Source organism: Chryseobacterium sp. IT-36CA2 (genome assembly GCF_949767875.1).
Taxonomy (GTDB): domain Bacteria; phylum Bacteroidota; class Bacteroidia; order Flavobacteriales; family Weeksellaceae; genus Chryseobacterium.
Window position 1 is genome coordinate 230,686 of sequence record NZ_CATKPG010000011.1, and the last position, 57,671, is coordinate 288,356.

The following is a 57,671-nucleotide window of genomic DNA, read 5'->3' on the forward strand; positions in this document are numbered from 1 at the left end:
ACTAAAACACCTAAAGGGACTCTTGATGTAGAAGGAGAGACATTGGTACAATCCTATTTAATAGATACCGAAAATACAAAAGCAAGCGGAAACTATCTTCTGCTTACCCGTTCTAAAGATACTTCACCAGTAGGTAAGGTTAAGCTGTTGGATATATCGCTCCGTAATGTAGCCCCTGTAAATATGTATAATGTTGTATTGACTAATGTGAGACAGGATGAAGTGGTGAATCTCAATACAGGATTAGAGGTTAATAAATATGTAGTGGCAATTACAGGTGCTGTTTTTACAGGAGCGGTGTCAGCGGCAAACATGACAACAACTCCTAAATCTTTTGGTTCGTATGCAACTGAGGTTACGCAGGTAACCAGTGGAGGAAAGAATTACCATGCCATTAACCTGGCTTTTAAAGGAGCCGGAACTGTTTCTTCCCAAAATGGAACATGGACACTTACTTTGAATGTTTTTGAAAGATCATTAGTTAAAGACTGGGGAACTTTCAATGGTTCTGTTTCTGCTTCCGCTTCACCGGGCTATTCAGGAGTATCAACTAACACGCCTCTAGGGCTTCAATAAACAAATATGAAAAGGAAAATTTATATCACAATAATCATGTGCTTTGGGATATTTTTAAATGCCCAGATAGGAAAAGTAGGGATAAACACAACAAACCCTGCAGAAACACTAGACGTCAACGGAAAGACCTATACGAATTCTTTATATCTGAGAAATCCGGGAGAACCTACCATGACAGGAGGTAGCTTCTTGGCGACTTCACAGAATGGACTGCAGCTATATGATCCGGCTTTAGAAAGCAGTGGATTATTTAATTACATTAAGCTTACCCTTACCGGTGTATCCGGTGCAGGAATTGCAGATTATGACACCAAAATTGATGCAAACAATTTTCTGGTTATACTTCACAACTATTCATTCAAACTGAATGACGGAACTACCAATGTAATGCTTGATTATGGTGACAATGGTGTGAATGATAATAAACAAGGTTCTCCGGAGGTTGTTGCCTTCAAAAATAACGGAACTTGGCATATTAAAGCAAGATTTACAGATAGCAGAATTATTGCTACAACTTCTAATCCGCCACCAAGAAATTATAATAATTTTACTGTTGATCTTTATCTGATGGCATATAGAAGATTGATTGAAAAACAAAATATCAGTGATATCAATGCTAACCTTGGAGGAACGGATGGTTCTACTCAGACGATTAGTAAGCCTTCAGGGTTTTAATAAGTTTCTACTTTAATAAATATATTAAACGACTATTTACTGTAAATAGTCGTTTTTGTTTTCTCAGGGAAGATTCGAAAAATGAATTGAAGGTTTCTTAATTTTTTTTTCTTAAACTTTTTAAAAATCAGCAATTTCCGTTTGCTATTTCAAAAATATTTTATACTTTTGCAGTCCAAAAAGTAGGTTTATTGTTATGTGAGTGCATAACCTACTGAATAATAAATGCTTCCAAACTCATTAATTATTCAAATTTAAAAAACAAACAATGGCTAAGAAAGTCTTTAAAATGGTAAAGCTTCAGGTGAAAGGTGGCGCAGCTAACCCTTCTCCACCAGTAGGTCCAGCATTGGGTTCTGCAGGTGTGAACATCATGGAGTTTTGTAAGCAATTTAACGGAAGAACCCAAGATAAGCCAGGGCAAGTTTTACCTGTAGTAATTACAGTATATGAAGACAAATCTTTTGAATTCATTATTAAAACTCCACCTGCAGCAATTCAGTTAATGGATGCAGCTAAGATCAAGGGAGGTTCTGGTGAACCAAACAGAAACAAAGTAGGTTCTGTAACTTGGGAACAAGTAAAGAAAATCGCTGAAGATAAAATGGCGGATCTTAACTGTTTTACAATGGATTCTGCTCTTTCTATGGTTGCAGGTACTGCTAGATCTATGGGATTAAGAGTAACAGGAACTAAACCAACTAACGCTTAAAACTTAAAGAAATGGCAAAATTAACTAAAAAGCAAAAGGAAGCTTTAAGCAAAGTAGAAAAAGGAAGAATCTATAACCTTGAAGAAGGTTCAGCTCTTGTAAAAGAAGTGAACACTACAAAGTTTGATGCTTCAGTAGATATCGCTGTAAGATTAGGTGTAGACCCTAGAAAAGCAAACCAAATGGTAAGAGGTGTTGTATCTCTTCCTCACGGTACTGGTAAAGATGTTAAGGTATTAGCTCTTGTAACTCCAGATAAAGAAGCAGAAGCTAAAGCTGCTGGTGCTGACTACGTAGGTCTTGACGAATATTTACAAAAAATCAAAGAAGGTTGGACAGATGTTGACGTTATCGTTACTATGCCAGCTGTAATGGGTAAATTAGGTCCATTAGGTAGAGTATTAGGTCCAAGAGGTTTAATGCCAAACCCTAAATCAGGAACTGTAACAATGGAAATTGGTAAAGCAGTAACTGAAGTTAAAGCAGGTAAAATTGATTTCAAAGTAGATAAGTATGGTATTATCCATGCTGGTATTGGTAAAGTATCTTTCGATGCTGCTAAGATCAAAGAAAATGCTCAGGAGCTTATCCAGACATTGATCAAAATGAAACCAACTGCTGCTAAAGGAACTTATGTAAAGAGCATCTATTTGTCTTCTACAATGAGCCCAGGTATTGCAATTGATACTAAATCTGTTAACTAATATTTAATCCTAAGACAATGACAAAAGACCAAAAAGTTGTAGCAATACAAGAGATCAAAGACTTGCTTCAGGATGCAAAAGTAGTATACGTAGCAGATCTAGATGGTTTGAACGCTGCTAAATCTTCAGATTTCAGAAGACAAGCTTTCAAACAAAATATCAAAGTGAAAGTTGTAAAAAATACACTTTTACAAAAAGCAATGGAGCAAATTGAAGGAGTAGACTTCTCTGAGATGTTCGAAACTTTCAAAGGAAACTCTGCTTTAATGATTGCTGAGACAGCTAACGCTCCAGCAAAATTAATCAAAGACTTTAGAAAGAAAGAAGAAAAGCCGGCTTTGAAGTCTGCTTTTGTACAGGAAACTTTCTATGTTGGTGACAACAACCTTGATACTTTAGTAAATATCAAGTCTAGAGAAGAAATGATCGGTGAAATCATCGGATTACTTCAGTCTCCAATTCAAAGAGTTGTTTCTGCTCTTCAAAACAAATCTGAAACTGTAGAAGCTCAAGCTGAAGAAGCTGCTCCTGTGGTAGAAGAAACTCCTGCTGCTGAAGCTCCAGAAGCTCCTGCTGCAGAAAGCACTGACGAAACGCCAGCTGCTGAATAATTACACTCAAAAAATTAAATAAATAATCAACAAAAACATTACAACAATGTCAGATTTAAAAAATTTAGCTGAAACGCTAGTAAACCTAACTGTAAAAGACGTAAACGAATTAGCTGCTATCCTTAAGGATGAGTACGGAATTGAGCCAGCTGCTGCTGCTGTAGTTGTTGCTGCAGGTGGAGCAGGTGAAGCTGCTGAAGAAAAGACTGAATTCGATGTAATTCTTAAGTCTGCAGGTGCTTCTAAATTAGCTATCGTTAAATTAGTAAAAGATTTAACTGGTGCTGGTCTTAAAGAAGCTAAAGATATCGTAGACGGAGCTCCTGCTGCAATTAAGCAAGGTGTTTCTAAAGACGAAGCTGAAGCTCTTAAGAAGCAATTAGAAGAAGCTGGTGCTGAAGTAGAATTGAAATAATTTCAATTTTATTATAAATATAGAAGCCCGGGCATTTGCCCGGGCTTTTTTTGTATGTAAGTCTTTGTAAATCCGTGTGTTATTTAATAATTGTATTTCAATATTATTGATTTGCATTTTGTATAATTTTATTATTATTAATTAATTGATAAAAATTAACATAATGTTTTGTTAGTTTTTATCATGTTTTGTTATTTTATGTAAATTTTTATTAACAAAGTGTTGTTTTGGTTGAAAAAATATTATATTTGTATCGAAAAAAAACACAACATAATTGGATAGAAATTATTTTCTTTCCTACGGCCACAAGATTACACTTATATTGCTTTTGGCAGCTGTAGGGAAACTAAACGCTAAGTTTATATCTGTAACGATGACGAAACCTGAGTTATCATATTGTACAGATATTAATAATCATCTGCAACGATGCTTAGCTGATGTTTCAATTCATTTGTGTACTAAAGCTGAAAACAACGATTTGGTTGCTGTAAATAAAGAATCTGCTGATCAAAATAAAGCCCATTTATTATATTGTAGCGACTATCAGTATAATACCCGGTTTTTTAAGAAAAAAAATATTCAGATATCCTTTCCTGGAAATATAAAATTTGTTGCAATAAGGAATAAAAAGAACCATTTATTTCTGAGTTGTAAAGAAAATACTTTCCTGGTATTTAATGAGGTTCAAAATTTCTATACCAATTCCATTAAACTGGTTGATGGTTTTAAGTTTATCATTAAGATTCCTGATAAACCCAACCATTCACTTATCTCATAATTATATCTCACAATTTTAATGCTTTCTTACAGTACAATCTGTTATTTCATTTATTATTTAAATGAGAATGCCTGAGAAGTGACCTTTCAAAAAAACACATACACATAAAAACAGCAAACATCAACAGAAATGAGAAACAAATTATTAACCATCGCTCTTTTATCAATCGTTTTACCAATATCCGCTCAGGTAGGGATTGGCACGGGACAGCCTCAGGCAACCTTTGATATAGTAGGATCACCTTCTAATGCAAGTAAACTTGATGGCGTGATTGCCCCAAGACTTACAGGGATACAATTGAAAGCTAAAAACTACACAGTGGCTCAAATCGGAGCTATAGTATATGTAACAGCAGCTGAAACTGCGCCTACGGGACAAACTGTGGATGTAATCTCTTCAGGATATTATTATTTTGACGGAATCAAATGGGGAAGCTTAAGTGGAAGTTGGCGAACTGTAGGAAATGGTGGAACAACAGCAACAACAGCAACTCTGGGAACAGATATTGGGACCGGGAATTATCTGGGAACTAATGATGGTCAGAATTTAGTTCTGGCTACTCAGAAAAACGTAAAAGGAGTATTAGATATTAATGGAACCATGCAGGGAGGAAATTCTAATTCAGCTGCAGGACCTTATGCTTCATTTACATGGGGATCAAATAATACCCTTACCAACAGTACCTCTTCAAATATTGCCATGGGGAAAGATAATACAGTCTCTGCACAGGGGAACTTTCCGGCTGTAGCTATTGGATTAAATAATACCGCTAATAATGGAGCTAAAGTAATAGGAAATAACAATAGTGCTACGGGGGCCAATAACCTGGTTTTCGGGAATGTTAATACGGTAACAGGACTTACTGGGCTTACTGTTGGGAATAACCACAACAACAGCGGTGGGATAGCCATCGGAAGTGGGAATACAACCTCATTGAACAATATTGCCGTAGGTTCTGCCAATACAGCCACTGGTACAGAAGCTTTTGCAATAGGATTTTCCGGGCAGGCAGCTGCAGGACAATTGGTTTATGCCAACAAAGAACATGTTTTCTTTAATAAGAATAACGGAACAGATACCATATTAGGAATTAATATGGCTCCTACCGCAGCTACATCTACAGGTGCAGCGATCCAGATGAAAGGAATTGCTTCAGGTGCTAATGCAGCATGTACAGCTGCTGAAGAAGGGGCAATCCGATATAATACAACCACTAAAGTACATGAAGGCTGTAATGGAAGCAACTGGAAAGCACTTTACTAATGCAATAAAAATAAACACAAACCTAAAAAATAAAAAATGACCAGAAAATTATTCGAAAAGTTAGCTGTGATGCTCATGACATTTTTGATGTCTGCAGTATTATTTGCACAACAGGGCTATGAACCTATCCGTGGGATGGGAGTAGAGGCAAAACCTGTCAACAATTCAGGGATTTGTCTTGCATGTTACAACGGAAGTATGAATCCTGTAGTGGATGCCAGCCTTGATAACAGTGTAAGTATGGGCAATTTCGCTTCACTTTTAAGTGGAAACGGAATATCTGTAAAAAACAAAAATACAACCTATCCTGCGGGATATATTACCGGATTCAATGTAGATCTTGGGACAAGCTTTATTACGGTTGATCTTTTGAGTTCTTTGAGAATCAGTACTTATAAAAATGGGGTGCTCCAGGAGACAACTACCAGCAGTACACTTTTGTCAGTACCTGCATTCGGGGGAAGCAAAAACAGAATTTTCCTGCACTTCAAAACATCAAAAGAATTTGATGAAGTGAGATTGTATCAAACTAATGTTCTTTCCATATTCAGTGCAATGAATGTATATTATGCATTTGCATTTGATCCTGCAAAAGTACCTACAGATAACAATGGCATCTGTGATGACATCATCGCTGGAAGTGGTGTGGATGGAAATGTATCCGGAAGCAGCAGTTTCCTGGCTCCGCTTTCTTATGTTCAGAATAAAGAAAGAATAGGGGATGGAAATAAAAATTCTTACGGATCAATAGTGCTGCCAATAGGATTATTAGGATCTTATTCAGTAGGAGTTCTTGACAAAAACCAGATCTATCCTGCAGGAAACAGAACAGGTTTTGTTATAGAACCGGACGATCAGGGAAAACTGTTAAGTGCAGAATTCTTAAAAAATATTACGATAGAAACTTATCTTTTCGGTCAGCTTCAGGATTCAAAACAACTGTCTGATGGCGGAGGTTTAATCAATATTAAAGTATTAGGGTATGGGTCAGGAAAACAAAAAGTGACTTTAACAACGACTAAGCCTTTCAATGAAGTAAGATTAAAAATTACCCAAACCGTAGGATTTAATTTAGGAGCATTGAAAGTATATTATGCTTTCGAAGAACCGATTACTTGTGAATGTGATGATAAAATCCAGACAAGTGGTTCTGCGGTACCAGGAAACTTAGTTACAGGAAGTGCATGGACTTCAGGTCCGGGATTCTTAGGGCTTATTTTAGCTAAAATGACTAATCCGGAAGCTATTGTGGATAACAATCCATCCAACTATGCAACGGCTACCGTTCCGGCAGCATCTATCTTAAGTCTTTTCTCAGCATTTGCAACAGTAGGCACTAATGCAGTGCTTCCTGTCAACACAATGGCTGGATTCACTGTAGAAAAAGCAGGGAACCTTCTTGGAGTAAGTGTTCTGGAAAATATCACCGTAACATTATATAACGGAAATACGTTGACAGATACTTTCACAAGTTCAGGAAGTCTTATCAGTGGAAATTTCTTCACTACAAATTCAAATAAATTCTACGTTGGAGGAAAGGCTACGAAACCTTTTAATCGTATTAAAATTACTTTCAACAGCGGAACCGCGATTCGTTTTCCTCAAAATTATTATATCTATAATGCTTTTGCAAGCAGAGATGATGATAATGACGGTGTTCCCAATTGCTTTGATCAATGCCAGGGAGGAGACGACAGCATAGATAATAACGGAAACGGAATTCCTGACTGTGCAGAAGGATGTACAGCAGTAAATGACAAATCTCCTACACTGGATACAGATGGTGACGGAATTGTAGATGCTTGTGACCTTGATTCTGATAATGATGGTATTCCTGATTCAATAGAAGATTTTGATAAAAACGGTAAATTCCAGGATGATGATAACGAAGGTGATATCCTGATAACACCGGTATTGGGAGATTCTGTTCCTAATTATCTTGATCTTGATTCTGATAATGACGGTATTCTGGATTTATTTGAATCTGGAATTCCAAACTCAGTAATCAACCAAATTGATGCAGATCATAATGGTATTATTGATGCTAATGTTCCGGTAGGTAAAAACGGAATTGCAGATATTCTGGAAACTTCACCAGATTCAGGGGTATTGAAATATCCAATCAAAAATACAGATGGTGATGATAAACCAGACTTCCTGGATATTACTTCCAATGGTTCAGACCTTGATCTTTATAAGATCGGAAAAGGAAATCTTGATACTTTAGGAGGCGGATTCATTTCTATCATTAATGATAAAGATAAAGACGGTATTCAGGCTGTAGTAGATACAGATCTTGTGAAAAGAGGATCTCCGGATTCACCACTATCTCCTTATGCTTCATTGTTGAAAAATGCATCCAATGCTGCGAAAATTGCTGCAACAGACATTACAGAAACAGCCAATGATGTAAAAGTATATCCAAACCCTGTAAAGGCTGGAGAAGATCTTAGAATTACATCAGCAGAAGAAGGAGTGTATACTTTGTTCTCAGCACAGGGACAGGTTATTAAGACTGATAAGTTTAATGCTCATACAGGTATTAATACATCTTCACTTCCAACAGGGGTGTATATGATTAAAATAGAAACCAAATCGACGATAAAATCTTATAAGATTATTGTGAAATAATCATAAGATTAGCTTGTGTTGCGGAGGGACTGCTCATTTTTGGGCAGTCTCTCTTATTTTAAGAGCCTCAAAATGAGATGATTTATTTGTTTTTGTGGATAACTTTTTGTATCTTTGCCCCTCTTTTGGCGCGAAAAATTGTTTGTAAATTTATAAAATACTGAAAATCAACTCTTTCATTGTGTAAACATGAAGGGGATTTTGTGTATATAGATATTGCGGTAATATAGCCTCAAAAGTAATAAAAATATTTTGCATTACGCTGTGAAAAGATATACCAGTGTTGCAGTTAGAAAGAATCAAGTACAAAGTTTAAAAGAGCCTAAGGTCCTTTGTGAGCGCCAAAAACACTTTTACCTTTTACTTTTATATTGTTTCTTGTTCTTTTCTGATATTTTTTAATGAATCAAAATATTTTTTAACCCTTTCTTAAAAGTTTTATGAGTAAAACAAAATCAACAACTCAAGGAAATCCGAGAATTAATTTCTCATCAGCGAAAGGAAAAATCATCACTCCAGACTTTTTGGATATCCAAATTGAGTCTTTCAGAGAATTTTTCCAGCTTGATACACTTCCTGAAGCCAGAAAGACAGAAGCTCTTTACAAGACTTTCCAAGAGAATTTCCCAATTACGGATTCAAGAAACCAATTCGTATTAGAATTCTTAGACTATCTGGTTGATTCTCCACGTTATTCAATCGATGAGTGTGTGGAAAGAGGACTTACTTATTCAGTTCCTCTAAAAGCTAGACTTAAATTGTATTGTACTGACCCGGAACACGAAGATTTCCAAACTGTGGTTCAGGACGTATACTTAGGTCCGGTTCCTTATATGACGCCAAGTGGTTCTTTCATCATCAACGGTGCTGAGAGAGTTATCGTTACGCAGCTTCACCGTTCACCTGGTGTATTCTTCGGACAGACTTACCACGCGAATGGGACCAAACTTTACTATTCAAGAATTATCCCTTTCAAAGGATCTTGGATGGAATTTACAACAGATATCAACAGCGTAATGTACGCGTATATCGACCGTAAGAAAAAATTACCATTAACAACTTTATTAAGAGCGATCGGTTATGAATCTGATAAGGATATCCTTCAGATCTTTGACCTTGCTGAAGAAGTGAAAGTTTCTAAAGCTGCCCTTAAAAAAGTAGAAGGGAGAACATTGGCTGCGAGAGTATTGAACACTTGGTTCGAAGATTTCGTAGACGAAGATACAGGTGAAGTAGTTTCTATCGAAAGAAACGAAATCATCTTGGATAGAGAAACTATTCTTGAAAAAGAACATTTAGATCTTATCCTGGATGCTGGTGTGAAATCTATCCTGATTCACAAAGAAAACAGCAATGAATTCTCTATCATCCAGAATACATTACAAAAAGACCCTACTAACTCTGAAAAAGAAGCGGTAGAGTATATTTATCGTCAGTTAAGAAATGCAGATCCACCAGATGAGGAAACAGCAAGAGGAATTATTGAAAAATTATTCTTCTCTGAGCAGAGATACTCTTTAGGTGAAGTAGGACGTTACAGACTAAACAAAAAGTTAAGCCTAAACATCCCAACTACAACTGAAGTTCTTACAAAAGAAGATATTATTGCCATTGTAAGACACTTAATTGAGTTAGTAAACTCAAAAACTGATGTAGATGATATTGACCACTTATCAAACAGAAGAATTAAAACTGTTGGTGAGCAATTAGCTGGTCAGTTTGGTGTAGGTCTTTCAAGAATTGCAAGAACAATCAAGGAAAGAATGAACGTTAGAGATAACGAAATCTTTACTCCGCTTGACCTTGTAAATGCTAAGACATTAACTTCTGTAATCAACTCATTCTTTGGTACCAACCAGCTTTCTCAGTTCATGGACCAAACCAACCCTCTATCAGAGATCACTCACAAGAGAAGATTATCTGCACTAGGACCTGGTGGTTTATCAAGAGAAAGAGCAGGTTTCGAGGTTCGTGACGTTCACCATACTCACTACGGAAGAATTTGTCCGATTGAAACTCCGGAAGGACCAAACATCGGTTTGATTTCATCTCTAGGGATCTATGCAAAAATCAACAGACTAGGTTTCATCGAAACTCCATATAGAAAAGTTGAAGATGGTAAGATTGAGCTTAACGCAGATCCTATCTACTTAAATGCAGAAGACGAAGAAGACAAAGTAATTGCTCAGGCAAACGTTGAGTTGAGTGATAACGGTGATTTCTTAACAGATAGAATTATTGCAAGATTAGATGGTGACTACCCTGTAGTTGAACCTTCACAGGTAAATCTTATCGACGTTGCACCAAACCAGATCTCTGGTATTTCTGCTTCATTAATTCCTTTCTTGGAGCATGATGATGCGAACCGTGCATTGATGGGATCTAACATGATGCGTCAGGCCGTTCCTCTATTGAAGCCACAGGCTCCAATCGTTGGTACAGGGCTTGAGCAGCAAGTTGCAAGAGATTCAAGAATTTTAATTAACGCTGAAGGTACAGGTACTGTAGAGTATGTGGATGCTGACAGAATTGTTATTAAATATGAAAGAAGCGAAGACGAAGATTTAGTACAATTCGAGTCTGCTACTAAAACATACAAACTTACTAAGTTCAGAAAAACCAACCAGAGTACAACAATTACACTAAGACCAAACGTAAGAGTAGGTGATGTAGTGGAGAAAGGACAAGTACTTTGCGACGGTTATGCTACTGAAAAAGGAGAATTAGCTCTTGGTAGAAACTTAGTAGTAGCGTTCATGCCTTGGAAAGGATATAACTTCGAGGATGCAATCGTAATCAACGAGAAAGTTGTACGTGAAGACTGGTTTACTTCAATCCACGTGGATGAGTATTCTCTTGAAGTTCGTGATACCAAATTAGGTATGGAAGAGCTTACAGCAGATATTCCAAACGTATCTGAAGAAGCTACTAAAGATCTTGATGAGAACGGTATGATCAGAATCGGTGCTGAAGTGAAGCCTGGAGATATCATGATTGGTAAAATTACTCCAAAAGGTGAATCTGACCCGACTCCTGAAGAAAAACTTCTTAGAGCAATCTTCGGTGATAAAGCTGGTGACGTGAAGGATGCTTCATTGAAAGCTGACTCTTCATTAAGAGGAGTTGTTATCAACAAGAAATTGTTCTCTAGAAACATTAAAGACAAAAAGAAAAGAACTGAAGAAAAACTTAGACTTGAAGAGATTGAAAACACTTATAAGGCTAAGTTTGATGAGTTGAGAAATACTTTAATTGAAAAATTAAATACACTGGTAAGCGGTAAAACTTCTCAAGGGGTACAAAATGACCTTGACGAAGAAATCATCGGTAAAGGTGTGAAATTCACTCACAAATTATTGACTTCAGTTGAAGATTATGTAAACGTTAGTGGTGCAGACTGGACAGTAGACGCTGACAAGAATGAATTGATCAAACAATTGATTCACAATTACAAAATCAAATATAACGATATCCAAGGAGTTAAAAACCGTGAGAAATTCGCAATTTCAATCGGAGATGAGCTTCCAGCAGGTATCATGAAGTTGGCTAAAGTTTACATCGCTAAGAAACGTAAACTGAATGTAGGGGATAAAATGGCAGGACGTCACGGTAACAAAGGTATCGTTTCAAGAATCGTTCGTGAAGAAGATATGCCATTCCTTGAAGACGGAACACCAGTAGATATCGTATTGAATCCACTTGGGGTACCTTCTCGTATGAACATCGGTCAGATCTACGAAACCGTTCTAGGATGGGCTGGTAGAAAACTAGGATTGAAGTTCGCTACACCAATCTTCGATGGAGCAAGTCTTGATCAGATTACTGAGTACACTGAGAAAGCAGGTCTTCCTAAATTCGGTCACACTCACCTTTATGATGGTGGTACCGGAGAAAGATTTACACAGGCTGCGACAGTAGGTATCATTTACATGTTGAAACTAGGACACATGGTAGATGATAAGATGCACGCACGTTCTATTGGTCCTTACTCATTGATTACTCAGCAGCCGTTAGGAGGTAAAGCTCAGTTCGGAGGTCAGAGATTCGGAGAGATGGAGGTTTGGGCACTTGAAGCATTCGGTGCATCTAACATCCTTAGAGAGATCCTTACTGTGAAGTCGGATGACGTGATTGGTAGAGCGAAAACTTATGAAGCAATTGCAAAAGGTGAATCTATGCCTGAACCAGGTATTCCAGAATCATTCAATGTATTACTTCACGAGTTACAAGGTCTTGGATTAGACGTAAGATTGGAGGAGTAAAATATCAGATGTCAGACACAAGATGTCAGACTATGACACTCTAAGAATTTTATAATCCTTGAATTTGGAATGATGATTTCGTCTGAAATCTGAAATCTGAAATCTAAAATCTAAAAAAAATTATGTCAAATAAAAATAAATCAAGTAGATTTAATAAAATAACCATCGGTTTAGCTTCACCAGAGTCTATCTTACAAGACTCAAGAGGAGAGGTTTTAAAGCCGGAAACTATTAACTACAGAACTCACAAGCCTGAAAGAGACGGGCTATTTTGTGAGAAAATCTTTGGTCCTGTAAAGGATTACGAATGTGCTTGTGGTAAATACAAGAGAATTCGTTACAAAGGGATCGTTTGTGACCGTTGTGGAGTAGAAGTTACTGAGAAAAAAGTAAGAAGAGAGAGAATCGGGCACATCAATCTTGTAGTTCCAATTGCACACATCTGGTATTTCCGTTCATTACCAAACAAAATCGGATACCTTTTAGGAATACCTTCTAAGAAATTAGATATGATCATCTACTACGAAAGATACGTAGTGATCCAGCAAGGTATTGCTAAAAAATTAGACGGTTCTGATTTTGAAAATATGGAATTCCTTACAGAAGAAGAATACCTTGATATCATGGAAACTCTTCCTGTAGAAAATCAGTATCTTGATGATTCTGATCCAAACAAATTCATCGCCAGAATGGGTGCTGAAGCTGTTGAAGATCTATTAAAAAGAATTGATCTTGATGCATTGTCTTTCGACTTGAGACACAAAGCTCACAACGAAGGTTCAAAACAAAGAAGAACTGAAGCTCTTAAGAGATTGAACGTTGTAGAAGCATTAAGAGGTGCTAATACAAGAATGATCAACAGACCAGAGTGGATGATCATGCGTGTACTTCCTGTTATTCCACCAGAACTAAGACCATTAGTTCCATTGGATGGAGGACGTTTCGCTACTTCTGACTTGAATGACCTTTATAGAAGAGTTATTATCAGAAATAACCGTTTGAAGAGATTATTGGAGATTAAAGCTCCTGAAGTAATCTTAAGAAACGAGAAGCGTATGCTTCAGGAATCAGTAGATTCATTATTTGATAACACAAGAAAATCTTCTGCAGTAAAATCTGAATCAAACAGACCATTGAAATCACTTTCTGATTCATTGAAAGGTAAGCAAGGTCGTTTCCGTCAGAACCTACTAGGAAAAAGGGTTGACTACTCTGCGCGTTCGGTAATTGTTGTAGGTCCAAACTTACAGCTTCACGAATGTGGTATTCCTAAAGATATGGCAGCTGAACTTTACAAACCATTTATCATTAGAAAACTAATTGAAAGAGGTATTGTAAAAACAGTAAAATCTGCAAAGAGAATTATTGACAGAAAAGAACCAGTAGTTTACGATATCCTTGAAAATGTGATGAAAGGTCACCCTGTTCTATTGAACAGAGCACCTACGCTTCACAGATTGGGTATTCAGGCTTTCCAACCTAAGATGATCGAAGGTAAGGCAATCCAGCTACACCCATTAGTAACTACGGCCTTCAACGCCGATTTCGATGGTGACCAGATGGCAGTACACTTGCCGCTAGGACCAGAAGCAATCCTTGAAGCTCAGTTATTGATGTTAGGTTCTCAAAATATCTTGAACCCTGCAAACGGTTCTCCAATTACAGTACCATCTCAGGACATGGTTCTTGGTCTTTATTTCATGACTAAAGAATTAAGCTCTACTGAGACTATGAAAGTAAAAGGAGAAGGTCTTGCATTCTATTCTCCTGAAGAAGCAGAAATTGCTTATGCTGAAGGTAGAGTATCTTTAAATGCTAAAGTAAGATGTAGACTACCTATCAAAGAAGAAGGAGAAATCGTTACAAGATTGATCGAAACTTCTGTAGGTAGAATCCTATTCAACCAGATTGTACCTAAGCAGGTAGGATATATCAATGAACTTCTTACTAAGAAATCATTGAGAAACGTTATCGGTAAGATCCTTGCTGATACAGATTTCCCTACAACTGTGAAGTTCCTTGATGCAATGAAAGACTTAGGTTATTCAAACGCATTCAAAGGAGGTCTTTCATTCTCACTAGGAGATATTGTAGTTCCTGTTGAGAAAAAGCAGATGATTGCTAGTTCAATTGAAACCGTAGACGAAATTAGAGCCAACTATAACATGGGTCTAATTACCGATACAGAACGTTATAACCAGGTAATTGACGTTTGGACAAACACAAACGCAGGATTAACTGAAATGATCATGAGCAGAATGAAGGTTGACCAAGGTGGATTCAATTCTGTATATATGATGCTTGACTCTGGAGCGAGGGGTTCTAAAGAACAGATCCGTCAGTTATCAGGGATGAGAGGTTTGATGGCAAAACCGCAGAAAGCCGGTTCTACCGGAGCGGAGATCATTGAAAACCCGATCCTTGCAAACTTTAAGGAAGGTCTTTCGATTCTAGAGTACTTTATCTCTACCCACGGTGCTCGTAAGGGTCTTGCGGATACCGCTCTTAAGACAGCCGATGCTGGTTACTTAACGAGAAGATTGGTAGACGTTGCACAGGACGTTATCGTTACAGAAGACGACTGTGGAACATTAAGAGGTACAGAAGTTACTGCACTTAAGAAAAATGACGAAATCGTTGAAAAAATCTCTGAAAGAATCTTAGGTAGAGTATCTCTTCATAATATCTATGATCCTGAAACTGACGAACTTATTGCAAGTGCAGATCAGGTGATCATTGAATCATTGGCGAAGAGAATCGAAGAAGCTGGATTAGAAGCTGTTGAGGTTCGTTCACCATTAACTTGTGAGACTAAGAAAGGTATCTGTGCGAAATGTTACGGTAGAAACTTAGCAACAGGTAAAGTGATTCACATGGGTGAAGCGGTAGGTGTAATTGCAGCACAGTCAATTGGGGAACCAGGTACTCAGCTTACGTTGAGAACCTTCCACCAAGGGGGTACTGCAGGAAACGTATCAGAAAACCCATCAATCGTTGCAAGAAGAGATGGTATCGTTGAAATGGACGAAGTAAGAACAATTACTTCTGAAGATGAAAACGGTAATACAGCTGAGGTTGTAGTTTCTCGTTCAACAGAATTTAGATTAGTTGCTGATAATGAGTCTAGAACTCCATTAATGGTAGCTAACGTACCTTATGGATCTATATTATCTGTAAAACCAGGTGATAAAGTGAAGAAAGGAGATACAATCTGTAGATGGGATCCGTATAACGCGGTTATCATTGCTGAAACTTCAGGTAAGGTAGAATACGAGGATATCATCCAGGGTATTTCATTCCAACTTGAAATTGACGAACAAACAGGATTCGAAGAGAAAGTAATCTCTGAATCTAGAAATAAGAAAGCCGTACCTACCTTGAAGGTGGTAGACTCTAAAGGAGTTGAGCAAAAAGCTTACAACTTACCGGTAGGAGCCCACTTAATGGTAAACGATGGTGAAAAAATTAAGGCTGGTAAAGTCTTAATCAAAATCCCAAGAAAATCTGCAAAAGCAGGGGATATCACCGGAGGTCTTCCGAGAGTTACCGAATTATTCGAAGCAAGAAACCCTTCAAACCCAGCGGTTGTTACTGAAATCGACGGGGTAGTTTCTTACGGAAAAATCAAGAGAGGTAACCGTGAACTTATTGTTGAGGCTAAAACTGGAGAAAGAAAAATTTACCTAGTAAAACTTTCTAACCAGATTCTTGTTCAGGAGAATGACTTCGTAAGAGCAGGTTCTCCACTTTCTGACGGTTCTATCACACCGGAAGATATCTTAAGAATTAAAGGCCCAACTGCCGTTCAGGAATACTTAGTAAATGAGATTCAGGAAGTTTACCGTCTACAGGGGGTAAAAATCGATGATAAGCACTTCGAAATTATCGTTAGACAGATGATGACGAAAGTATCTATCGTAGATGGAGGTGATACTCAATTCCTAGAAGGAGCTCTTGAGCACAAGTTTGATTTCTTAGAAGAAAACAACAGAGTATTCGGTCTTAAAGTAGTTGTAGATGCTGGTGATTCTAAAGAATTCCAACCAGGTCAGATGATTACTGCAAGAGAATTAAGAGACGAAAACTCTAAGTTGAAACGTGAAGACTTAAGCCTGGTAGAAGTAAGAGAAGCTCTTCCTGCTACGGCAACTCCTGTACTACAAGGTATTACAAGAGCAGCACTTCAGACGAAGTCATTCATGTCTGCAGCATCGTTCCAGGAAACTACTAAAGTTCTTAACGAAGCAGCAGTTGCTGGTAAGATAGACGATCTTAACGGTCTTAAAGAAAATGTAATTGTAGGACACAGAATCCCTGCAGGTACAGGTCTGAAAGAGTATCAGAACGTTATTGTTGGTTCTAAGAAAGAATTCGAAGACCTTAACTAAAATTAATGATTTGAAATTTGGGATTTGAAATTATTTTTATATTTTCACAATCTCAAATTTCGAATTTTAAAAACATAATTTATAACAATGGACAACAATCAAAATCCACAAGACGGAAACATCAACATCGAATTAAACGAAATGGTAGCTGCTGGTATCTATGCTAACTTAGCATTGGTAAACCACTCTCCATCTGAATTTGTAGTAGACTTTATTCAGTTGATGCCAGGTGTTCAGCAAGCTAAAGTAAGATCAAGAGTTATTCTTGCTCCACTTCACGCTAAAAGAGTATTAAACGCTCTTCAGCAGAACATCGCTAACTACGAGCAGCAGTTCGGAGAAATCAAAGAAGTTGAGCCTTTCGTATTAGGAGGAAACAACGTTCAAGCATAAGATTTTTCTTACAATATAAATCCCGTTTCGTATTACGAAACGGGATTTTTTTTATAGATTTTTGAACCAGAGATAAAGATCAGTATCTGAGGGAATATTAAGCTTTTTCCGTATGCCGTTTTTCCGGTTCTGAACCGTTTTTGGTGATGTGAAAGTATATTCCGCAATGTCTTTGGTAGAAAAATTAAGAAATAGTAAAGCGCAAAATTTTAATTCACTGCTTATCAGACGTGGATTAATTTTCAGGATTGCAGCGCAAACATTTGGGTACACCTCCTGAAATCTTATGGGGTCAGTCGACGAAACGGAAAATATAGCACGTTAAGTGTAACATCTATCAAACAATCTTTCTTAATATACTAAATAAATTACTTTCTATTATAAGCTTTTATCTCGACATTTCTTTCTCTCAAATATTTATACAATGTCATTTTTGAAATCTTCAAGTCAGTGGCAATTTCGTTGACACTTTTTATACCTTCATTGTAATAATTTTCTGCAATAATGGCTTTTTGCTGAGCTTCCTTACTTAATCCTTTCCTGCGACCTCCTTTCTTCCCTCTTTCCCGTGCTGCCTCCAAGCCTGCTTTTGTTCTTTCTCGGATTAGATCCTTTTCAAATTCTGCAAAAGATGCTGAAATATTAAAAAATAATCTTCCTTGCGGAGTTGTAGTGTCTATATTGTCATGTAAGCTTTGTAGAGCTACATTTTTAGAATTTAATATTTCCACAATTTCTAACAGGTGTTTTAAAGATCTTCCAAGTCTGTCTAATTTATAAACAACTACAACATCACCCTTGCGAATTTGCTCTAATAATTTTTTGAGTTGTGGTCTTTCCTTTTTAGCTCCGGAAACTGTTTCCTTAAAAATCATTTCACATCCTAATTTATTTAAAGCGTCTTCCTGTAGATTATAATTTTGATCCTGTGTTGATATTCTGATATATCCAATTTTCATAAGTATAGATAATTCCGTTAAAAAATTAAATAAATATACTCAATTTATTATACTAGTTTTTTTTACTTATTTTTATTTTAAAACGTAATTTTCAGAAAACACAAAAAAGTACAAGTAAACGGACGTTTTATTTTACTTAAGAAAAAATATTTTTATGCCTAGAAAACAAGTATTATCAGAATTTGAGATAAAAGAGTTAATTAAAATTCCAGAAACTGACGAAGAATTAATCATCAACTATTCTTTATCGGAAAATGATTTTTCAATAATAAAAAATCATTGTAGAACAAACACCAATAAGTTGGGATTTGCAGTTAATCTTAGTTATATGAGACATCCGGGAATTATTTTAGCTCCTGATTTATATCCTGATCAAAAAATCTTACAGTTTATTGGCAGTCAACTAGGAATAAATGTTTTAGAATGGGAAAACTATGGAAAAAGAGAACAAACAAGGAGAGAACATATAAGCATACTGCAATCTGTTTATGGATTTCGAATATTTACAACCAGAGATTATACGGTCTACAAAGGTTTTTTACAAGAAATAGCTCTAAAAACAGATAAAGGATTTGTTGTGGCAGAAGAATTAGTTAAATTTCTTCGTAAAAATAAAATCTTATTGCCTGCAGCTGGAACAATTGAAAGGCTTTGTTCAGAAGCAATTGTAAATGCTGAAAAAGAAATTTATGATACCCTGAGTTCTTCATTGTCCAATCATCAAAAACATTTATTAGATGCTCTTCTCAACTTACAGGAGAAAGGCAGCATTAGCCAACTAAATTGGCTAAAGCAGTCCCCACAGGCGGTCAATTCCAAATTTTTACTGATTCATATAAAGAGGTTGAGAACAATAAAAGAGATTGATCTTCCAAAAGATATTGGCAAGGATATTCATCAAACACGGTTGTTGAAAATAGCCAGAGAAGGCAGGCAGATGACACCACAGCATCTAAGGGATTTTGAAGAATCCCGGAGATACGCAACATTGGTGGCAATACTTCTGGAAACCAAAGCTTCTATCATCGATGAAATTATAGAAATGAATGATAAAATCATCGGTTCTTTGTTCAGATATGCCAAGAATACACAAGCTCAAAAAATGCAGGACTCCGGAAAATCTATGGGAGAACAGCTCGGTATATTTTTCAAAATTGGAAATGCACTTCTTGATGCCAAGGAAACAGGAGAAGATCCTTTCGATGCTGTTGAGTCGGTTATTTCATGGGAAGATCTCGCTCAAAGTATTTCGGAAACTAAAACCTTAACGGCTAAACAAAATTTTGACTCACTATATTTTATATCCGATAAATATTTTACGATAAAAAAATATGGTGGAGAATTTCTGAAAGAGTTGGAACTCCGTTCTGCCCCTGTAGCAGAAGATATTTTAAAGGCAGTGGGTATTCTGATAGATTTATATGAAGGAAAAATAAAAAGGCTTCCGGAAAAACTTCCATCAGGTTTTATAAGAAAAAGATGGGAAGAAATGGTATTTACGGAGGACGGGATTGATAGAAAGTTTTATGAACTCTGTGTATTTTCTGAACTCAAGAACCATCTGCGCTCCGGAGATCTTTGGGTACAGGGTTCAAGACAGTACAAAGATTTTGAAGATTATCTTATTCCTGCAGACAGATTTACTGAAATGAGAGATCAGAATCAAATTCCTCTGGACGTAACGTTGAATGTCGAACAGTTTCTTTTGGAGCGGATGGAACTTCTCTCCAATAAAATACAAATTGTTTGTAAACTCATTGAAAGTAATGAACTTCAGGATACTTCTATTATTAATGACAGGATAAAAATTAAACCTCTTGAAAATGCAGTTCCTGAAGAAGCAGAAGTTTTAGGAAAAAAAATATACAGTCTGCTTCCTCTTATTAAAATCACAGATCTTTTGAAAGAAGTCGATCATTGGACGGACTTTACTGATAAGTTCATTCATCTAAAATCAGGAAATAAAGCTGATGACAAAAACTTGTTACTCACTGTAATACTGTCAGATGCTATCAATTTAGGTTTAAGAAAAATGTCGGAAGCTTCTCCAGGAACTTCCTATGCAAAACTCTCCTGGCTTCAGGCGTGGCATATCCGGGATGAAACGTATTCTTCAGCATTAGCGAAAATTATCAATACTCAATCCAATCACTCATTTTCTTCTTACTGGGGAGAAGGTAAAACATCTTCTTCAGATGGGCAGCGTTTTGCCACTGGAAGCTATGCACAAAGAACCGGAAATATTAATCCGAAATATGGAAGCAGTCCCGGAGTTCAGTTTTATACCCATGTCTCCGATCAGTACGCTCCTTTCCATACCAAGGTTATTAATGTGGGAGTAAGGGATGCAACCTATGTTTTGGACGGGCTCCTCTATCATGAATCTGATTTACAGATAGAAGAACATTATACGGATACTTCGGGGTTTACCGATCATGTGTTTGCTTTGATGCAGTTACTGGGATTTAAATTTGCCCCAAGAATCAGAGATTTGAATGATAAGAAGCTGTTTATTCCTGAAGCATCTACGGGCTATTCTGCGTTATCAGAACATATAGGAGGAACCATCAACAGTAAAAAGATTATTCAAAATTGGGATGAAATCCTAAGATTGGCGGCTTCCATAAAAAATGGAACTGTTACGGCTTCACTGATTGTAAAGAAGATAGGAAGTTATCCAAGGCAAAACGGACTGGCTGTAGCATTACGGGAATTGGGTAAAATTGAAAGAACCTTATTTATGCTCGACTGGTACATGAGTCCGGAACTTAGGCGCAGAGTTACTGCGGGACTTAATAAGGGAGAAGCCAGAAACGCTTTGGCAAGAGCTGTATATTTTAACAGGTTTGGAGAAGTCAGAGAACGGAGCTTTGAAAATCAACGGTATAAGGCAAGCGGTCTTAATCTGGTGACCGCTGCTATTGTTTTATGGAATACGGTTTATATTGAAAAAGCGGTGGAACATTTAAAAGAACAGGGCGAAGAAATTAATGAAGAATTACTTCAGCATCTTTCTCCATTAGGATGGGAGCATATTCACCTTACCGGAGACTATGTTTGGGAAGACCGGATAAAATTTAAAAAGGGTCAGTTTAGAGCTCTGAGAAAAACATAATCATTCAGTTTGCCTATTAAACTATAAGTTTCAATAGATTTTATCCTTAACATACAAAATTTTACTTTTCGTCGACTGACCCCTTATTGATTTTGGATATTCATTTGATCTTTTATATACAGTAAAATTAAATCCGCAATTTTTACATTTGTATCTTTGTAAATCTCTGACAATGCCATTGTTTACTTTTTCAGACTTATCACATTTTGGACAATTCATTGTTTTTTTTTGCGAAAATAACAAATCTATCATGATTTAGCAATGCCATAAAATTATTTTGTACTTTTGATTTTGAAAATTTGCGGGCTTACAATTTCACAACTTAGTAGTTCCGCATACCGTTAGCAGTCATTTTATAAAAAACATAGAAATGGAAAATATATTTAAATTAGAACAGCTTACACACCTTGTATTAGCTCAATATCATCGTTGGTATCAAGTTTATGAAGTGCCATTTACAGAAAATACTATACTAAATCAAAAAGATATTTTGAGTGACGATGTCGAAATTAGTTCCCAAAATGGAACGACAAAAGGAAAAGAAGGATTAGAAGACCGCCTAAAAGTCTTTACTGGGTGGCAGAATGCACATCACGTCCAAAATTCTACGGTTACATTGTTGGAAGATGGTAATTTATCATTAGAAGCCGACATTTTATACCAAAATATTAGACCTGACAAAAGCAAATTCAGTTACACATTGCATTATTCCACCTTATTACAAAAAAAAGAAAATAATTTACCCATATTTACCAAACTAATTTTACAACCAACAGGAATTGTAGAAGATTTTAAGTTTGAAGAAGCCTATTCCGAAAATAGAGTAAAATCTTTTATGCACTATTGGCTCTATTTGATGGAGTGCCCAGACGCTAATAAGTTCAAAGAGTTGGTCGACGATAATTTTCTCCTGAACTTAAGTTCAGGAGAAACTATTTCGGATTTTGAATCTTTTAAAAATTGGATCATTTCAAACGCATCCAAGCTAAAAACAAGTACACATCAGTATAAAAATCTTGAAATATCTAACCAAAATAACACTGAAATAAAAGTAAAAGTGGATTTTGAATGGAAAGGAATTACAATTGATAATAAGAAAATGATAGCAGAAACTCATCATCAGTGGATTTTGTTAAACAATACTGAAAACCGTTTTGCAAAAATGAAGGAGATGAAAGTATTTGCTATAAAACCTTTTCTGATAGTTGATGACTTTTAGGGCTGCTAAAAAATAACTATATCCTAACTTTGGTTTGGCTTTATTGGGGGTAAACATGGGCTTATAATTCAATTTATCTTTAGTTCAAGATAAGCCTTGATTCACCCTCCTATAAAGTGCTTTAAAATTTGAGCAAAATGTTTAAAACCATATCAATTGCTGACCTCATAAATCAATCTGATAATCGGGTTTATTTTTTGGTGGACAAATTCGAAGATATGGTAGAACCTGAAAATATTGAATTTCCACACAAACATAATTTTTATGAAATTTTGTGGATTACAAAGGGGACAAGCAGTCAGAATATTGATTATAAAAATTATACTATTTCGGAAGACACTTTATTTTTTATTTCGCCGGGTCAGCTGCATTTGTTTGAAGAATGGGAAAATATACAAGGTTATGCCATATTATTTACAGAACAGTTTTTTCTTCAAATATTTCAAAATAAAAATATCCTTTTTGAGCTTTCTTATTTGGATAATTTTCACGAAAACCCCTTTTTAAAACTTAAAAATGAAGATAAAAAAGCGATAGAGCCCATTGTAGATTTGCTCTATCAAGAATCTAAAAGTAGTGAGAAGTCAGCCGAAACAATTCAAGCATTACTATTGGTTTTATTAAGGCGCATTCAAAAAATATTTTCGTCAAAAAATAATCAAAATAGCAGCAAACATCAAATGGTAATTTTTAAGCAGTTTAAAAATTTAATTGAATTACATTTTGCGAAAAATCTTTCTGTTTCAGATTATGCCTCGCAACTGCATATTTCTACTCATCATTTAAACACATCCATAAAAATAATCAGCGGAAAAACACCTACTGAATTAATAAAAAAACGAATTATTTTGGAAGCACAACAATTACTAAATTTTTCCGAACTGACAGTAAGCCAAATTACCGACCAACTCGGCTTTGAAGACAGTAGTTATTTTGCACGTTATTTCAAAAAACAAGTTGGAGTTTCTCCATTAGAATTTAGAAAAAGCATCTCCTAAAAGTACCGAAAAACCTAAGTTTTGTCCTAACAACTTCGTGACTTTCCTGCTCATCTTTACATTATCAAATAATTAAAAATAATGAGCGAAATAATATCCCAAATGAATATCATTCACAATTTCTTAATCAAACACCGCAATACTTGGACAGATTATAACGTGCCTTTTGAAGACGGACAAGAATTAGAAAAACTAATACTTGCCAACAACTGTAAAAATATTTTAGAAATTGGTACTTCCAGCGGACATTCTACCATTTGGTTGGCAAAAGCAGTAGAAAAAGCAGGTGGAAAAGTAATAACCATTGAAATAGACAAAGGCAGATTTGAAAAAGCAAAAGCCAATTTTGAAAAAGCTGGAGTTTCCCATTTAATCGAAATGAAATTGGGCGATGCAATGCAGATAATCCCAACTTTAAATGAAGTCTTTGATTTTGTTTTTTCCGATGCAACGTGGAGCACACAACCTGCGGAAGGTTACACCACTTTCTTTAAACTTTGTGAGCCAAAACTGAAAATTGGCGGACTTTTTACAATGCATAATGTAACCGATGGTTATGGCGACGACGGAAGATTTTTCAAGTATTTAGAAAAATTAAGCACCTATAAAACATCAATTATTAATGTTTCGCACAACGGAATTTCAATAAGTAAGAAATTAAAATAAATAGTGAAATTATGTCAAAAAAAGTAATTGTTTTCGGAGCAACAGGCTTAATGGGAAAACAAATTGTAAAAGAAAATTTAAAATCAGGAAATAAAGTAAGTGTTTACATCCGACAAAACGAATATCCTGAAAATGTGACCATTATCACAGGAGAACTGAATGATGAAAACAAAATTACAGAAGCCATCAAAGGTTTTAATGTCATTGTTTCGGCAGTTGGAAACAGAAACTACGAAGACCCAACTATGGTCGTTGCACCCGTTGGAAAATTATTAGCCAAATTGGTTTTGGATAACCAACGGTTAATTATAGTTGGTGGTTCAGGACTTACGTTACAGGATAGCAAAACGTTGCGCAGAGATTTGGCAGGACAACCCGAATTTCTAAAAAATCAACGAGCCGACCATTGGGAAGCTTATACGAACATCGCACCATTAGACATAAATTATCTTTTTATCTGCCCAACAATGGTGGTTGAAGGCGATGCAGATGGAAACTATCTTTCACAAGAAAATTATTTCCCTAAAAGTGAAGCCAAGCAAATTTCGGCTGGAAATGTGGGGCATTTTATTGTAAAAGAAATTATAGAAAATAAATTTAACAAAACAAGAATAGGATTAGTAAATAGCTAATAAATGAAAAAAATAATTTTAACAACAGTAATAGTTTTACTATCCATTTTCAATAATGCGAAAGCCCAAACGAACTTAAATTTTATTGGAAAAACATTTAATTATCAGATTGATAATTTCCACTTGAATTTAGAAATCTTATCCGACAAACAGGCAAAATGGACATACATTTCTGCACCCAATAATGAAACAGGGAAAACGGCTGTTGAAAATTGTAAAATTGAAGAAATATCAAATGGAATTTATAAAATCTATTGGACGGAGAAAGATGGTTCCAATGTGGTTGATATCTTTAATTTAAATACCAATGAAGTTTTCGTTGCATTTACTTCACCCAATAACAAACTGTATAACTACAAGACTTCTTTTAAAATTATTTCAGAAAAAAGTGAAAACATGCTTACTATAGAAAAAGTGAATTTCAAAAGTAACAACCAAAATGTGGTGGGACTTTTGTGTAAAAATGACAATAAAAAGAAGAAACCCGCAGTAGTTATTTTAGGACCAATATGTTCGGTAAAAGAGCAATCGCCTATTCAATATGCAACACGGTTAAGCGAAAAAGGTTTTGTGGCTTTGTGCTTCGATGCAAGAGGTTATGGTGAAAGTGAAGGACAACCACGCCAATTTGAGAGCTTGAATAATAAAGAAGAAGATGTAAAAGCTGCTATTGATTTTTTAATTTCGAGAAATGATGTGGATGCCGACAAAATTTTTGTTATTGGGATCTGTAACGGTACAAACGAAATCATGCAAGTAAGCATTGATGACAAACGTATAAAGAGAATAGCATTGGTTTCAGGAAATTATTTGATAAAAGAAAATATGGTGCATCTTTTAGGGAATGAAAAAATTTGGGATGCTCATTTGCAAAGAGCAAAACTTGCCAAAGAAAAATTTGAAAAAACAGGTGAAACAGATTATATAAAAATAATTGATAGCACAGGAAACGAACAACTTTTGCCGCCATTACCTATTTACGAGTGGTACCATCCTTGGGAAAATAAAGTACCCTATTTTACATATCGTGGTGGTTGGCAAAATAAAGTTACAGCAATGAGTGAATGGGAAACATTGAATTTTGATGCATTGTATGTAGCAAAGAAAATATCAAAACCCACTTTACTTATTCACGGAGAAATGAGTGACGGTGGATATGAATATGCTAAACAAATTTTCAATTCGATTCTAACAAAAAATAAAAAATCAATTTGGATGGACAAAACAGTACACTTTCAATTTTATGATGATCCGAGAGTTATTGGGCAATCTGTAAATGAGATATCAAAATGGTTTAAGCAGGGGGCACTCCTTTAGGTTAGGAACATATTCATCTGACTGGAAATTATGTTTGGCCTGAGAAAGACAAACTTAAAAAAGGTGAGCTTAGAAGTCTTAGAAATTAGGATGTTATTTAAATCTTCTATTAGAATTTTAAAATCAATAGATTTTATACTTAACGTGCTATATTTTCCGTTTCGTCGGCTGACCCCTCTTATGAGAAATTCAGGACTGTTATCTTTGGCAAGCTGTACAACCTCTTCAAAAGATTCATTTATTTTAAGCTTTAATTCGTTGGCTTCTATTTCTTTCTGCTGAATGATATCTCTTTCTTTCAGAAGTGTTAAAGATGAGGAATCTTCTTTCTTTTTATGAGAGTAGACAGAAAATATGATGACAAGCAGAGTGATCAATAATATAATGGTTATGATCCAGTATAATCTCACCTCTTTTTTTCTAAAAACCTCATTTTTCTCTTTTATAACATTGTCTAATGTTGCCGCTCTTGAAGATCCTTGTACAGTATTGATTTTTTTTTCTACCGTAAATAATAAATCTTGGTATTCTGTATGCTTTTTCTCATTTCCAAGTATTTTATTTAATTTACTTAATAAGTTGTAAGAGTCAGATAGTTTATAAATATCCTCTTTTTCTTCGAATACTGTTTTAGCTTTTTCCAGATGATATTCAGCTCTTTTATAATCGTGGGAATTATAATATAAAACCCCGATTTTATGCTCCAATACGGCAGCTAATATTATATCTTTTGCTTCATTATTATACAGAGCTGCTTTATTAAAATAATATTTGCTTGAGTCTATCCGATTTTTCGTACTCCATAATTCTCCGAGATTAGTACAAATAGTAGCTCCGATAGTATTCTTTTTTTGTATCTGTGTATTCTTGTGATCATTTTTGAAATAGTAATACGCCTTACAATAGTAATAATAAGCAGAGTCTTTTGGTGTTTTTACAATTTCGTATAAATTTCCGATATTATTATAATTTTTTGCCTTTATATAATTAATTTCTTCAGATATCTCTCCAACTCTGATTGCTTCCCGATATTTTTCTAATGCATCATTGTAGAGGTTTTGCTGATGGTAGCAATTCCCAATATTGGTAATGATTTCAGATTTTAAACCCATGTCTAATTGGGCATACTTTTCCATTAAAGCATTATTGAAAAAAAATAAAGCCTTGCCACAATCCCCAAGCTTCATATAGCATTTGCCACTAAATAAGTATGACCTGGCGATACCTTTAGAATAGTTTTTCTTTTTAGATTCTTTTAATATGATATTTTGTTTAGCAAGAACTCTTTTTAACTCACCACTACGGAGATCGGTTTGAGAGGCTTCTAGTAAAGAGTCTATTTTATGGTTCTGAGATCTTAAATTTTTGAAAGTAAATATGATCAGAACTATAAAAACACATTTAATTGTAAATGCGTTTCTTATTGAATAAAATTGATGCATATAATGAAATTTTATTGATCCGTTATTAGCAATTATACGCTATTAAGATAGCGCAATATTAGCTAATTATTATTACATATTTAATGATATATGTTTATTGTGGTATAAAACGTAAATAATATACAGCAAAATGGTGCTTCATAAATGATATGAGATATACACATAGAAACGAGCTTAAAAACAAAATTGCAGGTTTTACTTGGATCAATGCAGATTTGCTACAAACATTTTTTCACACCAGAAGTAGCTATAAATAGGTGGTAAATAATTTAGTCTTATAATAAATAACCACTTCATATAGAAGTGGTTATTTGTTTAACCGTTTAATAAAAAAAACTTAAGGTTTCCAAAATGACCAAACTTTGCCATTGAAAATTGCAAGCTGCTTTTTTACGGTATCATAAGCCATAGTTCCTGGTTCAGGATTTACAATATTCAGATGTGGACTTGCCACTTTAGGAAGAATCATTGCTTTATTATTCGCCTCCAACACCAATATTCCTGGAACAGCTGGGGTTGCGGGAGTTCCTATACTCACTTTAGCATTAGGATTATCTGTGAAAGAGTCCTGAAGTGTGGTCACCACTACTCCGGTTGTATCTCCAATTACCGGAACTGTTTCGTTTTTTGAAAGCGAAAACCAGTTTCCAGCACCAGCACCGTTTTTATACTTAACAATTTTATCAACCGTATCAAAAATAATAGTTCCCGGAACCGCAGCAGCTTTGTCCATATCCGCAGTAATCCAAGGTAAAATAAGTCCTCTACCCAATAAGGCTCCGCCATCATCACCAAACTCTAAGGAAATAGATGGGTTTATAGTTGTATTTGCGGGTGGGATGGTACTAATAGACGCTTTTCCTATTGCGACTTGTGCTGTAGCCAAATTGACAACCAACAGGCAAAATATTTTTATAATGTTTTTCATTTTTAAAATTTTTAAAATTCTACATTAATAATTAGTCAGGACATGTTTGAGTTGAATAGCAACTCCATACTGTTCCGTTATAGATTTTCAGGCAGTTCGCTACTGTGTCATAGACCATCATTCCTTCAACATAATTTGCAGCAGGAATACTAGCTAAAGGTGGAGTTGTAGGAGTGGCAGGATTACTATCTGCATCCACAAATGCCATACGATTAACCACAAAACCTTTTGATTTGGCTTCCAGCGCCGCCCATGCGCTGCGTCTTACTCCCGGCCACTCTGAAGAACCTGAACCTGCTCTGTTCAGTGGAGTGATACCATATTTTACTGGATTAGGGTTTCCTCCACCCGGAGATGCCGGGGTTTTGTAGCAATAGCAAAGATTAACCAGTGCATTAGTAGAATTATTAACAGATTGTCCGGCCCCTGCAATTGTAGGAACACCATTACTTCCTACATTATTTCCAAGGTTCTGATTAGGATTCTGGGTAGCAAGTGACCCTGTAGCTGTCACCAGATTGGCACTGGTAAAACCACCACCACCTTCAATAGCATCAGGACAGCTGTCACCGTCAGAATCCAGATCCAGATAATCAGGAATACCATCACCATCTGTATCTTTATAAGAAGTACACACAGATTGCTCAGCTACAAATGCCCAGATATTCATAAAAAGTTTATCATTATTGGATGTAACTCCGCTTCCTGCTGTAACACCACCAAGTGCAGTCAGGATATCAACATCAGCAATCATTAAGTCATTATAAATCCCATCAACATACATTACAGGCCCGTTACTTCCATTGACAGCAAGCGCATTGGTTCCAAACGAGGAATTTATAGCGGAGAAATAACCTTGATAGCCTCCCGCCTGATTGAATGATGTAACCGTTCCAAAAGGCCCTTTGAAAATAGAAGTCTGGCTTCCGTATGATGTAGGTACATTTGGATTTGAAACTTGTGATACTACAGAGGTATCCCAGAATTGTGTCTGAATCTGGGTTGATACTACATAGTTATTTTGAGAATCATCTGACCAGTCTTTAATGGCTTTAAATTCGCCCGCTGACAGATATGAAGTAGTACCATTATCAATACCACCGAGGAAGATAGCATTCAGATTAAGTGAGTTAATAATCGCTTTGGTAATAGGAGCAGTTCCCATATTGACCAATACTATATTTGCTTTTACTGTGCCGCTTGGGCCAAAATTAGCAGGATTAGTTAATTTTAATGCTCCGGAACCACTCATTTGGCTTCCATTAAAGGTGTATCCGTTATTTCCTGATCTGGAATCAGGAATATATCCAATTCTTATGGTTTGTCCTGTCAGTGGGCAAATTTTTTCGTTGACATCCAGAATACCATCGTTATCGTTATCAAGATCATAAACATTTGTGATCCCATCACCATCACTATCAGTACATGCATTTACATTACTGTTTTGTGAAACTCCGATATTTTGCCCGGCTCCTGCAATGGTAGGAACACCATTACTTCCTACATTATTTCCGAGATTCTGATTAGGATTTTGGGTGGCAAGTGATCCGGTAGCAGTCACCAGATTGGCATTGGTAAAACCACCACCACCTTCAACAGCATCAGGACAACCATCAGCATCGGAATCCAGATCCAGATAATCAGGAATACCATCACCATCTGTATCTTTATAAGAAGTACATGCAGATTGCTCAGCTACAAATGCCCAGATGTTCATAAAAAGTATATCATTATCGGATGAAACTCCGCTTCCTGCTGTAACACCACCAAGTGCAGTTAGGATATCAACATCTGCAATCATTAAGTCGTTATAAATCCCATCGACATACATTACAGGCCCATTGCTTCCATTGACTGCAAGTGCATTCGCTCCAAACAAGGCATTTATAGAGGAAAAATAACCTTGATAGCCTCCCGCCTGATTGAATGATGTAACCTTTCCAAAAGGGCCTTTGAAAATAGAAGTCTGGCTTCCGTATGATGTAGGTACATTTGGATTTGAAACTTGTGACACCACACTGGTACCCCAAGGTTGTGTCTGAATCTGGGTTGATACTACATAGTTATTTTGAGAATCATCTGACCAGTCTTTAATAGCATTGAATTCAGCCACTGACAAATATGAAGTAGTACCATTATCAATACCGCCAAGGAAGATGGCATTCAGATTGAGTGAGTTAATAATCGCTTTAGTAATGGGAGCAGTTCCCATATTGACCAATACTATATTGGCATTCACAGCACCATTCGGACCAAAATTAGCAGGATTAGTTAATTTTAATGCTCCGGAAGCACTCATTTGAGTTCCATCAAAGGTATATCCGTTATTTCCTGATCTGGAATCAGGAATATATCCAATTCTTATGGTTTGTCCTGTCAGTGGGCAGGTTTTTTCGTTGACATCCAGTATACCATCGTTATCGCTATCAAGATCAGAAACATCTGTGACCCCATCACCATCACTATCAGTACATGCATTTACATTACTGTTTTGTGAAACTCCGATATTTTGCCCGGCTCCTGCAATTGTAGGAACACCATTACTTCCTACATTATTTCCAAGATTCTTATTAGGATTTTGGGTAGCAAGTGATCCTGTAGCGGTCACCAGATTGGCATTGCTAAAACCGCCGCCACCTTCAACAGCATCAGGGCAGCCGTCAGCATCGGAATCCAGATCCAGATAATCAGGAATACCATCACCATCTGTATCTTTATAAGAAGTACATGCAGATTGCTCAGCTACAAATGCCCAGATGTTCATAAAAAGTATATCATTATTGGATGTCACGCTGCTTCCTGATGTAATACCACCAGTTGTAGTCAGGATATCAACGTCTGCAATCATTAAGTCGTTATAAATCCCATCGACATACATTACAGGTCCATTGCTTCCATTGACTGCAAGTGCATTCGCTCCAAACAAGGCAGTTATAGAGGAAAAATAACCTTGATATCCTCCCCCTTGAGTGAATGATGTAACCTTTCCAAAAGGGCCTTTGAAAATAGAAGTCTGGCTTCCGTATGATGTAGGTACATTCGGATTTGAAATTTGTGACACCACACTGGTACCCCAAGGTTGTGTCTGAGCTTGGGTTGATACTACATAATTATTTTGAGAATCATCTGACCAGTCTTTAATGGCGTTGAATTCAGCCGCTGATAAATATGAATTGGGGGTAGCAGCAGCATCATTAATACCGCCAAGGAAGATGGCATTCAGATTGAGTGAGTTAATAATCGCTTTAGTAATGGGAGCAGTTCCCATATTGATCAATACTATATTGGCATTCACAGTACCATTCGTACCAAAATTAGCAGGATTAGTTAATTTTAATGCTCCGGAACCACTCATTAAAGACCCATCAAAAGTGTAACCAGTGTCACCATCTAAATCTCTGCTATTAGGAATATATCCAATTCTTATGGTTTGTCCTGTCAGTGGGCAAACTTTTTCGTTGACATCCAGTATACCATCGTTATCGTTATCAAGATCAGAAACATTTGCGATACCATCACCATCACTATCAGTACATGCATTTACATTACTGTTTTGTGAGACTCCGATATTTTGCCCGGCCCCTGCAATTGTAGGAACACCATTAGCCCCAACTGTATTCCCAAGATTCTTATTGGGTGACTGGGTAGCAAGTGATCCCGTAGCAGTCACCAAATTGGCATTAGTAAAACCGCCTCCTCCTTCAACAGCATCAGGGCAACCGTCACCATCAGAATCCAGATCTAGATAATTTGGAATTCCATCACCATCAATATCACAAATCAATGCAGAAATTGAAACATCATCTACAGACCAGTCATCTCCTCCAGAATTCATTCTGAAAGCCAAAGTTGAGCTACTTGGTCCACTATAAGGGATATTAATTGTAAAAGTTGAAGTCGTAAAGCCAGTTATACTTGAAGTACCAAATGTAACAAAATTACTGGTTACTCCCGGAGCAAGACTTATGGTTACGTTACTGGTGTTTCTTAGCACACTGTTTGATAAAGTTGCATAGACAACACCTCCTAGCATTATATCTAAGCTTGATGTATTTCCTGCACTATTACCAGCATCCTGTGCTCCAATTTTTACAGTAAGAGAAACTGTATTATTGGGAACTTTATCAAGATTGGTAAGAGACTGTGAAAGCGAACTAGTGGTAAAATCACTTGTATTTGTTGCAGTTCCACTACTAAACGCCCAGCCGGTTCCTGCTGTCCAGCCAGTTAAGTTGGTAGTAAAAGTACCATTGGTCACAATATCTGTGGCTGGACATTCAACCGTATCCAATATTCCATCATTATCATCATCAAGATCAAGATCGTCTGTAATGCCATCTAAATCTGTATCCGGAGCAAATGCCACGGAAGTCTTTACAGCTTTAGGAGTTTTAGATTTAGTCCCTGCTGTTAGACTATTTACTATACTTTTTGCAAACTTACTATTCGCCAGTATAGTTTTAGAAAAAGCGATAGATGTACATAGCAGAAGCACCAGCACCCATTGCGTTTTCATATTTTTAAAAAAACGTTTTAGTTTCATATTTTGAAATGTATTAGGTTTCCTTACAAAAAATTGTAAGAGTTTTTATAAAATTGTAAAATTCACTATTTATAAAACCAATACAGGTGGAGGCCTTATAGAAAAGACATCAGAAAAACAAAAGTCTAAAGACTTATTGTTATAAAATGAATATTTCTGAGTGTGCAGATTGTCTAGATCATGATGTATAGAATACTTTTTCGGATCTGTATATATTTTAGAAAAGTCATGTGATGTGTTACATGGTGCAATGCAATTTTGCGAAGTGGAATGTGAAGAAAAAAACTGAAATGGAGAAGGAAAACTATGATAATCTTTTTTCTCGAAAGACTCCTTTTGGGCTTCGTAATGATCTATCTCATTTTTGATTTTTTTAAGTAATTCCTTTTTTTTCTTTTCCTCAGATGATTTCACTTGTCGTGAAAAACTTGGAATTTTAGAATTAGGAGTCGAAACAATCAAAACTCTATGAGAATCATCATTTTCTTCAAAAGAAAGATCTCCATTCTCTACAATAACTTTCCCTTGATCAATCTGATTATTAAAACTTTGATCAGCTGAATAAATCTTAGTTCCTTGAGCCACAAAGACAATTTCCACCTTATCATCTGTCGCTTTTTTGTCCTGGGCATACAAAGAATTAAAGAAAATCTGAATACCTAGAAATATAGCACGACAGAAAAAAGAACTTCTATGTATTTCTTTTTTAATTAATGATAATGTCATGATTTACTTTGTTTTATTAAGGTCAAGGCAGGCTTATACAACAAATATTTTTTTCCACTTTGTTACAGTGTTTCTACTCAGTTTGAAATGGGTAGCCAATTGGCTGTTATTGAGCTTATTTTTTTTCTGGTAATCCAGTATCTATTATTCAATTGATTAGTCTTTATTTGTAAAACTTACTTTTTTGATATGTGAGGCAAATGCCAAGTTCATACATATTTGAAATTGATTGATGTAATCGTAGAGGTTTCATCTTCTCTAAGATTTCCAGAAGCTCCATTTGAAGCCATTATACACAACTAATCGTTTATTAGTGCCTTTTACATAAACTTCATTTAAGGGAGGATTTGGATATTTTGTACATCTGAAACTATAGACAATACCATTGCTTTTGTAGTAGATTCTAAAAACTAATATTTCTTGTGTTAAGGAGGTGTTGACACCAATTATGAAACCTCCTTTTTCTGTGATAAAGGTTGGTTAATGCAATATTAATATCTGAGTATTAACCACTTAGATTCTACCAATTTCCATTTAATACTTTGAAAAGTATTACCTGCTACATTAAGGATGTCAACATCAAATTGACCCACCATATTAGGTGCAGCTTCTTGATTCGTAAATGGAGGGTCAAAAGTTGTAGAATTGGCACATACTGGTGTGACGAAATCGAATTTGAAAGTGTTTGTCAAATTACCATTACAATTTAAAGGTATAATGGATATTTGTCCAAATACTGAAGTGTTGATAAAACAAACTATTAACGGCAACAGTCTGTAAAGATTATAAGTGCCAAAAGAGTGTATTTGTAAACTCTTTATCAATTTTAGGGAACTTTGGTTTTTCATCTTGTATCTTGTAGAATCAGTTATGTCTGTAATTTTTAATTCCTACTTGGTACTGCTATGCGTTGTGTAAATGCAAAAATGTATGTATTGAGTGCAGTTACAATTGTTTTTGTGTTTTTCTCATGTTTGTGTGTTTTGAGTTATTTGTGTATTTTTTTTCTTATGTATCAAATGCAATTTTACAATAATGGATATTTAAAAAACAAAAAAAGCATACCCATTAGCTACCTATTGTTTTTAAAATATTGATATACAGTTGTTTATTTGTGTTCTCTTATGTGGAATTATTATTGACTAACAATATCCCCTTCGAAAAATCAAAGAAGTTGAATCTTTCGTATTAGCAGAAGAAAACATTTGGTGTAGTACTTTTCTTACAAAAAAATAAAAATGTCTTTGTTTTTTACCGGAGCTTTTTTTATGTTCAGAATTTTGTAAAATAGTAATGAAAACCTACTTTTGAATTGTTAATTTTATTTAATAAGTTAAAAATATATAATAACGATATATCAATTTTATATCTTTGTTTAAGAAAAAGCAGAAAATATAAGATATGATTGATAACTCGTTCGCTGTAAGTAAATTTGGCTTTTTAGGTGCTGATTTTTTATCTGAGCTGGAAAAGCATGCTGTTGCCATTGATATAAAAGCAAAAACCGAAATCATTAGAGAAGGACAGAAAAACAAATTTGTACCTTTCCTAATAAAAGGTTCTATCAAGGTGTTTACCCTTAATGATGGAAGAGAGCTCATCTACTATTATATCAAACCTAAAGACAGCTGTCTGATGACCTTTTCGTCTATCCTCACCGATTATACCAGCAGGGTGTATGCTATTGCAGAAGAAGATTCCGAAGCTATTCTTATTCCCGTTTCTATCATGCACGAATGGCTCATCAGATTTCCCGAAATAAATAAGCTCTTTTACCACGAATATGACCGTAGATTTTCAGAAGTGATGAATATGGTAAATGATGCTGTTTTCCACAGGCTGGACAAGAGAGTTCTGAATTATATTAAACAACAGATTTCATCCACAGGAAACAATCCTATTAAGATCACGCATCGTGAAATTGCCAACAGTTTGGGAACTTCAAGAGAAGTTGTAAGCAGAGTTTTGAAAAAAATTGAAAGCGAAGGTGAAATTGTTCAGACTAAAGAAGGAATAAAAGTTGCTGTAAATGAAAATGTTAGCATGATCTAATTTTATTTGTTTGAATTGTTTATTTCTATCATTGATAAAAACAATTTGAATGGTGACTTTTATCACCTATTTTTGAATTGAGAACTCGATAAGTTTGTTATATCATAATTTAAATCAAATTTTATATGACAAAAACTCTCTTATTTTTGTCAATATTTTCTTCAGGTCTTGTCTTTGCACAGGAAGACCTGTTGAAAGATATTGATACCGTTAAAACCAATTCAGAAACCTCACAACCAGCCTTTAAAGCTCTTCAGATAGTTACAGGACAATCTACAAAACTCGCTGCGAAAAAAGAATGGTACATTATTGTAGCCCATAGATTTGGAGACATAAGCGCAGGATTCAAAGATTTTTTTGGTCTGGATCATGCTTCCACCAAATTAGGCGTTATCTACGGTATTTCAGACGCAGTATCTGTAAGCCTTTCCCGAGAAACGAATATGAAAACGTTTGAAGGAGCAGTGAAATACAAGCTGGTAAAACAAAGTGAAAACTTTCCGGTGGATATTGTGGGGTATAATGTAATGGGTGCCAATACTGAATTGGATAAAGATACCTATCCATATCTTAAATTCAGTGACAGGCTTTCTTATCTGACACAGGCCCTAATCTCGCGAAGATTTAGTGATAAGCTTTCAGTGCAGCTTACACCTTCCTTTGTTCATAAAAACCTTTACGAACCTACCATTGAAAACAAAAATCAGTTTTTGGCAGGTTTGGGAGGACGTTACAAAATCTCAAAAAGAGTTTCTGTGAATGCAGAATACTTTGTGAATTTCGACGATCACAGTTTTTATAAAAATCCCTTATCATTAGGGGTAGATATAGAAACTGGAGGACATGTTTTCCAGCTTTTACTCACGAACTCCCAGATAAATTCAGATATCGGATATCTTACCAATGCTACCGGAAGATGGGGAAAGGGACATATTTTCTTTGGGTTTAATCTTTATAGAGTTTTTTAATATGAAAAAGCGAACATCCTTATTGATATTGTCATCAGCAATAATACTGATGGCTTGTGACAGCAGAACTTATGAAGAAATTTCTGATAAAACACCTATCACTGCACCTGTAAGATATACTGTAGATGTAAAGCCTATTATGGATAACAGCTGTATAGGCTGTCATTCAGCAGGAAGTTTTAAACCTTTGGTTACCTATGATCAGGTAAAAAATAATATAGACGGAATTCTGGACCGTATCCAAAGACCTAATGGTGATCCAGAGAAAATGCCGAAGGGAGGATCTATGTCTGCAGCTCAAATCAATATTTTCATCAAATGGAAAGCTGATGGGTTAAATGAAAATTAAAAAAATTGATATGAAAAAATTAGCATTATTAAGCGTATTACTTCTTTCTGCAGGGTACGTTTCAGCACAAAAATACAGTTCTAAAACAGGGAAAGTAACTTTTGAAGCCTCGGTTCCTCTGTTTGATGATATTTTTGCTCAGGATGATAACAATATTGTTATTCTCAATGCAGACAACGGTGAAATGGCCTCGGTTTCAACCGTTAAAAACTTTCATTTTAAAACAAAATTAATGGAAGAGCATTTCAATGAAAGCTATGCTGAATCTGCAAAATACCCAAAAACTACTTTCAAAGGGAAGATTGTGAACTTTGATAAAACGAAGCTTAGTGCAAGCCCTCAGAAGTATACCGTTCAGGGGACTCTAAATTTTCATGGAGTAGACAAAGCCGTTGCCTCTTCTGCCACTTTATATGCAAAAGATGGTAAAATCTATATGCAGGGTGGCTTTGTGGCCAGGCCTGTAGACTATAAAGTGACTATTCCAAAAATGGTTACCAAGAAGGTGGCAGAAAATGTCAATATTGAATACAACTACGTAATGGTAAAACAATGAGACATCTAATTTTAATATTAGGACTATTCCTGAGCTCATTGATCTCTGCTCAGGATAAGACAAAATCAATATTTGATATTGCCAGAAGTGGAACTGTAGCTGAAGTACAGGCGCTGATGAAACAAAATCCTGATATTATTAATCAGGTCAATGAGAATGGATTTTCACCTCTTATTTTAGCTTGCTACAGAGGAAATACTCCGGTTGCGGAATTTTTAATTACCCACGTTAAAAATATGAATTATGCAAGTGAAGAAGGAACGGCTTTAACGGCTTCTGTTTTTAAAGGAGATAGAAATCTTACTCAGAAATTATTAGAGAACAAGGCTGATCCAAATGTGCCAAGCAGCAGCGGAATAACCCCGTTGATATATGCTGTTCAGTCTCAAAACAAAGACATGGTTGAGCTGCTGCTAAAGAATAAAGCAAATAAGACATTGTCAGACAAACAGGGGAAAACTGTGTTTGAATATGCTCTGTTTTCTAAAAATCAAGATATTATTAACCTATTAAAAAATTGATCATATGAAATTAAAAACTACCTTATTATTAATCGGGCTTTTTGCTTTTTTACAGGTAAAAAGTCAGTATTCGAGTGGTACTGTGCCTCTCTTTTCCACACCGGGAGGAGCAGATTTGGCCTATTCGGTGAAGATAGATCTTAGCCCTTCTTTAGTTACTCTTACCCTTATTGGCCCTTCTACAGGATGGCTGGGAATGGCTTTTAATACAACCAATATGGATGATATTGGGAAAGATGTTGTCATTTTTGATGGGACTAATTTAAGTGACAGAACATTTAATGGGCAGGGCGTTGTTCCGCCTTTGGATGGGACTCAAAACTGGACTGTAACATCTAATACAGTAGCTGGAAGTGTTCGTACAGTAATTGCTACAAGAGCTTTAAATACTGGAGATGCTAACGATTATGTCTTTACTGTTCCACCTACAAGTCCTTTAAACATTACTTATGGACGCAGGTTGTCAAATTTTACGATTGCGTACCATGGTTCCAACAGTTGTGGGACTACAGCTCTTAATTTTGGTACTTTAGGGACTAACGAAACCGTTGTGGAAAGTAAAAAAACGATTCTTTATCCAAACCCGGCTAAAGAAACAGTTAGCTTTAAAAATGCAGGCAACATAAAATCTGTTGATATTTATGAATCTGCCGGAAGAAAAGTAAGATCTGTAAAACTTGAGGGAGAAAATATCAGTGTCAGAGATTTGAAATCTGGTATTTACTATTTTGAAATCACTTTGAAAGACGGAACCCTGTCTTACGAAAAATTGATTAAAGAATAATTTTTTTTAATACCTTAAATATTTAGCAATGATACCTCTGATTTTTCAGGGGTATCATTTTTTCTTAAAGTCCCGATTTCAGGGAGATTGCTTTAAAATTCATATATTTGTGTATACTCTTATTCTTAACAAAAGGCAGTTTCCTGACCTTATAATTTTTACAACCAATGGAATTTAAAACTCTGGCCAATATTACAATAGATGAGCTTTTATCAGTGTTCAATCATTCTTTTTCCGATTATGTGATTCCTTTTCATCTTACCAAAGAAGTACTTGTTGCAAAAATAGCTGCAGAAAAACTGGATATGGACATTTCTGCCGGAGCATTTGAAAATGGAGAACTGGTAGGATTTATTCTTCAGTCTGAGAAAGTTGAAAATGGTGAAAAGATTATTTATAACGGAGGCACAGGAGTAGTACCGGAAAGCAGAGGTAAGGGCATGGTAAGAAAAATGTATGATTTTATTGTTCCTGCTTTAAAAAAAAGAAACGCGAATACATTATTGCTCGAAGTTATTGAGGGAAATCAGCCAGCCATCAGAGCGTATGAAAATTTAGGATTCACAATTGTCCGAAGGCTGCTTTGCTTTAACGGGAATATTAAACATGGAAAAGCAAATACTGAAATATCCATAAAAGACCTGAAAACCTTTCAGTGGGAGTTGCTCTCTTCTTTCTGGGATATTGAACCTTCATGGCAAGGATCTGTTTTCGTATTGGAACCTATGCCGGAAAACTATATTACTCTAGGAGCTTATAATAAAGAAAGATTAGTAGGATATATTGTTTATGGTCCTGTTTCAAGAAAAATATATCAGATTGCGGTAGATAAAAATCATAGAAATCAAGGAATAGGAACGATGCTTTTCAATGTTATTTTAGAAAAAAATGGAGGACAGGCTGTGGTATTGAACAATGTGGATGATTCTTCCGAAAATACCAGCCAATTTCTTAGCGAAAAAATAGGACTGAACAATTGGTTGTCACAATTTGAAATGAAAAGAACTATTTAACAGATATTAATTTTGATTCAAAAAAAATAAGAGGTTTTAATATACTTTTAATCTCTTAAACTTTTCAGGGAGAAGTATAGGATGTAACTTTGCCGAAAATTTAAAAACAATGAAGCGAGGAATCCATTTTTTACTGTTATTAATTTCCTTTACGGTTTTTGCTCAACAGACTAGTGTAGATACTGCTCAGGTTATTATACCGGGAAGACAGAACAGTACGGAAGCGCAGTCAAAACCTTATGTAATTATGATATCAACGGATGGTTTCCGTTATGATTATGCCCAGAAATATAATGCTGAGAATCTTTTAAAACTGGCTAATGGCGGCGTAAAGGCTGAAGCAATGATTCCGAGTTATCCAAGTATTACTTTTCCAAATCACTGGAGCTTAATCACCGGACTTTATCCTTCGCATCATGGTTTGATTGATAACTTTTTCTATGATTACAAGAGAAAGGAAAACTACGCAATGAGCAATAAAAAGAATGCTGAGGACGGAAGCTGGTATGGAGGAACTCCGCTCTGGGGACTTGCTGAAAAACAGGGAATGGTATCAGCCTCTTTAATGTGGGTAGGATCTGCAAGCGACGCCGGAGGAATGAGACCAACGTATTATTATCCTTATCATGAAAAATTTACCCCTTCTGAAAAAGTAGAAAAAGTAGTCAACTGGCTGAAACTGCCGGAAGATAAAAGACCACACTTTATTTCATTATATTTCCCTGAAGTAGACGGAAGCGGGCATCATTTTGGTCCGGATACCAAAGAAACAGAAACGGCTGTTCACCTGGTAGATCAGGCAATTGGTGATCTTGTTCAGAAAGTAAATGATTTAGGCTTAAAAAATGTCAACTTTGTTTTTGTTTCCGATCATGGAATGATCAAAGTAGACGGAGGTGCTCCTTTGGAAATCCCGGCTATTCTTTTTGATAAAAACAGATTTGATTTTTATAATTCTCAGACTTTGCTGAGAGTTTACGTTAAAAACTCAGATGAGGTAAAAGCGGTTTACAAAGAACTGAAAGTTAAGAAAACAGATGATTACGAAGTATATCTCGATAAAAGGCTTCCTAAATACCTGCATTTTGCAACAAGAGATGACCAGTACAACAGAATAGGACAGATTCTTCTTATTCCAAAAGCACCAAAAATATTTCTTGAAAAAGGTAAAAAATCATCGGTTGGAAAACATGGTTACAACCCAAAACTGGTTCCTGAAATGAAAGCCACTTTCTTTGCATGGGGACCTGAATTTAAAAATAATCTGGTGATCCCTGAATTTGCCAACATTAATGTATATCCTTTAGTTGCTGAGGTTTTAGGATTAAAAATAGATCAGCCAATTGATGGAAAACTGAAAGTTTTAAAAGAAACTTTGAAAGAGAAAAAATAGTCTGAGGATTAAAAAGATAATTGGATAAAATAGTTTCGGCGCACCAAAGGTGCGCCGAAACTATTTTTAATTCCAGTCTTGAACTTTTGTTTCTTTTGTTTGACAAAGTCGAATCTTCGATTTCAAGACAAAAAAAATTAGAATCTAGAAGAAAACTCCTTCGCAAAATCTTCTAACTTAACACTTCCTGTAACCGGAGAACCGTGATCAATAAAATCTTTTTGTACCACGCCTATTCTTATTCCTCTACCCATTTCAACGTATAACTTAGCCATATCTTCCGGTAATCCTGCCTGAAGCATTCCATTTAAAGAATCTTCATCGGAGAATTCTACCCATGGAAGTTCAGGCTTGTTAACAGAAGTTCCCAGAACTTTAGCAAAATCAGATGCTTTTCTTACATCGCTTACAATATATCTGATATTGTTGGAATTTCCATCTTTTACCAGTTCCTCAGCGGCAGCTTTTGCAATATCGTTGGGATGAACTACGGGTACTTCAATATCTGCAGGATAATTTGCCCCAATGATTCCTGCATTTTGAATTAAAGGAATATCATTGAAAAAATTATTGTAAAAATATCCTGCTCTTAAAAAAGTAAAAGAGGTATTTTCTACTCCATTATATATTTTTTCAATATTGTGAAGTCCTGCAATTGGGCCATTTTCTACCGGAGATTCAGCACCTACACTGCTTAGCATTACAGCTCTTTTTACGTTGGCATTTTTTAAAGCGTCTGCATAATTTTTTCCAGCATTGGTTGTGTTTTCCACAATTTTATCCGGACTGATGGCTGGAGGAGTCATGACAAAAACAGCATCGGCTCCTTCAAATGTTTGTGTTAAAAAATCAACATCTGTGATAGATCCTATAGCTGGTGTTGCTCCCAGAGATTCAATATCCTGTTTTCTGGCATTGCTGCTGCTTACTACTGTAATATTGTGCCCCTCGGCAATTAATTGTTGTGCTAATGGTTTAGCTACATTTCCCAGTGATCCTGTGATTATAATTTTCATAATAAATATTTTTTTATTTCTAAGAACAAAGTTATATTTGTACTTACTTTTATACAAGTACTTACCCTAAAGTATGTAGATATGACAGCCATCAAAGAAAGTTCAACCATTCAGGAGAATAAAAAGACAGTGCAGGACTGTCCTGTAATGTATGTTATGGAAAGAATTGGCGGATTCTGGAAACCCATTATCCTGTTTAATCTTTCCACAGGAGAAAAAAGATACAGCGAATTGAAAAAAGCAATTCCTGCAGTAACGGAAAAAATGCTCATTCAGCATTTAAAACAGCTTGAAACAGACGGATTAATTATCAGAACAGCAAAACCTGTAATCCCTCCCCATGTGACGTATAAACTGAGTGAAGCTGGTAATGAACTGGCTCCCGTTATTGATGCCATGGCAGCATGGGCTTTTCAGGACATGGAAAGAAACGATATAAAATGTACGGAAGGAAACAGATACATCACAAATCAGGATCAGAATGCTTTTAGCCAAAACCTTAAAAAATAAAAACAGGCTCTTCAATCCGAAGAGCCTGTTTCTGTTAATATTCTATAGAAGAATTATAAAGACTGCATGTCAATAACGAAACGGTATCTCACATCACTTTTCAGCATTCTTTCATATGCTTCGTTGATTTCCTGCATTTTGATCATTTCAATTTCCGAAACAATATTGTGCTCTCCACAGAAATCCAGTAATTCCTGAGTTTCAGCAATACCACCGATTACTGAACCCGCTACTGACTTTCTTCCCAAAATCATAGGAACTGTATTCAAAATAGGTTCTAAACCTCCAAGGTAACCTACCAAAACATGAGTTCCACTGATATTTAAAGTAGTTACATATGGATTGATATCATGTACATAAGGAACCGTATCAATAATCACATCGAATTTCCCTTTTACAGCATCCATTTGAGCTTCATCTGTAGAAATTACAACATGATCAGCACCCAATTGTTTAGCATCTTCAGTTTTTCCCGGAGTTCTTGAGAATAAAGTAACTTCAGCTCCCAGTCCTTTTGCTAATTTAATAGCCATGTGGCCAAGACCTCCCAATCCTACAACAGCTACTTTAGAACCAGGACCTACATTCCAGTGTTTTAGAGGTGACCATGTGGTAATACCTGCGCACAAAAGTGGTGCTACTGCTGCCAGATCAAGATTTTCAGGAACTTTTAAAACGTGGTGAGAATCCACAACTACTTTTTGAGAATAACCTCCAAAAGTATGACCTCCCAAATGTTTGTCTTTTCCGTTGTATGTTCCGGTGAATCCATTCAGGCAGTATTGTTCAAGATCATGCTTACAGCTGTCGCAGTGCCCGCAAGAGTCTACAATACATCCTACACCCGCAAGATCTCCAACTTTAAATTTGGAAACTTCGCTTCCTACCTTGGTGATTCTTCCTACAATTTCATGCCCGGGAACTGCAGGATACAAAGATCCGCCCCAGTCATTTCTTGCTGTATGAAGATCAGAATGGCATACCCCGCAGTATAGAATTTCAATCTCTACATCTTTTGAGGTTACTTCTCTTCTTACAATATTCATTTCTTTCAGATCTGCTGTGGTAGACTCTGCACCATAAGCTTTTACTGTGATTGTACTCATTTTTTTATATTTAGTTTTATAAATTATGATATTCTTCATCTGTTACAGGATTCAGCCATTCTACAATCCCGTTTTGTGTATTAGGATTAATGGCAATATGGGTAAATTCACTATCCGGAGCTGCTCCATGCCAGTGAATGATATCAGGAGGAATATTGACAACATCTCCCGGATTTAAAATCTGCACAGATTTTCCTTTTTCCTGATAATAACCTGTTCCTGAAGTTACGATTAAAATCTGTCCGCCTCCATGAGAATGCCAGTTATTTCTGCATCCAGGTTGGAAAATTACATTCCCGATCTGACAGTTCAGGTTATCTTCATTGGGTTTCAGAATATGAACCCAAGCTGTTCCTCCAGAGAAATAATCTGGAGAAGCTTTTTCTCCTTTCGGAAAAATGTTGGTATTAAAAGTTTCCATAACGATACAAAAGTCGAAACTTTCCGATAAACAAAACTTATACAGATTACCGAATTACTTACCAATTTTACAGACATCATTTCTGTTACAAATGAAAGTGGTAATTTTGAATAGCAATAAAAATATACTTCATGGAAAATCAGGAGGTTGAAATCTATAATACGGTCTCGGAATATAATAAAATGGCGAATCATGAAACCCTGCATCCGTTGGTAAGTATCATTGATTTTTCCAAATCCGATCCTATTTGCCAGTATAGAAGAAAATTTGGCTTTTATACCGTTTTTCTGAAAGATGTAATGTGTGGAGACATGCAATATGGGAAACACAGCTATGATTATCAGGAAGGAACATTGGTTTTTATTGCTCCCGGACAGACCTACGGAATTTATAACAAAGACAGATCTGTTCAGCCAGCAGGTTTTGCTTTAATTTTTCATCCGGATTTAATAAAAGGGACCAACTTAGGAAAGAATATCAAGGACTATTCATTTTTCTCTTATGACGTACATGAAGCACTCCATCTCTCAGAAAAAGAAAGAGAAGTGGTTCTGGATTGTTTTAAAAATATTAAACTGGAACTTGAGCAAGCTATTGATAAACATAGCAAGTCTTTAATTGTTAATAATATCGAGCTGTTCCTGAATTACTGTATGCGTTTTTATGACCGCCAGTTTATTACAAGAGATCATATCAATCAGGGAGTCATCGGGAAATTTGAAAACCTGGTGGATGATTACCTGAAATCTGAAAATCCAAAGAATATAGGTTTTCCAATGGTGAATTACTTTGCAGAAAAACTGAATCTTTCTGCCAATTATTTCGGAGATCTTATCAAAAAAGAACTGGGAATTTCCGCACAGGAATTTATCCACAATAAGCTTATAGATATAGCGAAAGAACAGATTCTGGATCAGACAAAAACAATCAGCGAAATTTCTTATGATTTAGGCTTTAAATATCCACAACATTTTACAAGACTGTTCAAAACCAAAGTAGGAATTTCTCCGAGTGAATATAAAATCCTGAACTAAGTTTTTCAACACTAATAGCACTAATTTTTTTACTAATAACATTATAATTATTAGTGGATATTTGTGTGCTTATTTGCGAAATTTGTGTTTGGATTATTTTTTTCACGAATAACACAATGATGTTTTTTGAAGTTTGTGTTTAAATAATTAAATTTAAAGAGAAAAGTTTTCACAGTTGTAATGATGACACCAAATCAGCAGAACACCATTATTTTCGAAACCCGTTTCGGGAGAATTTTAGCATTAAAAGAAGAGGAGATTATCAGAATCCGAAGTATTCGTTATGCTCATTCTGAAAGATTTAAAAAACCTGTTGTGGTAGATGCTTCCTTATCTTCAATGATTATTCCACCGGAAAAAACTCCGGTCTGTCCGCAGGCTTTAAGTCCGCTTGTGGAAAAAATGATAGGAGCAACACCTGTTGAACGTTTTGAAGCTGATGAATCTACCCAATACCTTTCCATAACCCGACCCGAGATAATATCTGAAAATGAAAAACTCCCTGTTGTCGTATGGATTCATGGAGGCTCTCATGAAATAGGCTGTGGTGATCTTGCCACTGCTGATCCTGCTGAATGGGTGAAAGAGCAGCATATTATTGTAGTTACAGTTTCATATCGTTTAGGACTCTTTGGATTTTTAGGTGGCAATGAAGAAAGACCTGCCAATCTTGGACTACTGGATATTATTGAAGCATTAAAATGGATAAAAATCAATATTACAGATCTGGGAGGGGATGAAAATAATATTACCCTTCTGGGACAGTCTTCAGGCGGTGATGCTATTGCTCATTTAATGATTTCAGAAGGTATAGATGGTTTATTTCAACGTTTGATTATCCAGAGTGCGCCGTTGGGATTACGTCGTAAAAGACAGAAAATGTCTGCAGAATTTCTGAAAAAAACAGAAGTATTAAAAGATGAAGCCGATGTTTTAAAAATGATGGAAGCGTATGGGGAATTTCGACCGTCTGTCATGAAGTATGGTTTGAAAGCCGCAATGCCCTTTGGTACTCAATACGGACATTTTCCTTTGTGCACAGAAGAAGAGTCGGTGGAGATGTGGAAAAAGAATGCTCAGAAATTTGATGTTCTGATTGGTTTAAATAATGATGAAACGGCCTTTTATCTTAAAACCTCAGAAGCTTTAAACAAATATTTCGGAAAAGGATTCGGTTTAAAAATTATGGATAAAACTGTTGAGAAGACCACAGCATTGATTTATGGAAATCCGGCAAAGCAGTTTGCTCAAAATCTGGCTGAAGCTGGTGGAAATGTCTATCTCTTCAGGATTCATTCAAGGTTGAAAGACAACCCTATTGGAGCACCGCATTGTATTGACCTTCCTTTGATCTTTGGAAATGAATCTGCCTGGAAATCTTCCGAGCTACTGAAAGATATTCCCTGGAGTCGTATTCATGAAAATGGTAAAAAGCTGAGAACTCTCTGGGCTGAATTTGCCCGCGCAGGAAAAATATCAGATTCTTCCGAAAGACCAGAAATCCTGGAACTCCGAAAGATATAAACAATAATAAGGCTCATGAAAACCTCTCGTCTTAATCAATATCCCAACTGAAGACGTAAACATTCCCCTCCCTCGGAGGGGTGGCAAAAATTCAAAGAATTTTTGACGGGGTGGCTCATCATATTCTCAATATTTATCTTTAATAATGAAATTTATATATACTAAATCAAGTATTTGGTATTGAATGTTTATTCATAATTGTTGTTTTTAACGTATATTTAATAACTAAACCATAAAAAATAGTAATTATGAAAACAAACAAAGATTTCAAAGTAAGAAAGCTGGATCGTCAGGAATTAAAGAGCTTAAAAGCCGGAGATTTAAATTGGGGTAAAGTATGCTGTACTTCCACAGAAGACGGACAATGCTGTGAATGGGCTAAAGATGTCTGGAACTGCAGATACATTTACTGCTAAATCTTAAAGACCCTTGTCAGGGTTCCAAACCTTGACAAGGGCTTCTGACAAATTAATCTCACTCAGGAATCCAGACGCTCACATTTCCTGCCGGAGCAGGAAAGTCTCCCCATCCGTTTTCATCAATGGTTACTTTTTCTTTGAATCGTTTCAGTATATCTTTGAATTTTTTCCCGGCATACAATGTTCCCACTTCCATAGGCTTATTGTAAGAATCTTTATTACTCAGAACAACAGCACATCCGGTATGTTCCTCATCTCCTGTACGTACCCATCCAAGACAATTGGCATCCTCAAAATAATCATGCTGATCACCATAAGCATGATCTTTTCTCGCTTTTAATAATTCTTCAATGCCGTCTACTTTAGGCATAAATATTTCCTGATCATTACCTTCTCTGTCTTTATCAACATAATGGGCTCCATAAAGATCCGGGTAAAATATGCATGGATAACCATCTTTTCTCAATAAAATAAGGGCATAGGCAAGAGGCTTGAACCATGGTTCTACGGGAGCTTCAAGATCCTGCAAAGGCTGCGTATCATGATTAGCTACCAAACTTACAGAATGCATAGGATCTGCCTGAGTAAGGGTTTCATCAAAAATTCTTCTGAGGTCATAAGAGCCACCTTCTCTGGAAGCCGTATGAAAATTATTCTGTAGTGAGCTGTCAAAAAGGCTCATACATCCGTCCGTTACCTCAATATATTTTTGAAGCAGATGAAGATATCCCGGAGCCCAGTATTCTCCTACAGCGAAAATGTTTTTTCCGGAGTTGGAACGAAGTAGCGTAAGCCATTCTTTGTAAAAATCAAAGGAAATGTGTTTTAGAGCATCCAGTCTTACCCCATCGAAATCGGTCTGATCAAAATACCATTTTGCCCAGGTGTTGAGCTCTTCCCGCACAAAAGGATTCCGGTGCTCAATGTCATTATACATGAGGTAATCGTAATTCCCTTTCTCATCATCAATCATTTCTTCCCAGTCGTTTCCGTATTCAGATTGAATTTTAAAGATATGGGAATCCATTCCTTCAGCATAATCTACACCACTGAAACAGGTGAAATTCCATTCAAAATCAGAATATTTTTTTCCTCTTCCAGGAAAGTTAAATTTTGTGTAAGATTCTATTTCGATAACATCGGAAATCACTTTTTCCCTGTTTTCCTCATCTACTTTTACCACTTTGAATTTTTCCAGCTCATCACCTCCGGCTTTATGCCCAAGAACGATATCTACAATAACTTGTATATTTTGTTTTTTTAAGGCTTTGATGGCTTTTGTATACTCGTTTTTAGTACCGTATTTGGTAGGAAGAGTTCCCTTTTGATCAAATTCTCCCAGATCATACAGGTCATAGGCATCATATCCGATGGAATAACCGCCATTCGTTCCTTTGTAGGCCGGAGGAAACCATACCGAAGTAATTCCAAGTTTTGCTAAGTATCTGGACTGTTTTTCGGCTTCTTTCCACAATTTTCCGTCGCCTTCAGAATACCAGTGAAAAAATTGGATCATGGTTGGGTTCATAAATTTGCTGATTTGGTAGATACAAGGTAGCAAAAAAATATGAGCTATTCATTTTCGAATTCCTCAAACGGGATTTTTAGTTGAACGGAAACCTGCTTTTTTTCTTCCGTATTCAGTTGAGAGAGAGATAATCCGAGCAGGCGGACAGCCTTATCAAAAGGGCGGAGTTCCCAAAGTTTTTTTCCTGTATTATAATACTGCTCCGGAGACGAAAAATAATCTTCCTTTGTTATACTTCTTGTGAAAAGAGAGAAATCTTTATATTTTATCTTTAAAGTTAAAGTCCTTCCGAGAATATTGTTTTTCTGTAATCTTTGATGAATTTCCTCAGCAAGGCTTTGCAGCTTTTCATTGATCTGCTGTTCATCCAGAAGGTCCTCAAAAAAAGTTCTTTCCACAGCCACACTTTTCTGAATCCGATGAGGTTTTACTTCGGAAGTATGAATTCCGCGTACCACATTGTAATAATGCTGGCCGGATTTTCCAAAAAGTCTTATCAGATCTTCAAGTGATCTTTTCTTTAAATCTTTTCCCTTGTAAATTCCTAAACTAAACATTTTGTTAGCGGTAACTTTTCCAACCCCATAAAATTTTTCTACAGGTAATTCTTCCAGGAAATGCTCCATTTTATCAGGATGAATGGTTTTCTGGCCGTTCGGTTTATTAATATCGGAAGCAACTTTAGCCAAAAATTTATTGACGGAAATTCCTGCAGAAGCTGTTAATCCGGTCTGTTCAAAAATTTTCTGACGGATTTCTTTGGCGATCAGATTGGCAGATTCCATTCCTTTTTTATTTTCAGTAACATCCAGATAAGCTTCATCGAGTGATAGAGGTTCTACCAGATCTGTATATTCATAGAAAATTTCCCGGATCTTTTTGGAGATTTCTTTGTATCTGGCAAATCGGGGAGGAACAAAAATAAGATGCGGACATTTTTCTTTGGCCGTTTTACTGGGCATTGCAGATCGAACACCATATTTTCGGGCTTCATAGCTTGCTGCGGCTACTACACCACGGTGTTGTCCTCCCACCGCTATAGGCTTGCCTTTCAGTGTTGGATTATCATGCTGCTCCACAGAAGCATAGAATGCATCCATATCCACATGAATAATTTTACGAAGAGGCAAAGAAAAATCCATATACAAAGATATGGATTCCTTTATTGACGGTAAATTTTTTATATGGTAGAAGTTTGGGGCTGGAAGCTGGAAGAGGGAAGTTAATATTACTTGATAAGGAAATTAAGGAACTGTTCACTAAATAATAAAAAACGAAGTAGTAATTAATAACGCGTCAATAACTTCCATCCTCATTCCTTCAGTCTCATGGTCAGAATATGAGGTTCAAAACCTGCTTTTTCATAGGCTTTTATGGCAGATTCATTTTGTGCGTACACATCCAGTCTTACCTCGTTTATTCCTCTTGATTTTGACCAGGAAATAAGTTCGTCGGTAATTACTTTATTGATTCCTTTTCCTCTGTGTTCCGGTTTTACATACATAAAGCCCAGGTAAGAATAGTTATCAAATTGATTGTAATATTTTTCTGACTTCTTGATCAGCGCATATCCTGATGCAATGATTTCATTATTCTCTTCGGCAACAATGAGTGTTGCGTCCGGGGATTGTATCAGGTATTTTAAATCATAATAATGAATTTCTCCTTCAATCAATGTGCTGTTGAAAGGCCTTTCGGCAGCAACAACTCCCTGTTCAAATTCTAATAGAACTTCTAAATCCTGTTCTGTGGCTTCTCTTGTGATCATGGTGTTATGGGTATAAAATTTTAAAACTCATTGAATGTTTTGATTTTCAATGAGTTTTTTATGTTTTTCGGGTTGAAATAATTGTCAGTTATTTTAAAAGTTTGTCTATGGTTTGTTGAATTTCAGGATCTTCAGGAGATATTGCGTAATATTTTGCAATAGAAGATTTCTGATCAATCACCATATATCTTGGAATCCAGTTAAGGTCTACGTAATTATTAAAATCGTTTTTCCAGCCTGTAGAAAACCAGTAGTTTTCTTTGTCTTTCATATCAAATCTTTCCAGACTTTTCTCAAATCCTTCTTTTGAACGGTCTAATGATAGAAATACAAAATCAATATTCTTATTATTCTCTTCTAATTCTTTGGCTTTTGGAAGTGCATTTAAACAATCTCTACACCATCCTGCCCAGAAATCAATCACTAAAACTTTTCCTTTATGCTGAGCCAGAATCTGTTTGATGGTAATGGCTTTTCCATCTTCATCCTCCAGTTTCTGCTGTAAAGCTTCTTTTGAAAATCCTGTTTTAAGGACAGCAGGGACTTTTTGTGAATAGCTTATTCCAAAAATACCCATCATAAAAATTAGTATCAACTTTTTCATCTCGTACAATTTCATTTGTACAAATCTAAACAATGAATTGCAATCTGAGATTGATTTCTTCTGGAATTAGGAAAAATTTATAATATTGATGGATTCTATGGGATAGGAGTGTGAGAGTATTTTTAACCACCCCGTCAAAAATTCTGTTGGAATTTTCGCCACCCCTCCAGGGGAGGGGAATGCTACGTCTTCAGTTGTAGTATTGGACTATTTTTATTGATAGTTTTTAATCAAACCTTTTACAACAGCTATTACATTGGGCATTGCTTTATTGGCTGCATTCAAAACTTCTTCGTGAGAAACGGCAAAAGCCACATCCGGCCCGCCAAGATCTGTGATGACAGAAATACAGAAAACATCCATTCCCATATGTCTGGCAACAATCACTTCAGGAACGGTGCTCATTCCTACCATATCACCGCCAATGGCTTTGATCATTCCATATTCGGCCGGCGTTTCAAAGGTTGGTCCTTGAAGGGCAACGTAAACTCCCTGATGGATTTTAATCTGATAATCTGCGGCAGCCTGTTCTGCTGTGGCAATCATTTTTTTGTTGTAAGGTTCACTCATATCCACAAAGCGCGGTCCGAGCTCATCTATATTTTTTCCACGTAAAGGATGCTCGGGCATCATATTGATATGATCTTTTAGAATGACAATATCTGCAACGCTGTAAGCTGGGTTTACACCACCACAGGCATTGGAAAGAATAAGGTTTTGGATTCCCAGCAAATGAAAAACTCTTATCGGGAAAGTAACCGTTTCCATTGAATGTCCCTCATAGTAATGGAAACGTCCGCTCATCATCAGTACTTTTTTTCCTTCCAGAAGACCGTAGATCAGTTTTCCGGTATGTCCGGCCACAGTAGTTTGTGGAAAATGAGGAATATCTTTGTACTCTAAAACATGGATCGGTTCTACTTCATTTTGTAATTTTCCAAGTCCGGATCCTAAAACGACTGCAAAATCAGGAGTTTCCTGAATGATATTTTTAATAAAATCTGCAGTCTCTTTAATTTTTTCTAACATAATCTAAGATGATTTGATTGAATTCTTCTTTCTTATCAATAAGTACATTGATAGGCCAGTAGTAAACAATTTCTCTAAGATAGTCAAAAGTTTTCAGACGTACATAGTCTTTCTCTGTGGTTAATATCAGCTTATATTCTCCCAGTTTTTTATACTCGGCAAGGATTTTTTTAATATCATCATCTGTGAAATTATGATGATCTCTGAATTTTAAATGTTTTACCCTTTTTGAGAATTTTGCCAGATGTTCCAGAAGCGGTTTAGGATTCGCAATTCCGGTAATCAGTAAAATATCATAATAATTCAGGTTGTTATCTGGAAGCATTTTATCTTTTCCGTAGACATTTTCGTCATAGCCGATGGATGAAAAGAATACTTTCTGTCCATAAGAAGGTCGTATTCTTGAGATGTAATACCTTTTTGTTTCCTCCGTCAGTTCATCCGGACATTTGCTGACCATGATGATGTTTGCTCTTTTATATCCCGCTCTTGATTCTCTCAGATCTCCGGCAGGAAGAAGATAATCCTTGAAAAAAGGATCATTAAAATCGGTCATCAGAATATTGAATCCGGCTTTGATGGCTCTGTGCTGCATAGCATCATCCAATACCAGAACTTCAAGATCCATATCCTCGATTACTTTTTTAGCACCGGGAACGCGTTCTTCAGAAACGGCAATGACAAAACGGTTTTTAAAACGTTCAAAAAGCTGCATCGCTTCGTCGCCCACCATTTTGTAGTTACTTTCGTAATTCGTTACTTCATAGCCTTTTGTCAGCCTTCCGTAGCCACGTGAAAGCACGCCGGTTCTGTAATGTTTGGATAAGAACTGGGCAAGGTACATCACCATAGGTGACTTTCCGCTTCCGCCCACAGAAAGGTTTCCGACATTGATTATCGGTGTTTTGAATTTTGTTGACTTAAAAGCTCCCAGATCATACATCGTGTTCCGGATACCCGTTACCAAATGATAACCAAGGGAAAAAGGATATAGGTACCATCTTTTCATACGATTGCAAAAATAGGAATTTTCATACGCATTTGGTGTAATATTCTCAAAGACTTTTCAACAAATATTTCGTGAAATTAAAGTATTTTTGTGGAGTTATTACAATACATTGAGATACTTTATTGAATTTTCTTACAACGGAAAGAATTATTTCGGCTATCAGATACAGCCGGATGCCATTTCTGTACAGGAAGAACTGGAAAAAGCGCTGTCTACTATTTTGCGCGAAGAGATTAAAACCACAGGAGCAGGAAGAACAGATACAGGGGTTCACGCCAAAAAAATATTTGCCCACTTTAATACCGAAAAAGAATTGGATGATCAGCTTACACGCAGACTGAACAGTTTTCTTCCTCCTGATATTTCCATTAAAAGAATTTTCCCGGTAAAAGATGATTTTCATGCCCGTTTTGATGCTACTTTCAGAACTTACGAATATTATATCTCTTTGGAAAAAAATCCGTTTACCCAGGAATCTGCATGGCAGCACTGGAAAAGAGGTTTGGATATAAATGCGATGAATGAAGCCTGCAAAATTCTTTTTGAATATGAAGATTTCACCAGTTTTGCAAAATTAAAAACCGATAACAAAACCAATATCTGCAAAATGTACAAAGCAGAATGGGAGCAGAACGGATCGGAACTGAAATTTACCGTTTCAGCGAACCGTTTTCTAAGAAATATGGTTCGTGCTATTGTTGGAACGATGGTAGAAATTGGAACCGGAAAACTGAAACCTGAAGATCTCCGTAAAGTGATTGAAGATAAAAACCGCAACGCTGCGGGAACTTCAGCACCTGGGCATGGGTTGTATCTGGTGGATGTAGGGTATGAATTTTAAATAAAAAACTAAAAACAAAATAATAATCATGTTATCAATTTTTATTCTTATTGGTGCCTACCGTTATTACGCACAATTAGCAGAAAGGTTTGGAAAAACAAAATGGCAGTATGGTGTTCTGGCGATCGGTATTTATCTGGGAACCCAGCTGTTGTTAGGTTTTGGCTATGGTGTGTATTTGGGATTAACAGATCCTGAATCCGCAGAAAATATCAATTACACTGGCTTTTCCGGAGTGAATATCATTGGTTGGTTAATCTCTATTGTTGCAGTTTGGGGAGTTTATAAATTCCTTGAAAATAAATTTATAAAAGAAAGACCTGTAAAGCCTATCATTGAAATTGAAGAAATAGGAAAGACTATTGATCAGTAACCAGCACATCATTTCTTGTTTTGCTGGCAGAAACAGTGGTGGAAATAAGAAGAATATGTACTGGATTGGATCCAAAAGAATGCTTAATATATTCATTCTGTAAATGGTAGGTATCTGAAATTTTCTATGACGATTTGCAAAAGTTGTAAAGGCAGTCCGGTTATAATGTCTTATTTTTGCATAGAATTTTATTTTAATTCTTTCTTTCGATTCGTACAATGAAAAAACAAGATACCTGGGGAATTATAAAAAGGCTGTTCTTTATCGGAATGAAATTTCGTTCTTGGTTCATCCTTACCCTTATCATTTCCATATTCCTTTCCATCGTTTCTACTTACAGACCTTATCTTACCATGCAGGTGGTGGATAATGACATTACAAAGCTGCATGATAAGGCTTTGATGATGAAACATATCTACATTCTTGTGGGATTGGTGTTTGCTGAAACCGTTTTAAACTTTTTCTTAGTTTATTTTTCAAATTTCATTTCACAGAATGTGATCAGGGATATCAGAGAGCGCTTATATGCTAAGCTGATTTATTTCAAGACTTCATTTTTTGATAAAACGCCCATTGGACAGCTGGTAACACGTGCTGTAGGTGATGTGGAAACCATTGCAACGGTGTACACAGATGGCTTTCTGATGGTATTCGGAGATATTCTGAGAATTGTGTTTGTACTGATTATGATGTTCAGTACCAATGTTCACCTGAGTTATATTACGCTGGCTATTTTACCTTTGATGGTGGTGATTACAAGATTCTTCCAGAAAAGACTTAAAAAAGCTTTTGGGGATGAAAGAAACTGGACAGCCAATCAAAACTCATTTGTTCAGGAGAGATTGGCAGGGATGCCAATTATTCAGGTCTTCAACAGACAGGAATCTGAGTTTAAGAAATTCGATGATATCAATATTACCCTTAAAGGAGCATTATTGAGAACCGTATTTATTTTCTCACTGTTCTTTCCTGTAGTAGAACTTATTTCTTCATTATTTATAGGATTTATTCTTTTCTATGGAGGATATATCACGATCAGTGCCGGAGTGGTAATTGCCTTTATCCAGTATATTTCAATGCTGATCCGTCCTTTGAGACAGATTGCAGACCGTTTCAACAATATCCAGCGAGGAATTGTAGGTGCAGAAAGAGTATTGGGATTAATGGACGAAGAAAACTCGATGCCGAATAACGGAACGGTGAAGAAAGATCATTTTGCCGGAAAAATCGAATTCCAGAAAGTACATTTTGCCTATGATGAAAAGCAGGAAGTTCTGAAAGGAATTGATTTCAAAGTAAATCCGGGCGAAACAGTAGCGATTGTAGGAGCAACAGGTGCGGGAAAATCTACGATTATTAGTCTGATTACAAGATTATACGATATCAATTCAGGAAATATTCTGATTGATGATGTAGATTTAAAAGATTACGAATTGTATAATCTGAGAAGTCATATCGGAGTGGTATTGCAGGATGTTTTCCTTTTCCATGGAAGTATTTTTGAAAACCTTGCCTTTGGAGATGACAGCATCACTTTGGATAAAATAAAAGCGGGAGCCAGAGAAATTGAAGTGGATCAGTTTATCCAGCAGCTTCCTGGCGGATATGATTATGTAGTGAGTGAAAGAGGATCATCCATTTCTTTAGGTCAGAGACAATTGCTGTCTTTCCTGAGAGCCTATTTATCAGATCCTAAAATTTTAATTCTGGATGAAGCTACGTCTTCCATTGATCACGAAAGTGAAAAACTTATTCAGAGAGCAACAGAAAAAATTACCAAAAACAGGACATCCATTATTATTGCCCACAGACTTTCTACGATTGAAAAGGCCGATAAGATTATAGTAATGGAACACGGTAAAATTGTAGAAGAAGGGAAGCACCTTGATCTTCTGGATAAGAACGGATACTATGCCACACTTTACAAAGCCCAGCTTCGTCATGAAGTAGAAATGGAAGAAGAAAAAGAATCATAATCCATTAAGAAATGATAATAAACAAAAAAGAGAGCTATAACAGCTCTCTTTTTTATGAATAAAAATGTTTTAGAATTTTAATTTCTTCGTAATCACTTTTCCGTCTTCCAGTACTGCTGTTGCGGTGATGATTATGTTTTTCTGATCAACAGGATATTTGAATTCTGAAGATTTTACATCTGTTTTTCTCATCAGTAATCTTCCTGAAGCATCATAAATATGTACTGAAGCAATTTTTACATTACTTCTCACGGATACGGAATTTTCATCTTTAAAAATAACAGGTGAATTTTTTAATCCTGCATTTTCTACAGCTAATAATCCCTGCGTTTCAATGATTACAGAATAATCTTCTACCTGTCCGTATTTCGGAGTATAGCATGCCGTTACTGCTGTCCCGTTGAATTCTCCGATTACTCTCATTCTTAAAGGAGTATTGGTTACAGCACTTGCAGGAGGAGTCACCTGAGCAGTAGCAAACGAACCGGTGGTTACACCGCTTTGGTTAAGCACCATTTCTGTAGATTCATTGAACTGGCCATCATTGTTATAATCGATATACGCTTTGATAACATGGGCATTATTTGTTCCTGGAGCTACAGTAAGTGTTGTCGCAGTATTTTGAGGAATATTGGTTTTGGATATTCCTGAGCAGTAAGTTCCTGAGAAATTTTCATAAAAATTATTGGCAGCCTGTTTGTAATTGTTTGAATAATTGCTGATGTTTCCGAATTTTACAGAAGTAATACCTACATTATATCCACCAGGGTTTGTGATGGTAGCAGGAGTACACGCATTCGTTAAGGTTGAGCTGTTATTAATAGTAGTTGATGATGCCACTTGTGAATTGATCAGTGACTGTCTATACTGTAAAAGCTGTGCTGTTGCTCTGTCTGCCTGTCCTTGTGTAAATAAATTTCTGAA

At 36.0% G+C, this 57,671-nt stretch carries 50 protein-coding genes and 1 pseudogene (2 of these 51 only partly in view); 33 read left to right on the forward strand and 18 right to left on the reverse strand.

Annotated features, from left to right (window positions below):
* The 12 genes from ACM6F9_RS01905 to ACM6F9_RS01960 form a co-directional block, all read left to right on the forward strand.
* Nucleotides 1–576, forward strand: the 3' portion of a protein-coding gene (locus ACM6F9_RS01905; protein WP_414844151.1) for a hypothetical protein. The gene continues 72 nt to the left of window position 1, outside the view; only the last 576 of its 648 coding nucleotides appear in the window; its start codon lies off the left edge, out of view; the stop codon is at nt 574–576.
* Nucleotides 577–582: 6 nt separating this feature from the next.
* Entirely contained in the window at nt 583–1,251 is a 669-nt protein-coding gene (locus ACM6F9_RS01910) for a hypothetical protein (RefSeq protein WP_414844152.1), read from the forward strand.
* A gap of 268 nt (nt 1,252–1,519) precedes the next feature.
* Nucleotides 1,520–1,963 (forward strand): 50S ribosomal protein L11, encoded by a 444-nt coding sequence (gene rplK, locus ACM6F9_RS01915; RefSeq protein WP_105701281.1) that lies wholly within the window; start codon nt 1,520–1,522, stop codon nt 1,961–1,963.
* An 11-nt stretch (nt 1,964–1,974) separates the two neighbouring features.
* A complete protein-coding gene (rplA, locus tag ACM6F9_RS01920; RefSeq protein ID WP_002976422.1) occupies nt 1,975–2,667 on the forward strand; it encodes a 50S ribosomal protein L1 in 693 nt (230 codons plus the stop codon).
* Nucleotides 2,668–2,684: 17 nt separating this feature from the next.
* Complete coding sequence (rplJ, locus tag ACM6F9_RS01925; RefSeq protein ID WP_414844153.1) at nt 2,685–3,278, forward strand: 50S ribosomal protein L10; 594 nt, start codon at nt 2,685–2,687, stop codon at nt 3,276–3,278.
* 46 nt (nt 3,279–3,324) lie between these two features.
* Entirely contained in the window at nt 3,325–3,693 is a 369-nt protein-coding gene (gene rplL / locus ACM6F9_RS01930) for a 50S ribosomal protein L7/L12 (RefSeq protein WP_105701283.1), read from the forward strand.
* Between the two features lie 274 nt (nt 3,694–3,967).
* Complete coding sequence (locus tag ACM6F9_RS01935; protein WP_414844154.1) at nt 3,968–4,471, forward strand: hypothetical protein; 504 nt, start codon at nt 3,968–3,970, stop codon at nt 4,469–4,471.
* 129 nt (nt 4,472–4,600) lie between these two features.
* Nucleotides 4,601–5,734: a hypothetical protein gene (locus ACM6F9_RS01940; RefSeq protein ID WP_414844155.1), complete on the forward strand. Its 1,134-nt coding sequence runs from the start codon at nt 4,601–4,603 to the stop codon at nt 5,732–5,734.
* 36 nt (nt 5,735–5,770) lie between these two features.
* Entirely contained in the window at nt 5,771–8,365 is a 2,595-nt protein-coding gene (locus ACM6F9_RS01945) for a T9SS type A sorting domain-containing protein (protein WP_414844156.1), read from the forward strand.
* A gap of 440 nt (nt 8,366–8,805) precedes the next feature.
* Nucleotides 8,806–12,627: a DNA-directed RNA polymerase subunit beta gene (gene rpoB / locus ACM6F9_RS01950; RefSeq protein WP_105701287.1), complete on the forward strand. Its 3,822-nt coding sequence runs from the start codon at nt 8,806–8,808 to the stop codon at nt 12,625–12,627.
* A gap of 122 nt (nt 12,628–12,749) precedes the next feature.
* Nucleotides 12,750–17,015, forward strand: a complete 4,266-nt coding sequence (rpoC, locus tag ACM6F9_RS01955; RefSeq protein ID WP_414844157.1) for a DNA-directed RNA polymerase subunit beta' — start codon at nt 12,750–12,752, stop codon at nt 17,013–17,015.
* Nucleotides 17,016–17,102: 87 nt separating this feature from the next.
* Nucleotides 17,103–17,408: a DUF3467 domain-containing protein gene (locus ACM6F9_RS01960; RefSeq protein WP_002976436.1), complete on the forward strand. Its 306-nt coding sequence runs from the start codon at nt 17,103–17,105 to the stop codon at nt 17,406–17,408.
* A gap of 51 nt (nt 17,409–17,459) precedes the next feature.
* Here ACM6F9_RS01960 and ACM6F9_RS01965 read toward each other — a convergent pair whose 3' ends face one another.
* Nucleotides 17,460–17,681 carry a helix-turn-helix transcriptional regulator gene (locus ACM6F9_RS01965; protein WP_414844158.1) on the reverse strand — a complete coding sequence of 74 codons (222 nt, stop codon included), beginning with the start codon at nt 17,679–17,681 and terminating at the stop codon, nt 17,460–17,462.
* A 95-nt stretch (nt 17,682–17,776) separates the two neighbouring features.
* On the reverse strand, nt 17,777–18,367 hold the full coding sequence (locus ACM6F9_RS01970; protein ID WP_414844159.1) for a recombinase family protein: 591 nt from the start codon (nt 18,365–18,367) through the stop codon (nt 17,777–17,779).
* Between the two features lie 154 nt (nt 18,368–18,521).
* On the opposite strand from ACM6F9_RS01970, the gene ACM6F9_RS01975 reads away from it, so the two are divergent.
* Nucleotides 18,522–21,482, forward strand: coding sequence for a Tn3 family transposase (locus tag ACM6F9_RS01975; protein ID WP_414844160.1), 2,961 nt, complete (start codon nt 18,522–18,524; stop codon nt 21,480–21,482).
* 30 nt (nt 21,483–21,512) lie between these two features.
* Here ACM6F9_RS01975 and ACM6F9_RS01980 read toward each other — a convergent pair whose 3' ends face one another.
* Nucleotides 21,513–21,734, reverse strand: a complete 222-nt coding sequence (locus tag ACM6F9_RS01980; RefSeq protein WP_414844161.1) for a transposase-like zinc-binding domain-containing protein — start codon at nt 21,732–21,734, stop codon at nt 21,513–21,515.
* 118 nt (nt 21,735–21,852) lie between these two features.
* Here ACM6F9_RS01980 and ACM6F9_RS01985 point away from each other — a divergent pair, with 118 nt between their 5' ends.
* The 5 genes from ACM6F9_RS01985 to ACM6F9_RS02005 all read left to right on the forward strand — a co-directional run bounded on the left by ACM6F9_RS01985 (nt 21,853) and on the right by ACM6F9_RS02005 (nt 26,314).
* Nucleotides 21,853–22,701, forward strand: a complete 849-nt coding sequence (locus tag ACM6F9_RS01985) for a hypothetical protein (RefSeq protein ID WP_414844162.1) — start codon at nt 21,853–21,855, stop codon at nt 22,699–22,701.
* Nucleotides 22,702–22,838: 137 nt separating this feature from the next.
* Nucleotides 22,839–23,699: an AraC family transcriptional regulator gene (locus ACM6F9_RS01990; RefSeq protein WP_414844163.1), complete on the forward strand. Its 861-nt coding sequence runs from the start codon at nt 22,839–22,841 to the stop codon at nt 23,697–23,699.
* Between the two features lie 81 nt (nt 23,700–23,780).
* Complete coding sequence (locus tag ACM6F9_RS01995) at nt 23,781–24,365, forward strand: O-methyltransferase (RefSeq protein ID WP_414844164.1); 585 nt, start codon at nt 23,781–23,783, stop codon at nt 24,363–24,365.
* Between the two features lie 11 nt (nt 24,366–24,376).
* A complete protein-coding gene (locus tag ACM6F9_RS02000) occupies nt 24,377–24,997 on the forward strand; it encodes an NAD(P)-dependent oxidoreductase (RefSeq protein WP_414844165.1) in 621 nt (206 codons plus the stop codon).
* Between the two features lie 3 nt (nt 24,998–25,000).
* Nucleotides 25,001–26,314, forward strand: coding sequence for an alpha/beta fold hydrolase (locus ACM6F9_RS02005; protein WP_414844166.1), 1,314 nt, complete (start codon nt 25,001–25,003; stop codon nt 26,312–26,314).
* Here the strand turns inward: ACM6F9_RS02005 and ACM6F9_RS02010 are convergent.
* The 5 genes and pseudogenes from ACM6F9_RS02010 to ACM6F9_RS02030 form a co-directional block, all read right to left on the reverse strand.
* On the reverse strand, nt 26,311–27,450 hold the full coding sequence (locus ACM6F9_RS02010; protein WP_414844167.1) for a hypothetical protein: 1,140 nt from the start codon (nt 27,448–27,450) through the stop codon (nt 26,311–26,313). The two genes, ACM6F9_RS02005 and ACM6F9_RS02010, sit on opposite strands and share 4 nt — an antisense overlap.
* A 643-nt stretch (nt 27,451–28,093) precedes the next feature.
* The gene (locus ACM6F9_RS02015; protein ID WP_414844168.1) at nt 28,094–28,684 is read right to left on the reverse strand and encodes a hypothetical protein; all 591 of its coding nucleotides are present in this window, start codon (nt 28,682–28,684) and stop codon (nt 28,094–28,096) included.
* A 31-nt stretch (nt 28,685–28,715) separates the two neighbouring features.
* On the reverse strand, nt 28,716–33,200 hold the full coding sequence (locus ACM6F9_RS02020; protein ID WP_414844169.1) for a beta strand repeat-containing protein: 4,485 nt from the start codon (nt 33,198–33,200) through the stop codon (nt 28,716–28,718).
* 96 nt (nt 33,201–33,296) lie between these two features.
* Entirely contained in the window at nt 33,297–33,953 is a 657-nt protein-coding gene (locus tag ACM6F9_RS02025) for a hypothetical protein (RefSeq protein WP_414844170.1), read from the reverse strand.
* 33 nt (nt 33,954–33,986) lie between these two features.
* Nucleotides 33,987–34,094 (reverse strand): annotated as a pseudogene (locus ACM6F9_RS02030) (helix-turn-helix domain-containing protein); the annotation flags it as partial.
* Between the two features lie 1,260 nt (nt 34,095–35,354).
* On the opposite strand from ACM6F9_RS02030, the gene ACM6F9_RS02035 reads away from it, so the two are divergent.
* The 8 genes from ACM6F9_RS02035 to ACM6F9_RS02070 all read left to right on the forward strand — a co-directional run bounded on the left by ACM6F9_RS02035 (nt 35,355) and on the right by ACM6F9_RS02070 (nt 41,589).
* A complete protein-coding gene (locus ACM6F9_RS02035; protein WP_414844171.1) occupies nt 35,355–36,005 on the forward strand; it encodes a Crp/Fnr family transcriptional regulator in 651 nt (216 codons plus the stop codon).
* Nucleotides 36,006–36,130: 125 nt separating this feature from the next.
* The gene (locus ACM6F9_RS02040) at nt 36,131–36,973 is read left to right on the forward strand and encodes a DUF5777 family beta-barrel protein (RefSeq protein WP_414844172.1); all 843 of its coding nucleotides are present in this window, start codon (nt 36,131–36,133) and stop codon (nt 36,971–36,973) included.
* A gap of 1 nt (nt 36,974) precedes the next feature.
* On the forward strand, nt 36,975–37,322 hold the full coding sequence (locus ACM6F9_RS02045; protein WP_414844173.1) for a hypothetical protein: 348 nt from the start codon (nt 36,975–36,977) through the stop codon (nt 37,320–37,322).
* A gap of 10 nt (nt 37,323–37,332) precedes the next feature.
* Entirely contained in the window at nt 37,333–37,878 is a 546-nt protein-coding gene (locus ACM6F9_RS02050) for a YceI family protein (RefSeq protein ID WP_414844174.1), read from the forward strand.
* Nucleotides 37,875–38,399: an ankyrin repeat domain-containing protein gene (locus ACM6F9_RS02055; RefSeq protein WP_414844175.1), complete on the forward strand. Its 525-nt coding sequence runs from the start codon at nt 37,875–37,877 to the stop codon at nt 38,397–38,399. Before ACM6F9_RS02050 ends, ACM6F9_RS02055 begins: the two co-directional genes overlap by 4 nt.
* Nucleotides 38,400–38,403: 4 nt before the next feature.
* Entirely contained in the window at nt 38,404–39,183 is a 780-nt protein-coding gene (locus tag ACM6F9_RS02060) for a T9SS type A sorting domain-containing protein (RefSeq protein ID WP_414844176.1), read from the forward strand.
* Nucleotides 39,184–39,350: 167 nt separating this feature from the next.
* Nucleotides 39,351–40,196 carry a GNAT family N-acetyltransferase gene (locus tag ACM6F9_RS02065; protein ID WP_414844177.1) on the forward strand — a complete coding sequence of 282 codons (846 nt, stop codon included), beginning with the start codon at nt 39,351–39,353 and terminating at the stop codon, nt 40,194–40,196.
* Nucleotides 40,197–40,305: 109 nt separating this feature from the next.
* Nucleotides 40,306–41,589, forward strand: a complete 1,284-nt coding sequence (locus ACM6F9_RS02070) for an ectonucleotide pyrophosphatase/phosphodiesterase (RefSeq protein WP_414844178.1) — start codon at nt 40,306–40,308, stop codon at nt 41,587–41,589.
* 137 nt (nt 41,590–41,726) lie between these two features.
* Here the strand turns inward: ACM6F9_RS02070 and ACM6F9_RS02075 are convergent, their stop codons facing one another.
* A complete protein-coding gene (locus ACM6F9_RS02075; RefSeq protein WP_414844179.1) occupies nt 41,727–42,605 on the reverse strand; it encodes an NAD(P)H-binding protein in 879 nt (292 codons plus the stop codon).
* 81 nt (nt 42,606–42,686) lie between these two features.
* Here ACM6F9_RS02075 and ACM6F9_RS02080 point away from each other — a divergent pair, with 81 nt between their 5' ends.
* Nucleotides 42,687–43,115: a winged helix-turn-helix transcriptional regulator gene (locus tag ACM6F9_RS02080; RefSeq protein ID WP_414844180.1), complete on the forward strand. Its 429-nt coding sequence runs from the start codon at nt 42,687–42,689 to the stop codon at nt 43,113–43,115.
* Nucleotides 43,116–43,168: 53 nt separating this feature from the next.
* Here the strand turns inward: ACM6F9_RS02080 and ACM6F9_RS02085 are convergent, their stop codons facing one another.
* Together ACM6F9_RS02085 and ACM6F9_RS02090 are read right to left on the reverse strand one after the other, a co-directional pair.
* Nucleotides 43,169–44,221 carry an NAD(P)-dependent alcohol dehydrogenase gene (locus ACM6F9_RS02085; RefSeq protein ID WP_414844181.1) on the reverse strand — a complete coding sequence of 351 codons (1,053 nt, stop codon included), beginning with the start codon at nt 44,219–44,221 and terminating at the stop codon, nt 43,169–43,171.
* A 16-nt stretch (nt 44,222–44,237) separates the two neighbouring features.
* Entirely contained in the window at nt 44,238–44,642 is a 405-nt protein-coding gene (locus tag ACM6F9_RS02090; RefSeq protein ID WP_414844182.1) for a cupin domain-containing protein, read from the reverse strand.
* Between the two features lie 131 nt (nt 44,643–44,773).
* On the opposite strand from ACM6F9_RS02090, the gene ACM6F9_RS02095 reads away from it, so the two are divergent.
* The 3 genes from ACM6F9_RS02095 (at nt 44,774) to ACM6F9_RS02105 (ending at nt 47,616) form a co-directional block, all read left to right on the forward strand.
* Nucleotides 44,774–45,676 (forward strand): helix-turn-helix domain-containing protein, encoded by a 903-nt coding sequence (locus ACM6F9_RS02095; protein ID WP_414844183.1) that lies wholly within the window; start codon nt 44,774–44,776, stop codon nt 45,674–45,676.
* A 180-nt stretch (nt 45,677–45,856) separates the two neighbouring features.
* A complete protein-coding gene (locus ACM6F9_RS02100; protein WP_414844184.1) occupies nt 45,857–47,200 on the forward strand; it encodes a carboxylesterase family protein in 1,344 nt (447 codons plus the stop codon).
* A gap of 248 nt (nt 47,201–47,448) precedes the next feature.
* Nucleotides 47,449–47,616, forward strand: a complete 168-nt coding sequence (locus ACM6F9_RS02105; RefSeq protein ID WP_414844185.1) for a hypothetical protein — start codon at nt 47,449–47,451, stop codon at nt 47,614–47,616.
* Between the two features lie 58 nt (nt 47,617–47,674).
* Here the strand turns inward: ACM6F9_RS02105 and ACM6F9_RS02110 are convergent, their stop codons facing one another.
* The 6 genes from ACM6F9_RS02110 to lpxK all read right to left on the reverse strand — a co-directional run bounded on the left by ACM6F9_RS02110 (nt 47,675) and on the right by lpxK (nt 53,557).
* Complete coding sequence (locus ACM6F9_RS02110; RefSeq protein WP_414844186.1) at nt 47,675–49,135, reverse strand: alpha-amylase; 1,461 nt, start codon at nt 49,133–49,135, stop codon at nt 47,675–47,677.
* A 56-nt stretch (nt 49,136–49,191) separates the two neighbouring features.
* Entirely contained in the window at nt 49,192–50,289 is a 1,098-nt protein-coding gene (dinB, locus tag ACM6F9_RS02115) for a DNA polymerase IV (protein ID WP_414844187.1), read from the reverse strand.
* Between the two features lie 170 nt (nt 50,290–50,459).
* Nucleotides 50,460–50,915, reverse strand: coding sequence for a GNAT family N-acetyltransferase (locus ACM6F9_RS02120; protein ID WP_414844188.1), 456 nt, complete (start codon nt 50,913–50,915; stop codon nt 50,460–50,462).
* Nucleotides 50,916–51,003: 88 nt separating this feature from the next.
* Entirely contained in the window at nt 51,004–51,519 is a 516-nt protein-coding gene (locus tag ACM6F9_RS02125; RefSeq protein ID WP_414844189.1) for a TlpA family protein disulfide reductase, read from the reverse strand.
* Nucleotides 51,520–51,732: 213 nt separating this feature from the next.
* Nucleotides 51,733–52,548, reverse strand: a complete 816-nt coding sequence (locus ACM6F9_RS02130) for a purine-nucleoside phosphorylase (protein WP_414844190.1) — start codon at nt 52,546–52,548, stop codon at nt 51,733–51,735.
* Nucleotides 52,532–53,557 carry a tetraacyldisaccharide 4'-kinase gene (lpxK, locus tag ACM6F9_RS02135; RefSeq protein WP_414844191.1) on the reverse strand — a complete coding sequence of 342 codons (1,026 nt, stop codon included), beginning with the start codon at nt 53,555–53,557 and terminating at the stop codon, nt 52,532–52,534. Before lpxK ends, ACM6F9_RS02130 begins: the two co-directional genes overlap by 17 nt.
* A gap of 109 nt (nt 53,558–53,666) precedes the next feature.
* Between lpxK and truA the strand changes: the two genes are divergently transcribed.
* The 3 genes from truA (at nt 53,667) to ACM6F9_RS02150 (ending at nt 56,747) form a co-directional block, all read left to right on the forward strand.
* Entirely contained in the window at nt 53,667–54,398 is a 732-nt protein-coding gene (gene truA / locus ACM6F9_RS02140; protein WP_414844192.1) for a tRNA pseudouridine(38-40) synthase TruA, read from the forward strand.
* A gap of 28 nt (nt 54,399–54,426) precedes the next feature.
* Nucleotides 54,427–54,771 carry a hypothetical protein gene (locus ACM6F9_RS02145; RefSeq protein ID WP_414844193.1) on the forward strand — a complete coding sequence of 115 codons (345 nt, stop codon included), beginning with the start codon at nt 54,427–54,429 and terminating at the stop codon, nt 54,769–54,771.
* 218 nt (nt 54,772–54,989) lie between these two features.
* Nucleotides 54,990–56,747 (forward strand): ABC transporter ATP-binding protein, encoded by a 1,758-nt coding sequence (locus ACM6F9_RS02150; RefSeq protein WP_414844194.1) that lies wholly within the window; start codon nt 54,990–54,992, stop codon nt 56,745–56,747.
* A 69-nt stretch (nt 56,748–56,816) separates the two neighbouring features.
* On the opposite strand, the gene ACM6F9_RS02155 is transcribed toward ACM6F9_RS02150, so the two are convergent.
* Nucleotides 56,817–57,671 carry the 3' portion of a GEVED domain-containing protein gene (locus ACM6F9_RS02155; RefSeq protein WP_414844195.1) on the reverse strand. It continues 927 nt past the right edge of the window, so only the last 855 of its 1,782 coding nucleotides appear in the window; its start codon lies off the right edge, out of view; its stop codon occupies nt 56,817–56,819.

Excerpts from the sequence above, each read along its gene's own strand:
- ACM6F9_RS02060 (WP_414844176.1), top strand. The coding sequence starts at position 38,404 with ATGAAATTAAAAACTACCTTATTATTAATCGGGCTTTTTGCTTTTTTA.
- ACM6F9_RS02050 (WP_414844174.1), top strand. The coding sequence starts at position 37,333 with ATGAAAAAATTAGCATTATTAAGCGTATTACTTCTTTCTGCAGGGTAC.
- ACM6F9_RS01970 (WP_414844159.1), bottom strand. The coding sequence starts at position 18,367 with ATGAAAATTGGATATATCAGAATATCAACACAGGATCAAAATTATAAT.
- ACM6F9_RS02150 (WP_414844194.1), top strand. The coding sequence starts at position 54,990 with ATGAAAAAACAAGATACCTGGGGAATTATAAAAAGGCTGTTCTTTATC.
- ACM6F9_RS02015 (WP_414844168.1), bottom strand. The coding sequence starts at position 28,684 with ATGAAAAACATTATAAAAATATTTTGCCTGTTGGTTGTCAATTTGGCT.
- ACM6F9_RS02040 (WP_414844172.1), top strand. The coding sequence starts at position 36,131 with ATGACAAAAACTCTCTTATTTTTGTCAATATTTTCTTCAGGTCTTGTC.
- ACM6F9_RS02020 (WP_414844169.1), bottom strand. The coding sequence starts at position 33,200 with ATGAAAACGCAATGGGTGCTGGTGCTTCTGCTATGTACATCTATCGCT.
- ACM6F9_RS01940 (WP_414844155.1), top strand. The coding sequence starts at position 4,601 with ATGAGAAACAAATTATTAACCATCGCTCTTTTATCAATCGTTTTACCA.
- ACM6F9_RS01995 (WP_414844164.1), top strand. The coding sequence starts at position 23,781 with ATGAGCGAAATAATATCCCAAATGAATATCATTCACAATTTCTTAATC.
- ACM6F9_RS01910 (WP_414844152.1), top strand. The coding sequence starts at position 583 with ATGAAAAGGAAAATTTATATCACAATAATCATGTGCTTTGGGATATTT.
- rpoB (WP_105701287.1), top strand. The coding sequence starts at position 8,806 with ATGAGTAAAACAAAATCAACAACTCAAGGAAATCCGAGAATTAATTTC.
- ACM6F9_RS02100 (WP_414844184.1), top strand. The coding sequence starts at position 45,857 with ATGATGACACCAAATCAGCAGAACACCATTATTTTCGAAACCCGTTTC.
- ACM6F9_RS02000 (WP_414844165.1), top strand. The coding sequence starts at position 24,377 with ATGTCAAAAAAAGTAATTGTTTTCGGAGCAACAGGCTTAATGGGAAAA.
- ACM6F9_RS02025 (WP_414844170.1), bottom strand. The coding sequence starts at position 33,953 with ATGACATTATCATTAATTAAAAAAGAAATACATAGAAGTTCTTTTTTC.
- ACM6F9_RS02120 (WP_414844188.1), bottom strand. The coding sequence starts at position 50,915 with ATGATCACAAGAGAAGCCACAGAACAGGATTTAGAAGTTCTATTAGAA.
- ACM6F9_RS01975 (WP_414844160.1), top strand. The coding sequence starts at position 18,522 with ATGCCTAGAAAACAAGTATTATCAGAATTTGAGATAAAAGAGTTAATT.
- ACM6F9_RS02055 (WP_414844175.1), top strand. The coding sequence starts at position 37,875 with ATGAGACATCTAATTTTAATATTAGGACTATTCCTGAGCTCATTGATC.
- ACM6F9_RS02095 (WP_414844183.1), top strand. The coding sequence starts at position 44,774 with ATGGAAAATCAGGAGGTTGAAATCTATAATACGGTCTCGGAATATAAT.
- lpxK (WP_414844191.1), bottom strand. The coding sequence starts at position 53,557 with ATGAAAAGATGGTACCTATATCCTTTTTCCCTTGGTTATCATTTGGTA.
- rplJ (WP_414844153.1), top strand. The coding sequence starts at position 2,685 with ATGACAAAAGACCAAAAAGTTGTAGCAATACAAGAGATCAAAGACTTG.
- ACM6F9_RS01985 (WP_414844162.1), top strand. The coding sequence starts at position 21,853 with ATGGAAAATATATTTAAATTAGAACAGCTTACACACCTTGTATTAGCT.
- dinB (WP_414844187.1), bottom strand. The coding sequence starts at position 50,289 with ATGGATTTTTCTTTGCCTCTTCGTAAAATTATTCATGTGGATATGGAT.
- ACM6F9_RS01990 (WP_414844163.1), top strand. The coding sequence starts at position 22,839 with ATGTTTAAAACCATATCAATTGCTGACCTCATAAATCAATCTGATAAT.
- rplA (WP_002976422.1), top strand. The coding sequence starts at position 1,975 with ATGGCAAAATTAACTAAAAAGCAAAAGGAAGCTTTAAGCAAAGTAGAA.
- ACM6F9_RS02085 (WP_414844181.1), bottom strand. The coding sequence starts at position 44,221 with ATGAGTACAATCACAGTAAAAGCTTATGGTGCAGAGTCTACCACAGCA.
- ACM6F9_RS02105 (WP_414844185.1), top strand. The coding sequence starts at position 47,449 with ATGAAAACAAACAAAGATTTCAAAGTAAGAAAGCTGGATCGTCAGGAA.
- ACM6F9_RS02075 (WP_414844179.1), bottom strand. The coding sequence starts at position 42,605 with ATGAAAATTATAATCACAGGATCACTGGGAAATGTAGCTAAACCATTA.
- ACM6F9_RS02090 (WP_414844182.1), bottom strand. The coding sequence starts at position 44,642 with ATGGAAACTTTTAATACCAACATTTTTCCGAAAGGAGAAAAAGCTTCT.
- ACM6F9_RS02080 (WP_414844180.1), top strand. The coding sequence starts at position 42,687 with ATGACAGCCATCAAAGAAAGTTCAACCATTCAGGAGAATAAAAAGACA.
- ACM6F9_RS02065 (WP_414844177.1), top strand. The coding sequence starts at position 39,351 with ATGGAATTTAAAACTCTGGCCAATATTACAATAGATGAGCTTTTATCA.
- rpoC (WP_414844157.1), top strand. The coding sequence starts at position 12,750 with ATGTCAAATAAAAATAAATCAAGTAGATTTAATAAAATAACCATCGGT.
- rplL (WP_105701283.1), top strand. The coding sequence starts at position 3,325 with ATGTCAGATTTAAAAAATTTAGCTGAAACGCTAGTAAACCTAACTGTA.
- ACM6F9_RS01960 (WP_002976436.1), top strand. The coding sequence starts at position 17,103 with ATGGACAACAATCAAAATCCACAAGACGGAAACATCAACATCGAATTA.
- ACM6F9_RS02005 (WP_414844166.1), top strand. The coding sequence starts at position 25,001 with ATGAAAAAAATAATTTTAACAACAGTAATAGTTTTACTATCCATTTTC.
- ACM6F9_RS02035 (WP_414844171.1), top strand. The coding sequence starts at position 35,355 with ATGATTGATAACTCGTTCGCTGTAAGTAAATTTGGCTTTTTAGGTGCT.
- ACM6F9_RS02125 (WP_414844189.1), bottom strand. The coding sequence starts at position 51,519 with ATGAAAAAGTTGATACTAATTTTTATGATGGGTATTTTTGGAATAAGC.
- ACM6F9_RS02130 (WP_414844190.1), bottom strand. The coding sequence starts at position 52,548 with ATGTTAGAAAAAATTAAAGAGACTGCAGATTTTATTAAAAATATCATT.
- ACM6F9_RS01945 (WP_414844156.1), top strand. The coding sequence starts at position 5,771 with ATGACCAGAAAATTATTCGAAAAGTTAGCTGTGATGCTCATGACATTT.
- ACM6F9_RS02045 (WP_414844173.1), top strand. The coding sequence starts at position 36,975 with ATGAAAAAGCGAACATCCTTATTGATATTGTCATCAGCAATAATACTG.
- rplK (WP_105701281.1), top strand. The coding sequence starts at position 1,520 with ATGGCTAAGAAAGTCTTTAAAATGGTAAAGCTTCAGGTGAAAGGTGGC.
- ACM6F9_RS01980 (WP_414844161.1), bottom strand. The coding sequence starts at position 21,734 with ATGATAGATTTGTTATTTTCGCAAAAAAAAACAATGAATTGTCCAAAA.
- ACM6F9_RS02110 (WP_414844186.1), bottom strand. The coding sequence starts at position 49,135 with ATGATCCAATTTTTTCACTGGTATTCTGAAGGCGACGGAAAATTGTGG.
- ACM6F9_RS02070 (WP_414844178.1), top strand. The coding sequence starts at position 40,306 with ATGAAGCGAGGAATCCATTTTTTACTGTTATTAATTTCCTTTACGGTT.
- ACM6F9_RS02145 (WP_414844193.1), top strand. The coding sequence starts at position 54,427 with ATGTTATCAATTTTTATTCTTATTGGTGCCTACCGTTATTACGCACAA.
- ACM6F9_RS02010 (WP_414844167.1), bottom strand. The coding sequence starts at position 27,450 with ATGGAAAAGTATGCCCAATTAGACATGGGTTTAAAATCTGAAATCATT.